47 protein-coding genes and 1 other RNA gene (2 of these 48 cut by a window edge) are annotated in these 57,671 nt (G+C 74.0%); 23 read left to right on the top strand and 25 right to left on the bottom strand.

Annotated features, from left to right (window positions below; all coding sequences use genetic code 11):
* The 7 genes from PSED_RS14910 to PSED_RS14880 all read right to left on the bottom strand — a co-directional run.
* Positions 1-19, bottom strand: partial view of an FAD binding domain-containing protein gene (locus tag PSED_RS14910; RefSeq protein WP_013675082.1) — the 5' portion only. It extends 854 nt beyond the left edge of the window; only the first 19 of its 873 coding nucleotides appear in the window; the start codon lies at positions 17-19; its stop codon lies beyond the left edge, outside the window.
* A 69-nt stretch (positions 20-88) separates the two neighbouring features.
* Positions 89-1,111, bottom strand: a complete 1,023-nt coding sequence (locus tag PSED_RS14905; protein WP_013675081.1) for a sugar ABC transporter substrate-binding protein — start codon at positions 1,109-1,111, stop codon at positions 89-91.
* A gap of 43 nt (positions 1,112-1,154) precedes the next feature.
* Positions 1,155-2,177 carry an ABC transporter permease gene (locus PSED_RS14900; protein WP_013675080.1) on the bottom strand — a complete coding sequence of 341 codons (1,023 nt, stop codon included), beginning with the start codon at positions 2,175-2,177 and terminating at the stop codon, positions 1,155-1,157.
* A gap of 2 nt (positions 2,178-2,179) precedes the next feature.
* Positions 2,180-3,652 carry a sugar ABC transporter ATP-binding protein gene (locus PSED_RS14895; RefSeq protein ID WP_013675079.1) on the bottom strand — a complete coding sequence of 491 codons (1,473 nt, stop codon included), beginning with the start codon at positions 3,650-3,652 and terminating at the stop codon, positions 2,180-2,182.
* Positions 3,653-3,865: 213 nt separating this feature from the next.
* Positions 3,866-4,705: an IclR family transcriptional regulator gene (locus PSED_RS14890; RefSeq protein WP_132975463.1), complete on the bottom strand. Its 840-nt coding sequence runs from the start codon at positions 4,703-4,705 to the stop codon at positions 3,866-3,868.
* 121 nt (positions 4,706-4,826) lie between these two features.
* Positions 4,827-6,719 (bottom strand): hydantoinase B/oxoprolinase family protein, encoded by a 1,893-nt coding sequence (locus PSED_RS14885; RefSeq protein ID WP_013675077.1) that lies wholly within the window; start codon positions 6,717-6,719, stop codon positions 4,827-4,829.
* A 2-nt stretch (positions 6,720-6,721) separates the two neighbouring features.
* On the bottom strand, positions 6,722-8,779 hold the full coding sequence (locus tag PSED_RS14880) for a hydantoinase/oxoprolinase family protein (protein WP_013675076.1): 2,058 nt from the start codon (positions 8,777-8,779) through the stop codon (positions 6,722-6,724).
* Between the two features lie 180 nt (positions 8,780-8,959).
* Here PSED_RS14880 and PSED_RS14875 point away from each other — a divergent pair, with 180 nt between their 5' ends.
* The 5 genes from PSED_RS14875 (at position 8,960) to PSED_RS14855 (ending at position 14,610) form a co-directional block, all read left to right on the top strand.
* On the top strand, positions 8,960-9,643 hold the full coding sequence (locus tag PSED_RS14875; protein WP_013675075.1) for an SRPBCC family protein: 684 nt from the start codon (positions 8,960-8,962) through the stop codon (positions 9,641-9,643).
* Positions 9,640-10,821, top strand: coding sequence for a CaiB/BaiF CoA transferase family protein (locus PSED_RS14870; protein ID WP_013675074.1), 1,182 nt, complete (start codon positions 9,640-9,642; stop codon positions 10,819-10,821). Before PSED_RS14875 ends, PSED_RS14870 begins: the two co-directional genes overlap by 4 nt.
* A gap of 120 nt (positions 10,822-10,941) precedes the next feature.
* Positions 10,942-12,111, top strand: a complete 1,170-nt coding sequence (locus PSED_RS14865) for a winged helix DNA-binding domain-containing protein (RefSeq protein ID WP_013675073.1) — start codon at positions 10,942-10,944, stop codon at positions 12,109-12,111.
* Positions 12,112-12,243: 132 nt separating this feature from the next.
* Positions 12,244-13,155, top strand: a complete 912-nt coding sequence (locus tag PSED_RS14860; RefSeq protein ID WP_013675072.1) for an AraC-like ligand-binding domain-containing protein — start codon at positions 12,244-12,246, stop codon at positions 13,153-13,155.
* Between the two features lie 219 nt (positions 13,156-13,374).
* Positions 13,375-14,610 (top strand): acyl-CoA dehydrogenase family protein, encoded by a 1,236-nt coding sequence (locus tag PSED_RS14855; protein WP_013675071.1) that lies wholly within the window; start codon positions 13,375-13,377, stop codon positions 14,608-14,610.
* A gap of 26 nt (positions 14,611-14,636) precedes the next feature.
* Here the strand turns inward: PSED_RS14855 and PSED_RS14850 are convergent, their stop codons facing one another.
* Positions 14,637-15,317: an HAD family hydrolase gene (locus tag PSED_RS14850; RefSeq protein WP_013675070.1), complete on the bottom strand. Its 681-nt coding sequence runs from the start codon at positions 15,315-15,317 to the stop codon at positions 14,637-14,639.
* A 274-nt stretch (positions 15,318-15,591) separates the two neighbouring features.
* On the opposite strand from PSED_RS14850, the gene PSED_RS14845 reads away from it, so the two are divergent.
* The gene (locus PSED_RS14845; protein WP_013675069.1) at positions 15,592-17,139 is read left to right on the top strand and encodes a GDSL-type esterase/lipase family protein; all 1,548 of its coding nucleotides are present in this window, start codon (positions 15,592-15,594) and stop codon (positions 17,137-17,139) included.
* A gap of 16 nt (positions 17,140-17,155) precedes the next feature.
* Here the strand turns inward: PSED_RS14845 and PSED_RS14840 are convergent, their stop codons facing one another.
* The 3 genes from PSED_RS14840 to PSED_RS14830 form a co-directional block, all read right to left on the bottom strand.
* The gene (locus PSED_RS14840; RefSeq protein ID WP_013675068.1) at positions 17,156-18,772 is read right to left on the bottom strand and encodes a peptide chain release factor 3; all 1,617 of its coding nucleotides are present in this window, start codon (positions 18,770-18,772) and stop codon (positions 17,156-17,158) included.
* 199 nt (positions 18,773-18,971) lie between these two features.
* Positions 18,972-21,635, bottom strand: a complete 2,664-nt coding sequence (locus PSED_RS14835) for a PEP/pyruvate-binding domain-containing protein (protein WP_013675067.1) — start codon at positions 21,633-21,635, stop codon at positions 18,972-18,974.
* Positions 21,636-21,698: 63 nt separating this feature from the next.
* Complete coding sequence (locus PSED_RS14830; protein WP_013675066.1) at positions 21,699-22,916, bottom strand: FAD-dependent monooxygenase; 1,218 nt, start codon at positions 22,914-22,916, stop codon at positions 21,699-21,701.
* Positions 22,917-23,094: 178 nt separating this feature from the next.
* Between PSED_RS14830 and PSED_RS14825 the strand changes: the two genes are divergently transcribed.
* Complete coding sequence (locus PSED_RS14825) at positions 23,095-24,069, top strand: TetR/AcrR family transcriptional regulator C-terminal domain-containing protein (protein ID WP_013675065.1); 975 nt, start codon at positions 23,095-23,097, stop codon at positions 24,067-24,069.
* 10 nt (positions 24,070-24,079) lie between these two features.
* Here the strand turns inward: PSED_RS14825 and PSED_RS14820 are convergent, their stop codons facing one another.
* Positions 24,080-24,535 carry a MarR family winged helix-turn-helix transcriptional regulator gene (locus tag PSED_RS14820; protein WP_158511313.1) on the bottom strand — a complete coding sequence of 152 codons (456 nt, stop codon included), beginning with the start codon at positions 24,533-24,535 and terminating at the stop codon, positions 24,080-24,082.
* Between the two features lie 943 nt (positions 24,536-25,478).
* On the opposite strand from PSED_RS14820, the gene PSED_RS14815 reads away from it, so the two are divergent.
* Both PSED_RS14815 and PSED_RS14810 read left to right on the top strand, forming a co-directional pair.
* Positions 25,479-26,129 (top strand): HAD-IA family hydrolase, encoded by a 651-nt coding sequence (locus PSED_RS14815; protein WP_013675063.1) that lies wholly within the window; start codon positions 25,479-25,481, stop codon positions 26,127-26,129.
* Between the two features lie 74 nt (positions 26,130-26,203).
* Positions 26,204-26,929: an SGNH/GDSL hydrolase family protein gene (locus PSED_RS14810; RefSeq protein WP_013675062.1), complete on the top strand. Its 726-nt coding sequence runs from the start codon at positions 26,204-26,206 to the stop codon at positions 26,927-26,929.
* A 189-nt stretch (positions 26,930-27,118) separates the two neighbouring features.
* On the opposite strand, the gene PSED_RS14805 is transcribed toward PSED_RS14810, so the two are convergent.
* From PSED_RS14805 to rnpB, 3 genes are all read right to left on the bottom strand, one after another.
* Complete coding sequence (locus PSED_RS14805; RefSeq protein ID WP_013675061.1) at positions 27,119-28,357, bottom strand: reverse transcriptase family protein; 1,239 nt, start codon at positions 28,355-28,357, stop codon at positions 27,119-27,121.
* Between the two features lie 382 nt (positions 28,358-28,739).
* On the bottom strand, positions 28,740-30,068 hold the full coding sequence (locus PSED_RS14800; protein WP_013675060.1) for an HNH endonuclease: 1,329 nt from the start codon (positions 30,066-30,068) through the stop codon (positions 28,740-28,742).
* Positions 30,069-30,642: 574 nt separating this feature from the next.
* An RNA gene (rnpB, locus tag PSED_RS14795) (RNase P RNA component class A) lies at positions 30,643-31,043 on the bottom strand.
* Positions 31,044-31,134: 91 nt separating this feature from the next.
* Here rnpB and PSED_RS14790 point away from each other — a divergent pair.
* Positions 31,135-31,899, top strand: coding sequence for a sulfite exporter TauE/SafE family protein (locus PSED_RS14790; RefSeq protein WP_013675059.1), 765 nt, complete (start codon positions 31,135-31,137; stop codon positions 31,897-31,899).
* Positions 31,900-31,907: 8 nt separating this feature from the next.
* Positions 31,908-33,305 carry an ArsB/NhaD family transporter gene (locus PSED_RS14785; RefSeq protein ID WP_158511312.1) on the top strand — a complete coding sequence of 466 codons (1,398 nt, stop codon included), beginning with the start codon at positions 31,908-31,910 and terminating at the stop codon, positions 33,303-33,305.
* A 22-nt stretch (positions 33,306-33,327) separates the two neighbouring features.
* Here the strand turns inward: PSED_RS14785 and PSED_RS14780 are convergent, their stop codons facing one another.
* The 3 genes from PSED_RS14780 to PSED_RS14770 are packed head-to-tail and all read right to left on the bottom strand — an operon-like array spanning position 33,328 to position 35,899.
* Positions 33,328-34,014: a histidine phosphatase family protein gene (locus tag PSED_RS14780; RefSeq protein WP_013675057.1), complete on the bottom strand. Its 687-nt coding sequence runs from the start codon at positions 34,012-34,014 to the stop codon at positions 33,328-33,330.
* On the bottom strand, positions 34,011-34,751 hold the full coding sequence (locus tag PSED_RS14775) for a zinc ribbon domain-containing protein (protein WP_013675056.1): 741 nt from the start codon (positions 34,749-34,751) through the stop codon (positions 34,011-34,013). Before PSED_RS14775 ends, PSED_RS14780 begins: the two co-directional genes overlap by 4 nt.
* Complete coding sequence (locus PSED_RS14770; RefSeq protein ID WP_013675055.1) at positions 34,748-35,899, bottom strand: Nif3-like dinuclear metal center hexameric protein; 1,152 nt, start codon at positions 35,897-35,899, stop codon at positions 34,748-34,750. Before PSED_RS14770 ends, PSED_RS14775 begins: the two co-directional genes overlap by 4 nt.
* 251 nt (positions 35,900-36,150) lie before the next feature.
* On the opposite strand from PSED_RS14770, the gene PSED_RS14765 reads away from it, so the two are divergent.
* On the top strand, positions 36,151-37,401 hold the full coding sequence (locus tag PSED_RS14765) for an IS110 family RNA-guided transposase (RefSeq protein ID WP_013674581.1): 1,251 nt from the start codon (positions 36,151-36,153) through the stop codon (positions 37,399-37,401).
* Between the two features lie 11 nt (positions 37,402-37,412).
* Here the strand turns inward: PSED_RS14765 and cobC are convergent, their stop codons facing one another.
* Complete coding sequence (gene cobC, locus PSED_RS14760; RefSeq protein ID WP_013675054.1) at positions 37,413-38,510, bottom strand: Rv2231c family histidinol phosphate aminotransferase CobC; 1,098 nt, start codon at positions 38,508-38,510, stop codon at positions 37,413-37,415.
* A 458-nt stretch (positions 38,511-38,968) separates the two neighbouring features.
* On the opposite strand from cobC, the gene PSED_RS14755 reads away from it, so the two are divergent.
* The 9 genes from PSED_RS14755 to PSED_RS14715 all read left to right on the top strand — a co-directional run bounded on the left by PSED_RS14755 (position 38,969) and on the right by PSED_RS14715 (position 49,186).
* Positions 38,969-39,445: a low molecular weight protein-tyrosine-phosphatase gene (locus PSED_RS14755; protein ID WP_041761260.1), complete on the top strand. Its 477-nt coding sequence runs from the start codon at positions 38,969-38,971 to the stop codon at positions 39,443-39,445.
* On the top strand, positions 39,442-40,293 hold the full coding sequence (locus PSED_RS14750; protein WP_013675052.1) for a fructosamine kinase family protein: 852 nt from the start codon (positions 39,442-39,444) through the stop codon (positions 40,291-40,293). Before PSED_RS14755 ends, PSED_RS14750 begins: the two co-directional genes overlap by 4 nt.
* A 448-nt stretch (positions 40,294-40,741) precedes the next feature.
* Complete coding sequence (locus tag PSED_RS14745) at positions 40,742-42,364, top strand: ABC transporter substrate-binding protein (RefSeq protein ID WP_013675051.1); 1,623 nt, start codon at positions 40,742-40,744, stop codon at positions 42,362-42,364.
* A gap of 42 nt (positions 42,365-42,406) precedes the next feature.
* Positions 42,407-43,246, top strand: coding sequence for a MaoC/PaaZ C-terminal domain-containing protein (locus PSED_RS14740; RefSeq protein ID WP_013675050.1), 840 nt, complete (start codon positions 42,407-42,409; stop codon positions 43,244-43,246).
* Positions 43,246-44,415 carry an acyl-CoA dehydrogenase family protein gene (locus PSED_RS14735; protein WP_041761258.1) on the top strand — a complete coding sequence of 390 codons (1,170 nt, stop codon included), beginning with the start codon at positions 43,246-43,248 and terminating at the stop codon, positions 44,413-44,415. Before PSED_RS14740 ends, PSED_RS14735 begins: the two co-directional genes overlap by 1 nt.
* A gap of 8 nt (positions 44,416-44,423) precedes the next feature.
* The gene (locus PSED_RS14730) at positions 44,424-45,314 is read left to right on the top strand and encodes an SDR family oxidoreductase (protein WP_013675048.1); all 891 of its coding nucleotides are present in this window, start codon (positions 44,424-44,426) and stop codon (positions 45,312-45,314) included.
* Positions 45,311-46,189, top strand: coding sequence for a 4-hydroxyphenyl-beta-ketoacyl-CoA hydrolase (locus tag PSED_RS14725; protein ID WP_013675047.1), 879 nt, complete (start codon positions 45,311-45,313; stop codon positions 46,187-46,189). Before PSED_RS14730 ends, PSED_RS14725 begins: the two co-directional genes overlap by 4 nt.
* Complete coding sequence (locus PSED_RS14720; RefSeq protein WP_013675046.1) at positions 46,186-47,772, top strand: AMP-binding protein; 1,587 nt, start codon at positions 46,186-46,188, stop codon at positions 47,770-47,772. Before PSED_RS14725 ends, PSED_RS14720 begins: the two co-directional genes overlap by 4 nt.
* A gap of 70 nt (positions 47,773-47,842) precedes the next feature.
* Complete coding sequence (locus PSED_RS14715; protein WP_013675045.1) at positions 47,843-49,186, top strand: DUF2252 domain-containing protein; 1,344 nt, start codon at positions 47,843-47,845, stop codon at positions 49,184-49,186.
* Positions 49,187-49,205: 19 nt separating this feature from the next.
* Here the strand turns inward: PSED_RS14715 and PSED_RS14710 are convergent, their stop codons facing one another.
* From PSED_RS14710 to PSED_RS14700, 3 genes are read right to left on the bottom strand one after another with little or no spacing between them, the layout of a single operon-like run.
* Entirely contained in the window at positions 49,206-50,633 is a 1,428-nt protein-coding gene (locus PSED_RS14710; RefSeq protein ID WP_013675044.1) for a WS/DGAT/MGAT family O-acyltransferase, read from the bottom strand.
* Positions 50,634-50,642: 9 nt separating this feature from the next.
* Positions 50,643-51,884 carry an SAM-dependent methyltransferase gene (locus tag PSED_RS14705; protein ID WP_013675043.1) on the bottom strand — a complete coding sequence of 414 codons (1,242 nt, stop codon included), beginning with the start codon at positions 51,882-51,884 and terminating at the stop codon, positions 50,643-50,645.
* Positions 51,881-53,269, bottom strand: a complete 1,389-nt coding sequence (locus PSED_RS14700; protein ID WP_013675042.1) for an FAD-binding oxidoreductase — start codon at positions 53,267-53,269, stop codon at positions 51,881-51,883. The genes PSED_RS14705 and PSED_RS14700 overlap by 4 nt, the downstream gene beginning before the upstream one ends.
* A gap of 143 nt (positions 53,270-53,412) precedes the next feature.
* Between PSED_RS14700 and PSED_RS14695 the strand changes: the two genes are divergently transcribed.
* On the top strand, positions 53,413-54,048 hold the full coding sequence (locus PSED_RS14695) for a DUF47 domain-containing protein (protein WP_041759678.1): 636 nt from the start codon (positions 53,413-53,415) through the stop codon (positions 54,046-54,048).
* Position 54,049: 1 nt separating this feature from the next.
* On the top strand, positions 54,050-55,045 hold the full coding sequence (locus tag PSED_RS14690; protein ID WP_013675040.1) for an inorganic phosphate transporter: 996 nt from the start codon (positions 54,050-54,052) through the stop codon (positions 55,043-55,045).
* A gap of 28 nt (positions 55,046-55,073) precedes the next feature.
* Here PSED_RS14690 and PSED_RS14685 read toward each other — a convergent pair whose 3' ends face one another.
* The 3 genes in view from PSED_RS14685 to PSED_RS14675 are tightly spaced (at most 31 nt apart) and all read right to left on the bottom strand, a layout consistent with a single transcriptional unit that may run on beyond the window.
* Complete coding sequence (locus PSED_RS14685) at positions 55,074-55,928, bottom strand: PPK2 family polyphosphate kinase (RefSeq protein ID WP_013675039.1); 855 nt, start codon at positions 55,926-55,928, stop codon at positions 55,074-55,076.
* 31 nt (positions 55,929-55,959) lie between these two features.
* Complete coding sequence (locus PSED_RS14680) at positions 55,960-56,793, bottom strand: ABC transporter ATP-binding protein (protein WP_013675038.1); 834 nt, start codon at positions 56,791-56,793, stop codon at positions 55,960-55,962.
* Positions 56,790-57,671, bottom strand: the 3' portion of a protein-coding gene (locus PSED_RS14675) for a FecCD family ABC transporter permease (RefSeq protein WP_013675037.1). 222 nt of this gene lie beyond the right edge of the window; 882 of the gene's 1,104 nt are visible here — the last part of the coding sequence; the start codon falls outside the window, past its right edge; its stop codon occupies positions 56,790-56,792. The genes PSED_RS14680 and PSED_RS14675 overlap by 4 nt, the downstream gene beginning before the upstream one ends.

Below are 57,671 nucleotides of genomic sequence, written 5' to 3'. Positions count from 1 at the left end.
CATAGCAGGGTGGCTTCATCGCCGACCTTCTTCCTTCGTCGTACCGCCGGTCCGTGCGCGGTCGCCCGGCCACGGCGCGTCGCGCGGGTCACAGCGCGAGCTTCGAGGCGAACTGCGGGTACCTGATCGGGTGTTGCGCCAGGATCGCGTCCTTGTTCTCGGCCGTCATGATGTCCTGGAAGACGGCGTTCTGGAACTGCGGCGAGCCGCCTTCGAGGGCCGTCCGCACGATCTTCGCGGCGATGAGCCCGGTCTCGGCGGCCGAGTAGAAGCGGGACGCGCGCAGGAACGGCGTGCCCAACCACGTCAGCATCTCCTCGTCGGCGTCGCTGGTGACGTGGGTGACGTCGGTGACGTTGTTCTGCTTCAGGTAGGCGGCGATGCCGTCGCCCATCGTCGCCGCGTAGGAGACGACGATCTTCGCGTCGGGGTGGGCCTGCAGCCCGCGCTCGACGACACCGACGGCGGTGTTGCGGTCGAACATGCCTTGTTCGCGCACGACCACCTCGAAGCCGCTGCCCTTCAGCGAGGCGTCGAGGCCCTCGTCGATCCGCTCGGAGAAGCCCTGGCCCACGACACCCTGCACGACGATGACCTTGCCGGGCTTGACGTTCGCCTTGAGCCAGTCCCCGACCAGGGTCCCGCCCTTGACGGAGTCGAGGTGGGCGACGCCGCTGACGTAGGGGTCGAGCGGCCCCGGGCCGGCCCACAGCGCGAGGCCGACGGGGATGTCGGAGCTCTTCGCCTCCCGGACGCCGTTGAGCGTCGTCTCGATCGTGTTCGGGTTGATGACGACGCCCGCGGCGCCCTGCGAGAGCAGGCTCTCGATGTTGCGCAGCTCGGTGGGGCCGTCGAAGTTCGCCTGCACGACCTTGATCTGGTAGTTGCCGCCGTCGAGGCCCATCGCGACGCCCTCGGCGACGTACTTCGTGTAGTCGACGACGCCGTTGAGCGACAGGCCGATCGTCTTGGAGGCGCCGCCGGCGCCGGTGCCTGCGGCACCGGCAGCACTGCCGGAGCCGCACGCGGCGGTGGCGAGGGCGATGCCGCCGAGCGCGCCGAGGCCACCCAGCAACGAGCGACGGGAGAGCAGAACGGGGTCCTTGGCCATGATGTCTCCTTGGGGGGTGGGCGGGCCGGCGCGGGACAGGGCGTCAGCCGGTCCGGCGCGCCGCCCGGATGCGGCGGATCTCCGACGTCGCCGTCACCGCGACCGCGCCGATGAGGATCACGCCCAGCACCAGTTGGTTGTAGGTGTCGGGGACGTCCAGGAACGACAGCGAGTCGGTGACCATCGCGACGACGAGCACCCCCAGCACGCCGCCGACGATGCTGCCGCGGCCGCCGGCGAGCGACGCACCGCCGAGCACGGCCGCTGCCACGACGGTGAGCTCGAGGCCGACGCCGCCGCGCGGGTCGCCCGCGCCGACGCGGCCGGCGAACATGACGCCCGCGAGCCCGGCGAGCAGGCCGTTCACCGAGTAGAGGGCCATCTTGATCCGGGCCGTCGGGACGCCGGCCAGGAAGGCTGCCTCCTCGTTGGCCCCGACGGCGTAGACGTTGCGACCGAAGCGCGTGAAGTGCAGCAAGAGGGCACCGAGCACGATGACCAGGGCCCACACGATGACCCCGACCCGCACGCCGAGCACCTCGGCGCGCACCCACGTCATGCCGGTCGGCATGGGGATGGGGGTGCTGGCCGCGAGGGTGAGGGCGAGCGAGGCGAACACCGCGAGCCCGCCGAGGGTGAGGATGAACGGCGGCACCTTGAGGTAGGCGACGATCAGGCCCCAGCAGAGCCCGATGAGCGCCCCGGCCACGAGACACACGGCCACGACGACGACGGTCGGCAGCCCGTGCAGCACGAAGCTCGCCGTGACGACCCCGGCGACGGAGACGAGGCTGCCGACGGACAGGTCGAGCTGCCCCCCGACCAGCAGGAGCGTCTGGCCGACGACGAGTACGCCGAGCACGGCGTTGGCGGCGAGCAGCCGGCCGATGTTGGCGCCGCTGAGGAACGCCGGGTTGTACGCGGTCGTCACCACGCCCAGCGCGACGACGATCAGGACCAGCGGTGCGTAGACCCGCAGGTGCTCGCGCATCAGCGGGGAGAGGCCGCGGCGCTGCAGCGGTGGGGTGGCCGCGCCGACCTCCGGCGGGACGTCGGTGGTGGTCATGGTCAGCTCCTGGCTCCGAGGGCGAACAGTGCCTGTTCGGTCGCGTCGACGCCGGGTATCTCCCCCGCCACGACACCGTCCCGCATGACGATCACCCGGTCGGCGACGCAGCGGATCTCCTGGTACTCGGTGGACAACACGACGACGGCGGCGCCCGCGCGGGTGAGGGCGCGCAGTTGCCGGTAGATCTCGGCCTTGCTGGGGATGTCGATCCCGACGGTGGGTTCGTCGAGAACGAGGACCCGGGCGTCGACGCGCAGCCAGCGGTCGATCAGGACCTTCTGCTGGTTCCCGCCGCTGAGCCCACGCACGGGCAGCCGGACGTCGGCGGCCTTGAGCCCCAGTGCGCGGCCGCCGCGCCGGCACCGGTCGGCCGCGCGTGCGGCGGAGTACCAGGTCATCGGGTGCGCCGCGTCGCCCGCGAGCTCGCTGTTCTCGTGGATCGGACGGTCGAGCAGCAACCCTTCGCGTTTGCGGTCGGCCGGGATCAGCGCGACGCCGCGCATCGCGGCCCGGCGGCGGGTCGAACCGGGTTCGCCCATCAGTTCGACGACACCGGCGGTCGGTCGTGCGGCACCGCTCAGAAGCCGGCCAAGCTCGGCGGCTCCGGAACCGACCGGACCGTTGATCACCACCGTCTCGCCGAACCGCAGGTCGAGGTCGACGCCCTTGAGCCGGCGACCGAAGTGCACGCCGCGCAGCCGGGCCGCGACGTCGCCGGGCCGGGTGCCGCCGCCGTGGATGTCCTCGCGGCGCAGCGAGACCTCGGACCCGAACATCTGCGCCACGAGCCCGTCCGTCGTCGTGTCGGCGACGAGGCCGCCACCGACCCGGCGGCCGTCGCGCAGGACGGTGTAGTCGTCGGCGAGGGCGATCACCTCGGACAGGTGGTGGCTGATGTAGACGACGCCGACGCCGTGCTCGCGTACGCGGCGGACGACCTCGAAGAGCTGCTCGATCTCCTCCGGGTGCAGCGACGCGGTGGGCTCGTCCATGATCAGGCAGCGCGCCTCGAAGGTGACGGCACGGGCCAGCTCGAGCAGTTGGCGTTGCGCGACCGAGAGCGTCGCGACGGGTGCTCGCACGTCGAGCTCGACGCCGACCCGCTGCAGCCGCCGCCGCGCCTCGCGCTCGACGAGCCACTGGCCCGAGAGCCCGAACCGGTTGCGGGGTGCCTCGCCGAGCACGACGTTGTCGGCGACCGACCGGGTCAGCGCGACCTGGCGCTCCTGGTGCAGGACGCGGATCTGCAGCTCACGGGCGTCGCGCGGGGTCAGCCGGACCGGCCGGCCGTCGACCCGGATCTCACCGGAGTCGGGCTGCAGCACCCCTGACGCGACCTTGATGAGGGTCGATTTGCCGGCACCGTTCTCGCCGACGAGGGCGTGCACCCGTCCGGGCCGGAACGTGACGGAGACGTCGGTCAGGGCCCGTGCCCCCGGGAACGACCTGCTGACGTTCTGGAGCTCGATCATGACACCTCGTATTCGGTGAGCGGATACCATAACCGCTCAACGGTCAGCGGTGAGTGTCTTGGGCCACGTCGGCCCTGTCAAGAGCGGTGCCGGGTCACCCGGCCGTGCGAGCAACGGCACGGTCCGGCCACGCGCGGTGACCTGATGACGCGCACCGGAGACCCCTCCGGGGCGCAGGAGTCCGGCACGACCCCGACCGGAGCCGGAAATCCGTCAGGAACGCCGGCCGTTCTCGTACGTGGCCCAGTGCATGGGCTGCCATCCGGTGCCCAGCGAGATGGTCCGGGCGACGCGCTGCACGCTCTGCAGCGCGGTCGCCTCGGCCGGGCCGTCGTCGAACTCCGTGCGTGCCATCACCAGGCACACGCACGCCACGACCTCGCCGACCGAGTTGTGGACCGGCGCGGACAGCGACCCGGTGAACGACTGCACGTCGCCGACCGTCCGCGAGTAGCCCTGCTGACGGATCACGTCCAGCTTCGCCCTGATCGACGCCGGGTCCGTGTCGGTCTCCGGTGTCAGCCGGGCCAGCGGACCGGCCAGGTACTCGTCGATCTCCGCCGGGGGCAGGTGGGCCAGCAGGACCAGACCCTTGCTGCCGCAGTGCATCGGGAAGTGGTGGCCGTAGGTGGTTCGGGTGATCGTCTCGCCCGACATCGCGTCGCGGGCGTAGAGCGTGACGACGAGGTTCCCGCTGCGCTCGGCCAGCTGGTAGACCCCCGAGGGGGTCTCCTCGGCCGCCTCCCGGAACAGCGGGATGGCCAGCTCCAGCAGGGGGTGCCCGACGAGATAGGTGGAGCCCAGCAGCCAGGTCCGCCTGCCCATCCGGAAGACGCCGGCGTTGTCGCGCGTGATGAACTCCGCGCTCTCGAGCTGCGACAGCGTGCGGTGCAGCGTCGCCCACGACATCTGCAGCGCCTCGGCGGCGTCGGTGGCTCGCATGGGTCGCTCCGCGAGGAGCTCCAGCACGCGCAGGGCGCGCATGACACCCTGCAGCGTCGCCTTCGGCCGCTCCTCGCCCTCGGAACGAACCCGCCCCGGGGGGCCGTCCATCTCCGACGGCACCACGCCACCCCCTCAGTCCTGCACGACGGTACCGGACGGTCCGGGGCGCGGCCCCGGCCCGACCCCGATCGCGCGCGACCGTTCCGGCCCGCCGGCACACGACGGTCACCTAGCCCGCGGGGGTGGCCGGATCGGCCACCGCGTGCACGTCGTCGGGGTCCGACCAGCCCTCCGGCCGGACGAGGCCGCCACCGGCCTTGACCGACTCGAAGTAGGCGCCGCGGTCGAACATCGGCACCGCGCCGCGCCCGGCCCGCAGTGCGTCACGCAGCTCCGACGTCGCGACCTCGTCGATCTCGACCTTTCCTTGCACCCGCGTAACGACGACGCCGTACTCGCGACGTGCCGCCTCCTCGGTGACGAGGCCGACCGCCACGTCGTAGCGGACCCGCTCCGGGTCGCGCCGCAACGGGTCGCCCCAGCCGCCCCCGCCGGTCGTCCACACCGTGACGAGGTCGCCCGGCGCGATGGGGACGCCGTCGATCATCCCCGGCAGGCTCTCGGTGCTGCCGTCGGCCCGGGCCACCTCGATGCCGTACGGCCACCCGGCCTTCCCGCCGTTGACGCCGTAGGTCGCGAGCTCGGAGCGGTCGGCGTTGGACAGCAACGTCGACGAGCGCAGCGACCGGATCTTCTTCTGGTAGCCGAACCCGCCGCGGAACTCTCCCGCGCCCGCGGAGTCCGACCGCAGCTCCAGGCTCTCGACCAGCACCGGGTAGCGCTGCTCGGAGAACTCCGCGGGCAGGTTGCGCGAGTTCGGGACGATGTGGACGACGTCGCTCCCGTCGGCCCACGGCCGGCCCGGCCCGCCACCGCCGAGGACCTCCCGGAACAGCGAGAGCCTCCCCTCGGCGTCGCGGCTGTGCAGGCCCCAGATCCGGATCGTCTCGTGGTCGGCCGGCATCCGCCCGCCCGTGGCCTTCGCCAGCGCACCCGCGAAGATGCCGAGCGCCCGGATGAGGATGAAGAACCGCAGGCCGGTCGGCCGCCCGAAGTGCGGCGTGACGAGGGTGCCCTTCGGGGGGAACACCACGTCGATGACATCGAGGATGCCCTCGTTGATGTCGATCTCCGCGGCGCGCTCCGGGGAGTCGGCCAGGCACCGCAGCACCGGCCCCATCCACTTGCGGACGAACCTGCCCTCGCAGTAGTCGATCGCCCAGTTGATCGGCCCCTCGGCCTCCGGGTCGGTACCGGTGAAGTCGAGCAGGATCCGGTCCGCGGTCTTCGTCATGGTCAACCGCATCGCGTAGAGCTTGCGGGTGAACCCGTCGCACTCGACGTAGTCCTCGAAGGTGTAGACGCCGTCGGCGATCTTCGGCAGCAGCTCGTCGCGGACGGTCCGGGCGCAGTTCTCGATGATCGCGTCGAACCCGCCCTCGAGCACGTCGACGCCGTAGCGGTCGGCCAGCTCGGTCAGCCGGCGCGCGCCGAGGCGGCAGGCGCCGATCTCGGAGTCGATGTCGCCGCGCAGGTGCTCGGGCAGCCGCGAGTTGCGCTCGAGGATGCGGAACGCGGTCTCGTTGAGGACACCGCGGTCGTAGAGCTTGATGGGCGGGACGACGAGGCCCTCGCCCCACTGGTCGTGGACCTGCACCGGCAGGCTGCCCGGCACGCACCCGCCCACGTCGTCGTGGTGGCCGAAGACCTGCGCGAAGCCGAGCAACCGATCGTCGCCGTGGAAGATCGGCACCGTCGTGCACAGGTCGGGGACGTGTCCGCAGGACCCGGCGCTGTTGTAGGGGTCGTTCCAGAAGAAGACGTCGCCGGGGTGGATGTCGTCGCCGAAGAACTCGAACACCGGCTCGATCAGGGACCCGTACGAGCGCCCGGTGAGCTTGCGGCCGCGGGCGTCGTAGAGACCGACGCGGTAGTCGTGCTGGTCGCGGATCATCGGGGACCGGGCGGCCCGCTCGACGGCGGCCTCGATCTCCACCTCCGCGGAGCGGATCGTGCCCGTGATGACCTCGAGCTCGATCGGCCCCAGAACCGTGGTTGCCATGCTCAGCCCTTCGTGAGGATCAGGTTGGCGGCGGTGTCGCAGGTGACCTGCCACCCCGGTGGGACGACGACGGTCGCGCCGTACTCCTCGACGACGCTCGGTCCCGCGACCGACACCCCCGGCGTCAGCGCGGCGCGGTCGTGAATCGCGCAGGAGCGCCAGCCCTCGCCCGGCCAGTAGACGTCGCGCGTCGTCGGGGCCGAGGGGGCCGTGCCCGCCGTGTCGTACCGGGAGCGGTGCGGCGGCCGGTGCAGCCTGCCCACGGCCTGGACCCGCAGGTTGACCACCTCGACGTCCTGCTTGCCGTCGTAGGAGAAGCCGTAGATGCGGTGGTGCTCGGCGTGGAACGCGGCGACGGTCGCGTCGAGCGCCTCGCGCCCGGTGAGGCCGGCGGGGACCGACACCGCCACCTCGTAGCCCTCACCGACGTAGCGGGCGTCGGCGCCACGGATCACCTCGACGTCGTGGTCCTCGACCCCCTCGGCCCGCAGCTCGGCCGTCCCGGCCTGCTCCAGCTCGCTCCAGATCACGTCGAGGTCGTCGGCCACGCGCGGTTCGAGCGGGCTGACGTAGGTGCGGACGAGGTCTCGCTTGATGTCGGTGACCTGCAGCCCGAACGCCGACAGGTTGCCCGGGTAGGGCGGCACGAGCACCCGGGTCATCCCGAGGAAGTCGGCGACCTGCGCGGCCAGCAACGGGCCCGCTCCCCCGAACGCGACCAGCGTGTAGGCCGCCGGGTCGCGGCCCTTGCTCGTCGAGACCTGACGGATGCCGGCGACCTGCCCGGCCGCGGCGACCTCCAGGACGCCCGCCGCCGCCTCGTCCGCGTCGAGCCCGAACCGGCGGCCGAACTCCTCGAACGCCGCCCGCGCCGAGTCGCGGTCGAGCACCAGCTCGCCGCCGACGAGGCTCGCCGGGAAGCGGTTGAGCACCGTCGCGGCGTCGGTCACGGTCGGCTCGGTCCCACCGCGGCCGTAGGCGATGGGCCCGGGCACGGCGCCCGCACTGCGTGGCCCGACCTTCAGGCTCTGGTTGGGCCCCACCCACGCCAGCGACCCGCCGCCCGTACCGACGGTCGCGATGTCGATCATCGGGATCTTCACCGGGTAGCTCTCGATGACGGACTCGCTGGTCAGCCGGACGGTGAGGTCCTCGATGAGCGCCACGTCGGTGGAGGTGCCACCGACGTCGAGGGTGATGATGTCGGAGATCCCGGCGGCACGGGCGGCCTCGACGGCGCCGAGCACGCCCCCGGCAGGGCCCGACAGCAGCATGTTGACGGGACGCTCGCCCGCCGCCTTGGCGGTCACCACACCGCCGTTGGACTGCATGATCAGGAAGGGCCGGGGGCCGGCCCGGCGTGCCAGCTCGGCCTCGGCGTTGCCCAGGTAGGTGCGGCAGTAGGGCTTCACCATGACGTCGAGCAGCGTCGTCATCGCACGCTCGTACTCGCGGTACTCGGGCAGCACGACGCTGGAGAGCGAGACGAACAGCTCGGGGAACCGCTGCGCGAGCAGCTCGCCGATGCGGCGCTCGTGGGCGGGGTTGGCATAGGAGTGCAGCAGGCAGACGGCCAGCCGGTTCACTCCCTCGGCGACGAGTTCCTCGGCGGCGGCGACGACCGCGTCCTCGTCGAGCTCACGGGCGACGGCACCGTCGTAGAGGATGCGCTCGGGTACCTCCCGCACCAGGTGCAGCGGCACCAGCCGTGGCGGCTTGACCCAGAAGAACGAGTTGCCGTAGCCGTCGGGGACCGATTGGCGGGCGATCTCGATCAGGTGCCGGAACCCCTGGGTGACCAGGAGCCCGATGCCGTCGAACTCGTGCTCCAGTACCGCGTTCGTCGCCGTCGTCGAGCCGTGGACCAGCAGGCTCACGTCGTCGAACCCACGTCCCGCGAGGCCGAGGACCTTCTCGACGCCGGTCACGAGTGCCCGGCTGGGGTCCTCCCGGTCGCTCGCGGTCTTGACCGCGTACAGGTCGCCGCTCTCGGCGTCCACCGCGATGACGTCGGTGAACGTGCCGCCGGTGTCGACCGACACACGCAGACTTCCCGGCATGGGCCTCTCTCCCTTCGATCGGACCACGCTTGACACGTATCCGGTGGGCGGACACGATATCCGCTGTCCGGGGACAGTAGGACCTCGCCGAACACGGTGTCAATCGCCACCGACCCGGCCGCCACGTCCACCCCGCCGCAAGCCACCGCCCTCGCACCGTCCGGGCCAGAGGAGTGCTCCGTGCAGCTCGACCAGCAGTTCACGATCCCCGTCGACGTCGAGACGACGTGGGCAGGCCTGCTCGACATCACCCGGGTCGCCGCCGCCTTCCCGGGCGCGACCCTCACCGACCACACCGGCGACTCCTTCACCGGAACCGTCAAGGTCAAGCTCGGCCCGGTGGGCCTCACCTACCGCGGCAAGGCGACGTTCACCGAGGTCGACGAGACCGCGCACCGCGTCGCGATCGTCGCGTCCGGGTCCGACGTCAAGGGCAACGGCAACGCCTCGGCCGACGTCCACGCCACGCTGACCCCGGGCCCGGACGGCTCGACCGTCTGCGCGCTGCGGACCAACCTGGAGATCACCGGCAAGGCCGCCCAGTTCGGGCGCGGGCTCGTCGTCGACATCGGGAACCGGGTCCTGACCCAGTTCGCCCGCAACCTCGAGAAGAGCTTCGGCGAGCCCGAGCCCGATGCCGCGAGCACGACCGAAACCGCAGCGGCGACGCCCCGGGACGGGGCCGTACCGCTGCGTACCGCCGGGCCGGTACCCGTCCCCGCCACGGACACGTCCGACCAGCTCGACGCGCTGGACCTGGTGTGGAGCAGCCCGCTCGGCCGTCGCGGCCTGCTGGGCACCGCCGCGCTGCTGCTGGCGGTGTTCGCGTTCGTCCTGGGGCGGCGGACGGTCGGCGCCCGATGAGCCCGCGCAGCGACGCCGGCCCCCTCGACGGCCTCGTCGTGCTCGACCTCAGCCGCGCCCTCGCCGGACCGCACGCCGCCATGCTGCTCGGCGACCTCGGCGCACGCGTCGTCAAGGTCGAGAACCCCGACGGCGGCGACGATTCCCGTGGCTGGGGACCCCCTTTCGTCGGCGACGGCGAGTCCACCTACTTCATGTCCTGCAACCGGAACAAGGAGTCGATCGCGCTCGACCTCAAGGCCCCCGACGACCTCGACCTGCTCGCGCGCCTCGTCACCCGCGCCGACGTCCTCGTCGAGAACTTCCGGCCCGGCACGATGGACCGGCTCGGTCTCGGCAACGACCGGCTCCTCGAACTCAACCCTCGGCTGGTCGTGCTGTCCATCAGCGGTTTCGGCCACGACGGCCCCGAGGCCGGACGCGCCGGGTACGACCAGATCGCCCAGGGCGAGGCCGGCCTCATGTCGCTCACCGGCCCCTCTCCCGACGCTCCGCAGCGAGTCGGCGTGCCCATCAGCGACCTGCTCGCCGGCCTCTACGGCATCACCGGCGTCCTCGCCGCGCTGGCCGAACGCGAACGCACCGGGCGCGGGCAGGTCGTCCGCACCTCGTTGCTCGCCGCGACCGTCGGCGTCCATGCCTTCCACGGCACCGGCTGGACCGTCGCCGGCGAGATCGGCAGAGCCCGCGGCAACCACCATCCTTCGATCACCCCGTACGGCATGTTCCGCTGCCTCGGCGGACACGTGCAGCTCTCCTGCAGGTCGGAGGCACTGTGGCGGCGGCTCTGCGCCGAGTTCGGCCTCGATCCCGCGGCACCGCGCAGGGCCGACAACGCCACCCGCACCCGCAACCGGGAGGAGGTCGTCAGCCTCCTGGAGGCCACCTTCGCCGACATCCCTGCCGACGTGCTGCTCAAGCGACTGCTGGCCGCCGGCATCCCGGCGGGGCGGATCCGCACCGTCGACGAGGTGTACGAGTGGGAGCAGACCCGCTCGCAGGGGCTCGTCACGGAGGTAGCGCACCCGACACTCGGAACGATCACGGTACCGGGCCCCGTACTGCGCTTCTTCGACCCCTTGCCCGAAGGTGCAGAGCGGGAGACGACGCCCGCGATCCGGGCGGCCGCACCCCTGCTCGGCCAGCACGACCGCTCGATCCGCGAATGGGTGACATGACCCGCCGGGCCTGAGCGCTCCGCTCCGCGTCGGCCCCTCCGAGCACGCAGCTCGCCACGCGAGCGCGGCACAGTACCGGCCACCGCAGGAGCGTCGGGGCGCCGTGGTGGACTGCACGGCGTGGACAAGATCGGGGTCACCGCGCGCCGGGCGCGGCTCGTCGCACGTCATCGCCTGAGCGCGGGGACGCGTGCCGCAGGCGACCCGGCCGGGGTCGTCGAGGCGGCCCGCTCGGTGCTCGGGCTGCACGCCACCGACCCGGCGACGGTGCACCTCTCGGCCATGGCGCGCACCGACGGGGCAGCGGTCGCGGACGTCGAGCACGCCCTCTACACCGACCGCACCCTGGTGCGGATGCTCGGCATGCGGCGCACCGTCTGGGTGCTCGACCGGGAGACCGCGGCGCGGGTCCAGCACGGGTGCGCGCACACCGTCGCCGCCACCGCGCGCAGGCGGCTCGTCGGGCACCTCGCCGAGTCCGGGGTCGACGACGCCGCGTCGTGGCTGGCCGACGTCGAGGCCGAGACGCTCGCGGCGCTGCACGCCCGCGGCGAGGCGTTCGCCGCAGACCTGACCGCCGACGTCCCTCGGCTGCGCACCCGCATCGCGGCGACCGGCCAGAACGCGACGACGCGGGTGCTCCTGCAGCTGGCCGCCGACGGCCACATCGTCCGCGGACGCCCTCGCGGGTCGTGGACCTCCACGCAGTACCGCTGGTCGCCGACGGCGGCGTGGCTCGGCGGCGAGCTCACGCCGCTGCCCGTCGAGGAGGCACAGGCCGGGCTGGCGCGCCGGTGGCTCGCCGCGTTCGGGCCGGCACCGGTGAGCGACCTGCGCTGGTTCACCGGCTGGACCGCCCGCGAGACGACGCGGGCGCTGGCCGCGCTCGACACCGTCGAGGTCGACCTCGACGGGGTGCCCGGCCTGGTGCTCGCCGACGACCCCGTGGCCGACGACGAGCCGCCCGCCGAGGCCGTGCTGCTGCCGGCGCTGGACCCGACGCCGATGGGCTGGCAGTCGCGGGACTGGTTCCTCGGCCCGCACCGCGAGCGGCTCTTCGACCGCACGGGCAACATCGGCCCGACCGTGTGGTGGGCCGGGCGGGTCGTCGGCGGGTGGGCCCAGCGCGGCGCCGGCGGCGAGGTCGTCGTGCGCTGCCTGGAGGACGTGGGCGCCGAGGCCGCCGCGGCGATCGAGGCAGCGGCGCATCGCGTCGCGACGCAGCTCGCGGGCACCCGCGTCACGCCGCGGTTCCGCACGCCGCTGGAGAAGGAGCTGACCGAGGGCTGACGCTGCCGAGCATCCGACCCGGGGGCTTGTCCCGCGCGCGGCGCGCGGGCCATCCTGCTGTTCACGGCCTGCTCTGCACGACGGCCCTGCTCTGCACGACGGCCCTGCTCTCCACGACGCGCGGGAGGTGGCATGCCGACCTGGGACATCGCCGCGCGCCCGGTCGCCGAGCAGTTCGCGGTCTGGCACGAGGTCATCTGCCAGGCCTTCGTCCCGCTGACCCCCACCCGCACCGCCACCGACGTGCCGGGCTTCGCCGCCCGCGTCGAGACCCGCGGGCTGGGCGCGGTCAACCGCGCCCTGATCGACTCGCAGCCCCAGCTGACCGCGCACGGGCCGCGCGAGGTCGCCCGCTCCGACGGCGAGTACGTCTTCGTCAACCTCCAGCTCGCGGGCCGCTGCCACGTCCGGACCGGCGCGGTCGAGTCGACCGTCGGCCCGGGCCGGCTCGTCGTCCTCGACACCACGGAGCCCTACCACCTGGCATTCGACGAACCGTGGCGGATGCTGTCGTTCCGCGTCCCGCACCGCGCACTCGGCGGCAGGCCGCGGCAGGCGGGCCTCGGGCACGTCGTCGACGGCGCCACCGGCACCGGACTCGTCGTCTCGACGCTGATGCGCTCGCTGTGGCGCTGGCAGGAGACCGGGGCCGCGCCCGACGACCTGGAGCGGTCCTTCGCCTCGGTCGTGTCGGCGGCGATCGGCGGTCCGGTCGAGCAACCGGCGCGGGCCGGGCTGCGGGCCGCCGTCCTGCGGCACGTCGCGAGCCGGCTCGGCGACCCGGACCTGTCGGTGACCTCGGTAGCGCGCCGGTTCGCCGTCTCCCCACGGACGTTGCACGCGGCCTTCGCCGAGCACGAGACGACGTTCGCCGCCACCGTGCGCACCATGCGCCTCGAACGCTGCGCCCGCGCGCTCACCGACCCGGCCGAGCGGGGCACGATCACCGAGATCGCGGCCCGCTACGGCTACCGGGACCCGTCGGCCTTCAGCCGGGCGTTCCGCCGGGAGTACGGCACGGCACCACGCGACGCGCGCGGCTGAGCACGCACGTTCCGCCGCGCACGTTCTGCCGCGCACGTTCTGCCGCGCACGTTCTGCCGCGCACGTTCTGCCGCGCACGTTCTGCCGCGCACGTTCTGCACAGGGATCGCGCACGAACGGCCGGGACGGCGACCGCGTCGACGCCCGACAGTGGCGGGCGTCCGACCCGACCCGATCCGACCCGACCCCGGTCGGATCGTCGCAGCGCAGGAGCATCCCGTGGCCGTCTCCTTCTCCCTGTCCCCCGAGCAGCGCCGGCTCGTCGCGATCGCCCGTCGGTTCGCCGAGGAGGAGCTGCGCCCGCTCGCCGACGAGGTGCGCGCCGAGCCCGACCCGCTGCGCCGGGCGCTGCTGGCCCGTCCCACGTTCGAGAAGGCGGTCGGCGCCGGCTTCCTCAAGGGCCTGATTCCCGTGCCGTTCGGCGGCACGGCCGGCAGCGGGGTCGACGCGGCGATCCTCGTCGAGGAGTGGGCGGCGCAGAGCCCCGACTTCGTCATCTCGATGGCCGGGCCGCTGATCGCCCTGATGCCGGTCTACCAGGTCGGCACGCCCGAGCAGATCCGGCGCTTCGTCGCGCCCTTCCTCGCCGACTCCGGCGCACCGGTCGCGGCGATGGCCTTCTCCGAGCCCGACGGCAGCGTCAACTTCGACGCCCCGCCGCCCGCCGAGGGCATCCGCACCACCGCGGTCCTCGACGGCGACCAGTGGGTGGTCAACGGGCGCAAGCAGTGGGCCTCGCACCTGCCGGGCTGGGACGGCGACGGTCCCGACGTCATGACCATCGTCTGCCGCACCCCGGGCGGGGTGTCCCTCGTCGTGGCCGAGCGCGAGCACCTCGCCGGCCACATCGAGGTCGAGGAGTACCTGGACCTGCCCGGCCTCACCGGGTGCCTCACCGCCCGCATCGCCCTGCACGACGTCCGGGTCCCGCGCGAGAACCTGCTGGGGGCCGAGGGCCAGGGCGGCGAGCTGACGCGCAACGCGTTCTTCGCCAGCGGCGCCTCGATCGGCACGTTCGCCACGGCCGCGATGCGGCAGGCCTTCGCCGTCGCCCACCGGTTCGCGACGACGCAGACCCGTGGCGGCGGTGTCCCGATCATCGCCCACCAGTCCGTGGCCGACGTGTTCGCCGACGCCAAGGGCCGGATCGAGGCGGTCCGGCTGCTGTCGTGGCGGGCGCTCGACGCCGTCCTGTCCGGCGACCCGGCCGGGCCCGAGCTGGCCCTGCACTCCAAGGTGTTCGGCTCCGAGACCGCCGTCGACGTGATCAACGACCTGGTCAAGGTCGTCGGGGTGACCGCGTACGACCGGGCGTTCCCGCTGGTCCGCCACCTCAACGAGGCACTGGCCTACCCTGTCATCGAGGGCAGCAACATCGGGCTGCGCCGACGGCAGCTGCAGGCGATGCTCGCCGCCCCCGGCTACGACCCGCTCGCGGCGTCCGGCCTGGCCTGAGCTGCGCCGCCGGGCGCCGAAGGACCTCAGGAGGGCAGGCCGAGCAGCGCGGGGAGGTCGGCGACGGAGTCGACGATCGCGTCCGCGCCCGCGGCCCGCAGCGGCGCCGCGCGGTGCGCGCCGGTCAGCACGCCGACGGTCAGCCCGGCGCCCGCGCGGCGGCCCGCCGTCATCGCCGACGTCGCGTCCCCCGCGGTGACGACGCCGGACGGCTCGACCTCCGCCCGCGCAGCCGCGGTGAGCAGCATCGCCGGGTCCGGCAGTCCGCGGCCGTCGACATCGGCGGGGCAGACGAGCAGATCGGCGAGCTCGGTCCAGCCGAGGGCCTCGACCATCTCGGCGTGCAGCGCGGGCTCGAACCCGCTGCACAGGCACACCGACAGGCCCGCGTCGTGCAGCGCGGTCATCGCCGCGGTGGCGCCCGGGATCTCGCGCAGCACGCCGGCGCGCACCTGGCTGCGCAGCCGCGCGGCGAACGCCGAGTCGGCGTGCCGGGCCCGGTGCATGTCGCCGTCGAGCAGGTCGCCGAACACCGCGAGCGAGGCCCGGTCCATCGTCGCCTCGGCCTGCCGGCGCAGCGCGGGGAACCGCGGCCCCGCGCACGGCACCCGGACCGCCCCGAGCGCGGCAAGGACGGCGTCGAGCACCAGGCCGTCGTCGCACACCGTCGTCCCTGCCAGATCGAGCACCGCGAGCCGCAGCGTCACCGGCGCCCTCCCGCAGCCTCGGACCGCATCCGGGAAGCTCACCGGGCCGCGATGTCCGGCGCCCGACCCGGGGATGGCGCCCGGATGAACGACGGGCGTCCACCCGGCCCCGGCCCCGGCGGCTCCCGGACGGGGCCGCGGCACGGCCGGGACGCCGCGTACCGGCGGTGAGAAGTGTCACCGGCTGCGAGCGGTGGTGACGCGGGGGCCGGTCGTCACGCATCCTGGGTCGACCCGACACGCGCCGACACCACCCTGGGGGTACCCCTCCGAGATGGCGACGACCGACCAGCGCCTGCCCGACGCACCGCCGACGACCCGGCGGAGAGGGCTGCGGCCGCGGGCGCTGTGGCGGGAGCTGCGCTCGTGGCAGACCGTGCTGCTGCTGGTGGTCTGCCTGCTGGGCGGGCTGCCGACGGCGATCGCGCTGACCCCGGCGCAGGACGTCACGATCCTGGGCCAGCACGTCGAGTTGGGGGCCCGGGTGCCGACGCCGACGCTCTCGGGCCCGGCGCAGCTGGTGCAGATCGGCAACACCCGCCTCGACATCACCCCGCTGCAGGTGTGGGGCCCGATGCGGCCGCAGCTCACCCTCGGGCCCGTCCAGCGCAACGCCGCCGCGGCGGAGGTGCTCGATCCCGACCGCACCGCCGCCGCCCGCGCCCAGGCCACCGACACCCTCGTCGGCGGGTTCGTCCGCTGGTACGCCTTCGGCGCGCTCGGCATGGTCGGGCTGTGCCTGGCGATCTGCGCCGTCGCGGGCTGCGCGCGGATGCTCGCCCTGCTGCGCCGGCAGAGCCGGGCCCACGAGGGACACATCACCGTCGCCGAGCTGTGGCACCGCAGCGCCGGCACCGTCGGACGCACGACGGTGCTCGCGGTCGCCGTGTCGCTGCTGGCCTGGGGTGCGTGCGGCTGGTTCGCGTGGTCGGGCGCGACGCGCGGGCTGTCCGACGTCCGTTCGCTGACCCAGCTCGTCGGGTCCTACCACCTCTCGCCGTCACCGGTCGGGCCCGCGGTCTCCGGCTACACCGGCGCGGTCATCGGGGACTCGCGCGCCGCGCGGGTGGGCGGGCCGCCGGTCCCGGAGGCGACGTCGGACGACATCGCCTGCGAGCGCAGCGCCGACTCGCTGGCCGCCGAGCTCGGTGCGGTCACCGCGACGTCGGTGCGCAACCTGGCCTGTTCGGGCGCCACGATCGCGCAGGGCCTGCGCGGACCGCAGGCGCGCGGCCCGTCGTCGGTCCCCGCCCAGGTCAGCCTGCTCAAGCAGATGACCGGGCTGCGCTACGTCGTCGTCGAGATCGGGCCCAACGACCTGGGCTGGAGCGATTTCCTGACCTACTGCTACGGCGTCCCCGACTGCGCGGACCGGTTCACCGCGGGCGAGTTCGACTACCGGCTCGCCGCCTTCGACCGCGACTACGGCGACCTGCTGCAGGACCTCGCTGCGCTCCCCGACCGGCCACAGATCGTGATCATGACGTCGTACGACGTGTTCGCGCCCGGCACCGACCCCGGCGCCTGCCCGGACGGTCGCGGCCCGGCGGGCGTCCCGGGGCTCGACGCCGCCAAGACCGAGCTCATGCACGAGCGCAACCAGGCGCTCAACGACGTGCTGCGCGCCGGCGCGGCGAAGTACGACATGACGGTGGTCGACCCGCCACTCGAACCGCTGTGCAGCCCCGGCGCGGCCGACGGGCTCGGGCCCGACCTGCAGGGGCTCGCCGACCGCTACCCGTTCCACCCGACGGGCGTCGGGTCGCTGCGGGTGGCGGCGGCGACGGCGCGGCTGCTCGACCTCGACGAACGGCCGTCCTGACCGGCCGGCCGCGGGCTCAGCCCGCCGACTCCACCGTCCCGGCCGGCATCGCGTCGAGCCGCAGGTCGGGATAGCGGCGGCGCACCGACTCCAGCCGCCACGGGTGCGCGAACACCGCGAGCAACGCGCCGTCGGAACGCCGGGTGAAGACCTCGACCTCGCTCTGGCCCTGCAGCGTCGCCGCGCCCTCGGCGTCGGTGACCCTCGCGACGGAGTAGCCCAGCGGCTCCAGCGTGACCGGCGCGTGGAACTCCGACTCGAGCCGGTGCGTCGCGACCTCGAACTGCAGCGGACCGACGGCGGCGAGCACCGGCGCCTGGTCGCCGCGCAGGTCCGAACGCAGCACCTGGACCACGCCCTCGCCGTCGAGCTGGTCGATGCCCCGGCGGAACTGCTTGTGCTTGCCGGAGTCGGCGCTGCGCACGACCGCGAAGTGCTCCGGCGCGAAGCTCGGGATCGGTGGGAACTCGACGCGGGGCCCGTCGTGCAGGGTGTCCCCCGGGCGCAGCGCGCCCGCGTTCACCAGGCCGACGATGTCGCCGGGGTAGGCCTCGTCGAGCGTCGTCCGCTGCTGGCCGAAGACGGCCTGCGCGTACTTCGTGGCGAACGGCTTGCCCGTCGCGGCGTGGGTGAGCACCATGCCGCGTTCGAACCGTCCCGAGCAGACCCGCATGAACGCCATCCGGTCGCGGTGCGACGGGTCCATCCCGGCCTGCACCTTGAACACGAATCCGGAGAACGGCGCGTCGAGCGGGCGCGGCCGGCCGTCGACGTCGTCGCGCTCGCCGGGGCCGGGCGCCAGCGCGACGAGCGCGTCGAGGAGGCGGGCGACGCCGATGTTCGACAGCGCCGCGCCGAACAGCACCGGCGTCGCGGTGCCGGCGAGGAAGTCCTTCTCGTCGAACCCCGCGCCGATCTCGGTGAGCAGCGCGAGCTCGTCCTGCGCCGTCGACCAGGCGGCGCCCTCCTCGGCGGCCGCGCGCTCAGCGGGGACGTGCTCGGCCTCGGCCCGCGTCGCGCCGCCCGCCGTGCGGCGGAAGCGGGTGAAGTCACCCGTCGCGACCTCGACAAGGCCGCGCAGGTCGCCCGCGAACCCGACGGGCCAGGTCACCGGCATGGGCCGCAGCCCGATCCGCTGCTCCACCTCGTCGAGCAGCTCGAGCGCCTCGCGCCCCGGCCGGTCCCACTTGTTGACGAACGTCAGCACGGGGACGCCGCGGCTGCGGCAGACGTCGAAGAGCTTGAGGGTCTGCGGCTCGAGGCCCTTGGCCGCGTCGAGCAGCATCACCGCGGCGTCGACGGCCGCGAGCACCCGGTAGGTGTCCTCGGAGAAGTCGCCGTGGCCCGGGGTGTCGAGCAGGTTGATCACGGCGTCGCCGTAGGTGAACTCCAGCACCGCCGAGGTGATCGAGATGCCGCGCTTGCGCTCCATCTCCATCCAGTCCGACGTCACGCCGCGGCGCCCGGACTTGCCGTGCACCGCTCCCGCGGAGTCGATGACCTCCGCGTGCAGGGCGAGCGCCTCGGTGAGCGTCGACTTGCCCGCGTCGGGGTGGCTGATGACCGCGAAGGTGCGGCGGCGGGCGGCTTCGGCGAGGACTGGCGACGTGGGCTGGTCGGCGGCGGCGGTCACCGGCGCACCGCCGCCGCGCGGTGCGGGCGGTGGACACAGGATGGGACCGGCACGCCGAGGACCTCCACGTCAGGGGTGTCGCCGGGGACGTCCCGGCGTGGTCCAGGGTACGTCCCCGGCGCTCCACCCCCGTGAGTGGCGTTGCCGGCCATGACACCGGCCGTGGCCGGTGACGCCGCGCCCGACCTCTGGCCGCGGCTCACGGCTGCGGGGTGACCGTTCCGGCGGCGCCGTCGACGCGGACCATCTGGCCGGTCCGCAGCCGGGTCGTCGCGCCGGGGACGCCGACGACCGCCGGGATGCCGTACTCCCTGGCGACGACGGCGCCGTGCGAGTTCGACCCGCCCATCTCCATCACGAGCGCGCCGGCGGTGAGGAACAGCGGCGTCCAGCCGGGGTCGGTCGAGGGCACGACGAGCACCTCGCCGGGCTGCACCGCAGCCTCGGCCGGGTCGAACACCACCCGGACCGGCGCGGTCACCGTGCCCGCCGACGCCGCGCTGCCGACGAGCGTGCCCGGCTCGGTCCCGCGACCGGGGGCGCGGACGGCCTCCGGCTCGGTGCCGTCGGCGAGCAGCACCCGCGGCACGTGCCGGCGGCGCAGCTCGCGGTCGTGGTCGGCCCGCCTGCGGGCGACGAGGTCGCGCTGGTCGACGCCACCGAGGGCCGCGGCCGTCTCGGCGAGGTCGAGCAGGTGGACGTCGTCGGCGACGGCGAGCAGTCCACGCCCGGCCAGGTCGGCCCCGACGTGCCCGAGGTGTGCCCGGACCGCGGCGAGCAGCCGCACGAGCAGGTCCTTGTGCTCCTCGCGCAGCCCGGCCAGGGCCCGCGCCCGGCGCAACCCGAACCCGACGAGCGCCGCCCGCACCCGCGACCGGCGACGGACCCGGGTCACGACGCGGGCCAGCGCCGCCTCCGCGGCCCGGGCGCCCCGCGCGAACTGGACGTCGGGGGCCGTGCCGGGACGCTCCTCCACCGGCAGTCGCAGGTACCCGGCGAGGACCGCGAGCACCGGCGCCGGGTCGTCGGACCAGCGCGGGGCGCCGACGTCGATCTCGGCCGCCGCCCGGTGCCCGTGCTCGGCGAGGAAGGCGCCCAGGCCGGCCTGCAGCCGCCCGGGCAGCTCTCCGCGGCCGAACGCCGCGGCCAGTGCGGCCGGCTCCCGGTCGCGCAGCGCCGCGACCGACGCCGGATCGTCGCGCAACGTCGCGGCGAGGGCCCACAGCCGCAGGTCCATCTCGGTGGTGACGTTGTGCGGCAAGGACCGCAGCACCTCGTGGACGTCGGCGGCGGGCAGGTCGCCACGGGCGAGCAGCCGGGCCAGCCCGAGGCCGACGAAACCGGCGCCCGCGACGGGCGCGACCGTCGGCAGGATCGGGAAGACGCTGTCGAGGAGGCGTTCGGCGCGGCGCAGGTGGTCGCCGGGGGCGAGCGCCGGGTCGACGACGCACAGCGGCGCGACCCGCGCGCGGACCCGTTGCACGTGTGCGAGCGCGGAGCGGGGCCGGACGAGCGCGACGAGCATCCTGGGCGGGACCCGGAACCGCACCGCGATGCGGGCGACGCCGCGCAGGAACGGCAGCCAGCTGCGGCGTCCCGCCGGCGCCCCGAGCAGGTGCGCGGGGTCGCCGTCGCCGGCGAGCAGCTCGCGCAGGACGACGGCCGAGCGCGCCTCCATCACGTCGAGGATGCGGGGCAGCAGGACACGGCCGGGCGCGGTGCGCAGCGGCGTCGTGACGTCGGCGAAGGGGCGCCCGCCCGCGACGACGAGCCCGCGCGGGCCGACGTCGGGGTCGGCGGGCGGGCGGCCGGTCATCCCGGCGACCGCGGCCGTGGCGATCCGCCGGGCCGCGGCGATCCCCATCGGCGTCATGGGCCGCACGAGGCCCTGCGCGAGGCTGATGCAGAAGTAGACGTGCCCCACCTCGACCGGCTCGGGCAGCGGGAACAGCGTCGTGATGGGGCGCGACTGGGTGAGCCACGCGCCGCCGGCGGCGTCGATGGCCCACTCCAGGTCCTGCGGGGCACCGAAGTGCGCCTGTGCCCGCTCTCCCAGCGCGACCAGCTCCTTCACCTGGGCGTCGGTCAGGCAGCGGCCGCGCTCGGCCCCGTGCGGCACCCGCACGGTGCCGCCGCCGGCCACGGCACGGACCGCGGTGCCCGCGCGGCCGACGTGATAGTCGAGAACCCGGCCCCGGGGATCGGCGACGACGTGATCGGGGTCGACGGCGCCCGACACGACCGACTCCCCGAGCCCGGGAGCCGCGTCGAGGACGGTGCGCGACCGGCTGCCGGTCAGCGGGTCGGCGGTGAACATCACCCCGGCGGCCGCGGCGTCGACCATGCGTTGCACCACGACGGCGATCGCGACCCCGGCCGGGTCGACGCCCGCGGTGGCGCGGTAGGCCACCGCGCGGTCGGTGAACAGCGAGGCCCAGCACCGCCGGACGGAATCGACGACCGCGTCGGCACCGACGACGTTCAGGTAGGTGTCCTGCTGGCCCGCGAAGCTCGACTCGGGCAGGTCCTCGGCGGTGGCCGACGACCGGACGGCGACGGGCACGTCGTCACCGAGCGCGGCGTAGGCACCGCGGACGGCGGCGGCGACCGCCGCGGGGACGAGAGCGGTCAGGACCTGCGCCCGCGCCGCGGCCGGGTCGGTGCCCGCCGCGGCGGTGGCCGTGTCGGCCGTCGCCAGGCGGTACGCGGCGGTGGTGACGCAGAACCCGCCGGGCACCGGCAGCCCCGCGGCGAGGAGCTCGCCGAGGTTGGCCGCCTTGCCCCCGGCGACCGGCAGCGCCGCCCGGTCCAGGCTCGCGAGATCGACGACGAGTGCGCGATCGATGCTGGTGAGGGCGACCATCCAGGAACGGTAGCGCCGCGGCGCGCTGATCTCAACGTCTGATGAATAGTTGCGTCGATCAGGTCACGCCCGGACGGCGGCGCCGGCGCCGAGCGGGTAGTCGGGCAGGTCGATGGCGTCGGCACGGGCGAAGATCCGCGCGACGAGCGGGCGCACCGGCCAACGCGTCATCCAGCGCATCGACGCCCGGCTCAGCGCGATCCGCGCGCGGGTGCGCGGGGCGAAGCCGTCGGTGCCCCCGGGCGGCAGCTCCTGCGCCTGGTCCACATAGGCGCGCATCCGCTGCTCGTACCCCTCGAAGGCACGGACGTGGTCCCCACCCGCGGCCGCCAGCTCGCCCGCGAGCACGTACCCCCCGACGAGCGCGAGGCTCGTGCCGAGCCCGGTCAGCGGCGACGGGCAGAACGCCGCGTCGCCCAGCAGCGCGACGCGCCCGCGCGCCCACGACGTCATCCTCACCTGGCCGATGCTCTCGACGTAGAAGTCACGACTGGCGGCCATGTCGTCGAGGACCTGCGGGCCGAGCCATCCCGCGTCGGCCAGCGCGGCGCGCAACACCGCGAGCTGGCGCTCGCGCGGGAGCCGGTGCAGCGGCTCGGCGGTGTGCGTCGCGACCATCGCCTTCGCCTGCCCGGGTACCCGGTCCGGGCGCAGCGCGACCACGCCGCCCGGCACGTGGTGCATGCCGAACCAGCCGTCCAGCCCGCCGTGGTCGGGAACGGTGAAGAACGCCATGGCGAGCCCGAGGGGGTGCACGAACTCGTCCTCGGGGCCGAACGCGAGGCCACGGACCCCGGAGTGCAGGCCGTCGGCGCCGACCACCAGGCCGAACCGCCGCCGCGTCCCGCTCGCGAGCTCGACGTCCACGCCGTCGGCGTCCTGGGTCAGCGAGACGATCCGGTCCCCGAAGAGGTACTCGACGTCGTCGCGGGTGGCGGTGTGCAGCACCTCGGCCAGGTCGCCGCGCAGCACCTCGATCTCGGCGACGATCCCCTCGCCGCCGAACGCCTCGGCCGGGACCTCGGCGAGATGGCGGCCGTCGCGGTCGACGTAGACGAGCCCGCGCTCGTGCACCTGCACCGCGCGCACCGCGTCGAGCAGCCCCATCCGTTCGACGACCGTCCGGCCCGCGCCGCGCAGGTCGACCGTCTGACCACCCGGCCGCAGCACGGACGCGCGCTCGACGATCGTGACCCGATGGCCCGCGCGGCGCAGCCAGTAGGCCAGCGCCGGGCCCGCGATGCTCGCCCCGGAGATGAGGACATCCGTCTTCTCGTGCACCGTACGCTCCTTGGTCGTCCCCGCCGTCGGTCGGCCTGGGTGATACGGACCGTACGGCGTACAGAGCGCACTCCTCAAGGCTTTCAAGCTGGAAAACGGCGTCGCACTAGTGCACTATGTCAACGACCTGCGGCGGCGCCCCGCGTCCTGCAGCGCACTAGTGCACCAGGAGGCCCGGATGACGGCGTCGGCATCGGAACGCATCGCCGCGACACTGCGCGAGCGCATCCGCAGCGGCGAGCTGCCTCCCGGCGCCCGGGTGCCGTCGACGCGCGAGATCGTCCGCCGGCACGGCGTCGCGATGGCGACCGCGACGAAGGTCCTCACCACGCTGCGCCGCGAGGGCCTCGTCGACACCCGGCCGGGCGTGGGCACCGTGGTCGCGGGCACCGGAGTCGTGGGCACCGCGGCCGTGGGCACCGCGGCCGTGGACACGGTGATCGCCGGGGCGGCAACACCCACTGCCCGACCGCCGTCGCACGCGACCCGGGCGAGCGACGGAACCCTCGACCGCGCCACGCTCGTCGCGGCGGCGGTCGCGATCGCCGACGCCGAGGGCCTGTCCGGACTGTCGATGCGCCGGGTCGCGGCGGCACTCGGCGTCGCGACGATGTCGCTGTACCGCCACGTCGCCGACAAGGACGACCTCGTCCTGCAGATGCTCGACTCGGCGCTCGGCGAGATGACCGTCCCGACGACGCGGCCCCGCGACCTGCGCGCCGGCCTCGAGACGGGCGCGCGACTGATCTGGCGGACGTTCCGCCGGCACCCCTGGGTGGCTCCGGCGATGTCGCTCACCAGACCGCAGCCCATCGCCAACGGGCTGCGCTACGCGGAGTGGCTGCTGGGGATCCTCGACGAGCACGGTGTCGACGCGGCGACGGCGTTCAGCACACACCTCATGCTCTTCAATCTCGCACGCGGCATCGCGATCAACCTCGAACCGGAGCGGGAGGCGCAGGCGGAGACGGGCATGGACAACGAGGAGTGGATGGACGCCAACGAGGGCGCGCTACGGGCGATCCTCTCTCCCGGCGCCCACCCCCGGTTCGAGCGGGTCCTCGAAAGCGGCTACGACCTCGACCTCGACGCGTTGTTCGAGTTCGGACTGCAGTGCGTGCTCGACGGGCTCGTCCCGGCGCTGGAGCCGTAGGCCCCCCGGGTCAGCTCTCGCGCAGTGGGGTGGCGCGGCGGCGGCGACCCTCGTCGGAGTCGAGCTGCTGCTGGACCGAGCGCAACGAGTTGCCGAGGCGGCGCATCGAGTCCGGGCTCAGCGACCCCACGACGAAGGCCTCCTCGGCCCCGAAGCGCGGGAACAGCTTGTCGACGAGCGCGCCGCCCTCCGACGTCAGCTCGACCAGCACCAACCTGCCCTCGGACTCGTGCCCGCGGCGCGTGAGCAACCCGCGGCGTTCGAGCGTCGAGAGCACCCCGCTGAGAGTGCTGCGGTTCACCCCGACCTCGTCGGCGAGGTAGCGCGTCTGCATCTCGCCGAAGAGCCACAGCACCCACAGGACGAGGAAACCCGTCCAGGTGAGCTCGCTGTCCTTGAGGACGCCCTGCTCGAGGTGGTGGCGGATGCGCATCGCGACGCGCTGGATCGCCGCGATGGTCGTCATCGCGGCGACGGTCTCCGCCGGGATCTCGCGTTCGCTGAGGATGTCGGCCGCGGATCTGTCGACAGGCGGTTCCCCCGCGAGCGCGGGTCCCGTCCTGACCTCCGACCCGGGCCGCGCCCGCCGCTGTGAAGAACTGCCTGCCATGCCCGGATAATAACCATGAAACGCATGCCGAGCGTCGGGCCGGGGGGCATCGGGCACCGTTTCGTGACTGGCGGCTCAGCGCAGGTCGAGCGACGATCTCGACGCTGCGGTAATCCGCCGACACCGGCGGATTCTCCAGAATGGACTGAACGGTCGTCCAGCTATTATCGTGCGCGTGACGAGCCGTGCCCGCAGCGTCACTGCGGACACGAACGGCCACCGAGTCGCGGCGAACGACCACTCTGCGTGAGCACGCGCCGTACCGCACGGTCCACTCTCGCCGGCCGCTGCCGATCGTCGGCACCGCCCGCACCCCGGTCGCCGGACTGCCGGGCACGGCCGGGGAGCAGTGCCGGATCGGTGACGTGGACCGGCCCGGACGGCCGAATCCGGACGCGGCGACGGCCGAATGGTCCAGCGGCCGCTGCGACGGGCCACTGTGGTCAGCTCGTGCAGACCCGGGCGCCCGTCCCCGTCGCCCTCCGCGACCACCGGATGCGCCGGCGATGCCACCGACCGGGTCACGGATGCGCTGAGCATTCGTGCAGGATCACACCGGCCGGGGCCTCCCGCGCCGCCGGGGGACGGATCCCATGCACGCAAGATCACGACGGCGGAAATCAGTTCCACCGACGGCGATGTCGCTCTTGGTAGCGCCGGAATTACGATTTCGCAGGGGATTTCGCAGCCGGCCCCGCGAACCTGTGAAAAACATTAGCGGGACAGAACCAGGTCCGGAGCGGCTTCGTCGAGCGGCCGGGGCGGCGGTCCGCCGGCGGGACGGACGTAACCTCGCCGGGTGCCGTTCCCACCCGCCCTGAAGGACCGCTTCTTCGACGCCGTGCTGTTCGACATGGACGGCACGTTGATCGACTCCACGCCCGCCGTCGCCCGCTCGTGGGCGACCTGGGCGGTCGAGCACGACGTCGCGCCCCGCGCGCTGGTGAACAGCCACGGCCGCCCGGCCGTCGAGATCATCGCCGACGTCCTGCCGGCCGGGCGTGTCCCCGCGGCGCTCGACCGCATCGTCGCGCTCGAGCTCGCCGACACCGACGGCGTCGTCCCCCTCCCCGGAGCGGTCGAGGCCCTGCGCGCCTGTTCCCGCGCCGCGATCGTCACCTCCTGCACCCGTGCGCTCGCGCGGGCGCGCATCGCCGCGGCCGGGCTGCCCGCCCCGGCCGTCGTCGTCACGGCCGACGACGTCACCGCCGGCAAGCCCGACCCCGAGCCGTTCCTGCTGGCCGCGGAGCACCTGCAGGTCGTGGCCGCGCGCTGCCTCGTCGTCGAGGACGCGCCGGCCGGCCTGGCGGCGGCACGCGCGGCCGGGATGGCGACGCTCGCCGTCGCCGGCACCCACGCCCTGGCCGATCTCGACGCCGACGCCGGCGTGCCCGACCTGTCGCACGTGCGCTTCGCGTCGGGCCCGACCGGGATCCGGGTCGCCGCCTGAACCGCCGGCACCCGTCCTGACCGGCACGGGGACCGGTGTCGGCCCGCCCACGCGCCCGTGGTGCAATCGCAGGGATGCTCCCCAGACTCCGACCCGGCCCCGCGGCCGTCGGGGCGACAGCGCTGGCCTCGGCCGCGGTCGCCGTCGGCGGTCTCATCGTCGCCGCGTCGGTGTCCTCCCCCGCCCCGCAGGAGGCGATGCCCGCCGCCGCGGCCGTGGCCCCTGTCGACCCGACCCCGACCTCCCCGCCGAGCGTCGAGCCCGCCCCCGCCGCAGCGCCCGTGACACGGCCGCCGGCCACGTCGGAGGAGCCGGCGCCCGCCCGGCACGACGGGCCGGTACTCGTCGTCGGGGACTCGATCTCGCTCGGCAGCACCGCGGCGCTCAAGGCCGCGCTGGGCGCGGACACCACCGTCGACGCGGAGGTCGGCCGGCAGTTCGCCACCGGTGTGCCGAAGGTGAGAGCCTGGGCGGCGCGCAACCCCGGCCCGATCGTCGTCGACCTCGGCGCCAACGGCACCGTCTCCGCCGCCGACGTCGATGCCGTCCTCGATGCCGCGGGCGACCGGCCCGTCGTGCTCGTCGGCACCTGCGTCCCACGGGTGTGGCAGAACAGCAACAACGCGATCCTCGAGGCCGCCGCCGCGAGGGCCGGGTCGCACGTCGTGTTCCTCGACTGGGCGTCGGTCGTACGGTCCGCGGGCGCCGGGATCCTCGGCACCGACCACGTCCACCCGACGCCCGCGGGGCGGACCGTCCTGGCGACGGCGATCCGCGACGCCCTCGCCCGCGCCGCCTGAGACCCCGCTCTTCCGACGGCGGCCGCCGCCACGGGCGCCGGTCCGCACGACGGCCGCCTCAGGCCCGGTCTCGGCAGGCCCGGGAGATCGCGTCCCACCCAGCCGCGCCACGCCCAGCCGCGTCACCCCCAGCCACGTCACCCCCAGCCGCGTCAGGCCTGGTGCTCATGCCACGCCCGGTCGATCGCCTCACGCCCAGTCGATCGCGTCGAACAGCGCGCGGAGGCGCTGCGCCCGAGCCGGGCTGCCCGTCGCGACCCACCCGATGCGGCCCAGCAGGTGCGCACGGAAGTCGGGATGCCCGTCGCGGTTCTGCCGGGCCGGGCCGGTGCGGGCGCAGTTGTGCAGCAGGGCGCGCAACGCGTCGTACTCGTGGCGGGGCACCCGCGGCGCGCTGTTGACGACGAGCCCGACCACCCGCTGGCGATGGTGCGCGGGCATCACCCTGGTCTTCGCGGGCCGGACGTCGAACCCTTCGTCGGCGGCGATTTCCCGCGCCCGGCGCAGCAGCCCCTGCACGGGCAGCGGGCCGTCGCCGGACAGGACCAGGTCGTCGGCGTAGCGGCCGTAGCGCGCGCCGGCGGCCGCGGCGAGCGCCGAGAGCCGCCGGTCCAGTCCGTGGGCGAGGACGTTGGCGACGGCCGGTGACGTCGGCGCGCCCTGCGGGAGGTGCGGTGCGCGCAACCGGTCCCGGACGGCGTCGGCCGGTCGCTCGGGTGCGCGGCGCAGCACCGCGGCGGGTGTCGACGTCACCAGCAGCCCTGCCAGGGCCCCGGCCACCGCGGCCGGGTAGCCCGCCGCCCCGAGGAGCCCCGCGATGCGCGCCGGGCCGATCCGGCTGAAGAAGCCCTCGACGTCCAGCCGCAGCACCCACTGCCGCCCGCTGTGCTCGCGCGCGAGCGTGAGCGGCGACCGGCCCGCGACGAAACCGTGCGCCGCGTCGTGCACCGGGATGTGCGCCAGCACCCGGCGCCCCACCCGACGCTGCAGCTCCGCCAGCCGCGGCGCGGGGGTCTCGATCAGCCGCTGCCCGTGCCAGCGTCTGCGGTAGTGCGCGAGCCGCGGCGACGCCGACCGGTCGAGCCAGCCGCCGGGGTCGGCGAACCAGTCCAGCTCGCCGGCACGCAGGTCGAGGCCGGCGGCGAGGGCGTCGACGTCCTCCCACGGCTGCACGGGCCAGCGCCGGCGCGGCGGCGGCAGCGGGTCGAGCACGATCCGCTGCCCGAGCGACGCGCCGATCCCGGCGACGATCGCCGCGTGGGTGTCGCGGGGCGCCACGGGCCAGCGCTCCAGCAGCCGCGCGACGAGCTCGGGTGCCGCGTCGGCGCCGACCTCGCCCGCGACCGCCGCGGTGAGGGCGTCCGCCCGCCACGGCACCCGGAGGACGGCGACGAGCACCGCCTCGGGGTCGGGCCGGCGTCGCCTCATGGGAGCGCCCTGGTGATGCGGCGGGGCACGGTCGACCTGGGTTCCTGTCCGCCGCGCGCAGACTCACGCGGGAGCAGTGACCACGCGCGCGGGACGCCGAGTCCCGCTGAGAAGGTGCACCCCGGGGTTGCCCCGGAGCCGCGGTCCGCGCCGTGGTGGCCGAGACCACCACACCGGACCGCCGACTCGTCCGCCCCCCGCCGCATCGCGATCACCGTAGCGCGCCGACCGGCCACCGAGCCGGTTCCTGTCCCGCCGGGATCGGCACCCGACGGACGGCCCCGCCCCGATCTTCTCGGCACGTCCGCCACAACCCCGGCAACGCGGGTCAACGGACCGCTCGTGGCCCGCGCAGGATCGTCCGGTGCGTGTCGGCGGCATTTCAGGCGTCGGCGAACATCCTCGCGGACGGCGACCGGGTTGCTGGGGCACGGAACCGGATCGGAGCCCGCGGTGGGCGGCTCCGTGGTCGGCGGCCGCGGTCGATCCATCGGGGTGGGCGGAACTCGGGCAGCCCGTCGCGCAGCCGCACGTCCCATCCGCCGTGATGGACGAGGCGATGGCACGCCCGGCAGAGCATCGCGCAGTTGTCGATCGAGGTGGGGCCGCCTGACTCCCACGGGACCACATGATGGATCTCGCACCACGAGGGCGGGCGTCCGCAGCGGGCGCAGCCGCGGTCGCGAGCGGCGATCGCGCGGCGCAGCCCATCGGGGATGACGCGGCGGGCGCGTCCGACGTCGAGTGGCTGGCCCGCGCCGCCGAGGACGACGGGTACGACGCGGGCGTCGCAGCAGAGCAGCCGCAGCTGCTCGGGTGAGAGGGGCCCGCCGAGGTCGAGGCACGCGGCACGGGCCCTGTTCTCCAGGTCCTCGAGCCCGACCGCCACGGTCAGGTGGGGGCGTTCGCCGCCTCGGGCGGGGACGTCGCCGTGGTCGAGGACGAACGCGCAGACGTCGGCGAGTGCCTCCGCCTTGCGCTGCGCGTCGGGCCGGTCGTCGTCGGCGGTGGCCGGGCGGGCATGGGCGTCGAGGACGGTGACGATCGCGTCGTACATCGTGGGGTCGTCGATGCGAGCCTTGAGCCTGCCGCCGGCGCCGTCGGGGTTGCGGGTGAGGAGCAGCTCGTTCACGGGGACCGGTGGACGGTCGTCGGGCTCCGGACCGTCCTGGTCCAGCGTCTCGACGAGCGCCGTCGCCCAGGCGTGCAGGTCGGCAGCACTATAGTCGCCCGCCTTCGCCGCCAGCTGGGCTTCCGCGGCGGCCCACACGTCCGGGGGCAGCCGGCGGGCTGCGGGGCCGTCGAGCACGCGGGCGACGATCTCGACGTGCCGCGCCGAGCACATCCCGGCGGCGAACACCGCGGCGGTCGCGGCGAGCCGGGCAGGCAACCGGGCACCGTCGAGGCCGGTCCGCTCCACGGCCTGCTCGGCCACCGCGAGCCGGCGGCGGGCCTCGGAACGCTCCCAGCCCAGCAGATCGGCCAACGCGGTGACGGCGGAACGGTAGCCGCGCTCGGCGAACATGCCGCGCCGCTGCAGGTCGGCGATCGCGGCCACCGAGACTCGTTCCAGGACCCGCACCGCCGCTTCGCACATCGTGAGGACGGACAACAACTCGTCGGCATCGGTGCCCGGCGTGGATGCCATGGTCAGCTCGACGGTCGCCTCCTGGAGGAGACGGTGCGCAGCGACGAGCGGTGCCGAGGGCATGATCCGATCCTACTCGAACAGAAGTTCGAGTAGGATCCGTTCGGCGCAGGTCAGCGGGCCGTTCGGCGATCATGCAGGTGGTGGGCCGGGGCAACGCCCTCGTCGAGCAGCAGGCCGCTTCCGGTTCCCAGGACGTCGGTCACCGCGGCGCGCCACAGCGCGGTGCAGGGTCCGGTGGGACGACCTCCGCTGCGCACCACCCTCGCTCGACGCCACCGCGCGCGGGCGTCCCGAGCACCCCGCCACAGCGGGCGTCGACCATCGCGCCCCGTTCCTCGTGCCGCTGCCGTCGTGGCGGCCGGCTGTGCGGCCGGGGCTCCTCGCGCCGGCACCGGGAGACGCATCCACCATCAACCCTCGCCGCCGGAGGTCGTCGCCGCGAGCACGCGCTTCGCCGGGACGTCGGTCGGGCCGTACCGTGGGCAACGGGCTCCGGCTGGTCCCGAGTCGGCGCGGCCGGGTACCGCAGCAGCTCCCCTCGACACTGCTGGCCGCCCCTCCGGCTCGACGCGGCGCGCGCCCCGGCACGAGACGACGACCGGCACCGGCCGGACGAGGTCGCGGTCGAACAGGGCGGACGAGCCGGTCTGTAAGCCGGATCCTGTTCCCGGGCACCTTGCGGTGCTCCGTTCGGCGACCATCCATCTCGATCCGCCGTCGCCGGCGGATTCTTGCGGCCTACCCGCAGACTCGGACGGGCCGCCCTCGAACGTCTGCGCAGCTCCCGCAGGCGGGAGCCTCTTGGCCTTGCTCCGGGTGGGGTTTACCGAGCCACCCCGGTCACCCGGGGTGCTGGTGGTCTCTTACACCACCGTTTCACCCTTACCGCCGGCTCGCGCCGACGGCGGTCTGTTCTCTGTGGCACTGTCCCGCGGGTCGCCCCGGGTTGCCGTTGACAACCACCCTGCCCTGCGGAGTCCGGACTTTCCTCGGCGACGACCCGGAGGTCGTCGACGCGGCCGCCCGACCGACTCGTCCGCACCGCCGATGTTACGGGCACCCATCACCCCGCGAGCACGACGGGGTCGACCCGGCGGGAACCGTGAACGCGGATTAACGTCTGCCCGTGCTGCAGGTGACGCCCGGCGGGCTGACGTTCCTTCTCGTCGCCGGTCTGGTGGCCGGCGCGGTCAACGCCGTCGCAGGGGGTGGCTCGCTGCTGGTCTTCCCCGCCCTGCTGGCGGTCGGGCTGCCACCGCTCAACGCGAACGTCACCAACTCGATCGCGCAATGGCCGGGCTACCTCGGCAACGTGGCAGGTCAGCGCCGCGAGCTCGTCGGGCAGGGCCGCCGGATCGTGTTGACGTCGGCCGTCGCGGTCGTCGGTGCGGCAGTCGGATGTGTCCTGTTGCTCCTGCTGCCCCAGTCGGTGTTCGACGCCGTCGTCCCGATCCTCGTGCTGCTGGCCAGCGTCGTCATGGCGCTCGGGCCGTGGCTCAAGAGGAAGATCGGCAGCCCCGAGGAGGGCGCGGGCGACCGGATGGGCGTGCTGCTGCCCGCGGTCTTCCTCGCGGCCGTCTACGGCGGCTACTTCGGCGGGGCGCTCGGCGTCATCCTGATCTCGACGTTGTCGCTGCTCGCGCACGACAGGCTCGTGCGGCTCAACGCGCTCAAGGGCCTGCTGTCACTGGTCGTCGCGACCGTGACGGTCCTCGTCTTCTCGCTGCGCGCGCCGGTCGACTGGCTGGCGGTCGCGCTGCTGGCGCCGACGACGCTGGTCGGCGGCTTCCTCGGCGCCCGTGTCGCGCGGCGGCTGCCGGAGAACGTGCTGCGCTGGTGCGTCGTGCTGCTGGGCGTGGCCGTCGGCATCTGGCTGCTCGTCGAGCAATGAGTCCGGCGGTGGGTGCGGCCGCGTCGGCGGCACTGCTCGTCGTCGTGCTGGTCGTCGCCGCGGTGCGCCCGCGTGGCCTGCCCGAGGCGGTCGCGGCCGTCCCGGCGGCGGGGGTCGTCGTCGCGACGGGGCTGCTGCCGCTGCCGGCCGCGCAGAGCGAGGTGAGCGCGCTCGGGCCGACGGTCGGGTTCCTCGCGGCGATCCTGCTGCTCGGACGGCTCGCCGACGCGGAGGGGGTCTTCGACTGGCTCGGCGCCCGACTGGGCGCGGGCGCGCACGGACGGCCCGTCCGGCTGCTGGGGGTGGTGTTCGTCGCGGCCTCGGCGACGACGGTCGTCCTCAGCCTGGACGCGACCGTCGTGCTGCTGACGCCGGTCGTGCTGCTGACCGCGCGCCGGCTCGGCATCCGGGCCCGGCCGCACGCCTACGCGTGCGGGCACCTGTCGAACTCGGCGTCACTGCTGCTTCCGGTGTCGAACCTGACCAACCTGCTCGCGTTCGGTGCCACGGGCCTGTCGTTCCTGGGCTTCGCCGGGCTGATGGCGCTGCCGTGGCTGGTCGCGATCGGCGTCGAGTACGTCGTCCTGCGCGTGTTCTTCCGCGCCGACCTCGTTCCCGCCGACCCCGTTCCCGCCGACCCCGTTCCCGCCGACCCCGTTGCCGCCGACGTCGCTCATGCCGACCTCGTTCCCGCCGACCCGCCGACGCGCGTGACCGGCCCGGGCGCCGCCACGGACCCCGCGGTCGGCGGTCCCGGTGCCGCGGGCCCGGCGGCCGGACCCGCGGCGACACCCCGCCTCGCGCTCGTCGTGCTCGGGCTGACGCTGGCCGGGTTCGCGGTGTCGTCCACGATCGGGATCGAGCCGGTGTGGGTCGCCGCCGCCGGCGCGGTCGTGCTGGCCGTGCAGGCGCTGTCCGACCGGCGCATCGACCTCGCCGGTGTCGTCCGCGCGATCGACCCGTTGTTCTGCCTGTTCGTGCTGGCGCTCGGGATCGTCGTCGCGGCGGTCGGCGCCCACGGGCTGACCGACCTGCTCCGCGCGGTCGTCCCGGCGCCTCATGGCCCGGACCTGCTCGCGTTGCTGGCCGTCGCCGGGATCGCCGCGGTGCTGGCCAACGTCGTCAACAACCTGCCTGCGACGTTGGTGCTGCTCGACGTCGTCGCGACCGCCGCCCCGGACGCGCGGACCGGCCTCGTCCTCGCCGTGCTGCTCGGGGTGAACATCGGCCCGAACCTGACGTTCGTCGGTTCGCTCGCGACGCTGCTGTGGCGGCAGGTCCTCGGCGGGCGCGGCGTCCGGGTCGGGGTCGGCGAGTTCACCCGGCTCGGCGCTGTCTCCGTGCCGCTGGGCCTGGCCGCGGCGACCTGCGCGCTGTGGGTGGGCCTGCGCCTGACGGGCGGCTGAGACCGGAGCCCGGGCGCGTCCCTCAGGCGGGGTGGTGCGAGGTGTCGTTCACGAGGCGGACCGACGCGCCGCCGTCGGGATAGAAGTCCGCGATCGAGAGCGACGCGGTGTCCAGGTGCAGCCGGTAGAGGATCGACGACCCCGCGGCCAGCGCCTGCTGCAGCAACAGCTTGATCGGCGTCACGTGGCTGACGACGACGATCGTCTCGCCCGGGTGGGCCGCGAGGATCGCGTCGCGCTCGGCGGCGACCCGCTCCCCGACCTCGGCGAAGCTCTCCCCGCCGGGCGGCGCGACGTCCTGGCTACCCCGCCAGCGCGCGTGCAGCTCGGGGTCGCGGTCGCGGGCCTCGGCGAAGGTCAGCCCGTCCCACTCCCCGAAGTTCGTCTCGATCAGTCCGTCGCGCACGACGAGCGGCACGCCCGTCGCGTCGGCCACCGCCTGCGCGGTCTGCCGGGTGCGCCGCAACGGGGAGGTCAGCACCGCGGTGATCGACCCGTCCGTCGCGAGCCGCGCCGCCGCGCCGGCCGCCTGCCGCAGCCCGAGCTCGGTCAGCTCGGGGTCGCCCTGGCCGGAGTATCGCCGTTCGACCGACAACGCCGTCTGGCCGTGGCGCAGCAACAGCAGCCGGGTGGGCGACCCGACCTGACCGGTCCACGTCGCGCTCGCCGGCTGCTGCCGGGCGCCGGCCGCGGAGTCGGTCGCGCTCACAGGCCGGACTCCGCTGTGCGGACCAGGATCGCGCCGCACTCCTCACAGGGCACGACGTCGTCGGCCGCGGCGGCGCGCAGCTGCCCGATGAACGTGCGGTCGAGCTCCAGACGGCATGCGCCGCAACGACGTTCGCGCAGCAGCCCGGCGCCGACCTTGCCCTGGGACCGGCGCGCCTCGTAGGCGGCGAGCAGGTCCGCCGCGCCCATCTGCGCGACGACCTCGGCGCGGGCGCGCTCCCGCCCGGCCTCGGCGGCCGCGATGTCCGCGAGCGCGGAGTCGCGGCGGGCGCCGACGTCGGCGAGCGTCTGCTCCGCGCGGGCGAGGTCGCCACGGGCGTGGTCGAGGTCGATCCCCACGGCCTCGCGCTGTTCCATCACCTCGAGCTGCTCGTCCTCGAGCACACCCTGACGACGTGCGAGCGTCTCGAGCTCGTGCTGCAGGTCGGAGGCCTGCTTGGCCCCGATCCCGGCGCCGGCGAGCAGCTGCTGGTCGCGGACGGTACGGGCGCGGACGGCCTCGACGTCGCGCTCGAGCCTGCGGATGTCGCGGTCCAGGTCGCCCGCCGACGTCTCGACCTCGACGAGCTTGTCCTTGGCGCTCCGCACGGCGGTCTCGGCCTGCGCGTGCTCGGCGTCCTCGGGCAGGCTGCGACGACGGTGGGCGAGCCTGGCCAGCTCGGCGTCGACCTCGGCGAGATCGAGCAGGCGCCGCTGGTCAGCCGGGTCGGCCTTCATGAGGGGTTCCTTCCGATGGTCCACGGGTCGGTCCGCAGCCGCGAGACGTGGACGTCGACGCTACCCCCCAGCGCGGCGCGCACGACGCCCGCCGCCTGCTCGCACCAGGGCCACTCCGAGGCCCAGTGCGCGACGTCGACGAGCGCCGGCCGGGGCGCGCGGGGGCCGGTGCCGGCGAGCACGTGTTCCGACGCCGGGTGGTGGCGCAGGTCGGCCGTCACGTAGGCGTCGACGTCCGCCGCGGCGACCGCCTCCAGCGCGGAGTCGCCCGCTCCCCCGCAGACCGCGACCCGGCGCACGAGGCGGTCGGGGTCGCCGGCCGCACGCACTCCCCAGGCGGTCGAGGGCAGTCCCGCGGCGACACGGTCCGCGAAGGCCGACAACGGTTCCGCCTCGTCGAGCAGCCCGATCCGGCCCAGGCCCGTTGCCGACGGCAGGGCCGCCAGCTCGAACACGTCGTACGCCGGCTCCTCGTACGGATGCGAGGCCAGCAGGGCGGCGACGACGTCGGCCCGGCGGTGCCGCGGCAGCACCATCTCCAGGCGGGTCTCGGCGACCCGCTCGAGCCTGCCGACGGCGCCGATCGTCGGGTTCGCGCCCTCGTGCGGGAGGAACTGCCCCGTGCCGGCCGTCGCGAAGGAGCAGTGGCTGTAGTCCCCGATCTCCCCCGCTCCGGCCTGCGACAGCGCCTCGTGCACCGTCGCCAGCACCGGTCCCGTCGGGACGAACGCGACGATCTTGTCCAGGGCCGGGCCCGCCGCGGGCTGCAGCGGCCCCGTGACGGTCAGCCCGATCGCGGCGGCGAGCGCGTCGGACACGCCCGGGTCGGCACTGTCGGCGTTGGTGTGCGCGGTGAACAGGCCGGCGCCGCCGCGGATCAGCTTGTGCAGCAACGCCCCCTTGGGGGTGTCGGCGCCGACGCCGTGCACGCCGCGCAGCAGCAGCGGATGGTGGGTCACCAGGAGGTCGGCACCGGCCTGCAGGGCCTCCTCGACCGTCTCGACGACGGGGTCGACCGCGACGTGCACCCGGGCGACGGCGTCGTCCGGGTCCCCGCAGACGAGCCCGACGGCGTCCCAGTCGGCCGCCAGCCGCGGCGGGTACGCGGCCTCGAGCGCGGCGACGACGTCGCGCAGCCGGACGCTCACTGGTGCACCCTCCTTGTGTCCGAGTCGGATCGTTGATCCAGGATTCGGGCGCACCTGAGGTTCCCACCGGGCCATCGCCCTGCTCGCTCGACCTTCGAGGTCCGGCGTGAGTTCAGCGAGGTCCGGTGGCCCAGGACGCGCCGACTGGCTACAGGGCTGAGCACCGTCGAGTGCCGATCAGTGAGCGACCGGCTGCCGCGTCCCGGGACCACCGGGTGTCTTCCCACTGCGCCAACAGCGAGGAGACGACCATGAGTGTCACCGAGACCGCGCCGTCGGTCGACCCGCACCGCCCGACCGGCGGGGTGGACTGGGCCAAGGACGACCACGCCGTCTGCGTCCTCGCCCCGGACGGCGAACAGCTCCAGCGCTTCTCCGTCACCCACGACCGGACCGGGCTGCGCACGATGGTCGGGCGCCTGTCCAAGGCCGGGGTGGTCGAGGTCGGCATCGAGCGCCCGGACGGCCCCGTGGTCGACGCCCTGCGACAAGCCGGACTGGTCGTGTTCGTGATCCCACCCGGACAGCTCAAAAACCTGCGTTCGCGCTACGGCTCGGCCGGGAACAAAGACGACCGCTTCGACGCCTACGTCCTCGCCGACACCGTCCGAACCGACCGCCGCCGCCTGCGCCCCCTGCTGGTCGACACCCCCACCACCACCGCGCTGCGCCAGAGCGTGCGGGCCCGGCGTGACCTGGTCGCCCACCGTGTCGCGGTGGCCAACCAGCTGCGCGCTCACCTGCAGATCTGCCTGCCCGCCGTGATCGGGCTGTTCTCCGACATCGACTCGCAGATCAGCCTGCGCTTCCTGGAGCGCTTCACCACCCAGACCCAGATCGACTGGCTCACCCCACGACGACTGGCATCCTGGCTGGCATCGGTCGGCTACTGCGGCCGCATGGACCCCACCGTCCTGCACACCCGCCTGACCAGCGCACCCCGCGGCCACACCGGACCCGAAGCCGACACCGCTGCTGCGGTGACCGCCGCCTACGTCACAGTGCTGCGCACACTCACCACACAGATCGCCGAGCTCGCCGCCCGCATCAGCGAGCAGCTCGATCTCCACCCCGACGCACAGATCTTCACCAGCCTGCCCCGCGCCGGCCGAGTCCGCGCCGCACGCATGCTCGCCGAGATCGGCGACGCCCGCGGCCGCTTCCCCACCCCGGACTCGCTGGCCTGCCTCGCCGGGGTCGCACCCTCGACCCGCCAGTCCGGCAAGGCCCGCGCCGTGTCGTTCCGCTGGGGCGCCGACAAACAACTCCGCGACGCCATCTGCGACTTCGCCGGCGACAGCATCAAAACCAACCCATGGGCCGCCGACCTCTACCAACGAGCCCGAACCCGCGGTCACGACCACCCCCACGCCGTCCGCGTCCTGGCCCGAGCCTGGATCGGTGTCATCTGGGCCTGCTGGCACAGCCACACCCCCTACGACCCCGACCGACACCACGCCCTTCAACGCGTCCTCAACCAAGATCAACCAGCGGCGGCTTGACACAGGGCAACTCACGCGGCCACCGCCCCGGCCCGCAGGGCGTCGGCCAGCGCGCGGGTGAACGCCGCCGCCACCTGCGGTCCGCGCACCGCCACTCGGATGTGGTCGGGCCCGAGTCCGGGGAAGGTGTCGCCGCGGCGGACGGCGAACCCGTTGGCGCGCAAGCGCTCCCGGACGTCGACGCCGGTTCCGGGGGGAAGCGTGAGCAGGAGGTAGGGCGCGACGCCGTCCTGGACCCGGACGCCCGGCAGGGCCCCGAGCGCGGCGGCCTGGTCGGCGCGCAACCGCGCGAGCCGCCGGGCGGCCTCCGCCGACTCGGCGACGGCGCTCGGCTCCACGCAGGCCCGCACCGCGGCCAGCACCAGCGTCCCGACGGGCCAGTGCGGCCGGCCGGCCCCGAGGCGGCCGAGCAGCTCGGGGGCGCCGAGCGCGTACCCGGCCCGCAGCCCGGCGAGCGCCCACGTCTTGGTGAGGCTGCGCAGCACCAGCAGGCCCGGCACGTCGGCGGCGTCCGCGAGCGACTCCGGCTCCCCCGGGACGGCGTCGGCGAACGCCTCGTCGACGACGAGCACCCGGCCCGGCCTGGCGAGCGTCCGCAGGGTGGCGCGCGGGTGCAGGACCCCGGTGGGGTTGGTCGGGTTGCCGACGACGACCAGGTCCGCGTCGGCGGGGACGGCGTGCGGGTCGAGGCGGTGCCCGTCGGCCTGGTCGGTGAGCACCCGGGTGACGGGGACTCCCGCGTCGCGCAGCACCGCCTCGGGCTCGGTGAACCCCGGGTGCACGACGACCGCGTGCCGTGGGGCGAGCCGCGGGAGGAGGGCGAACCCCTCCGCGCTGCCGTTGAGCACCAGCACCTCGTCGGCGGACCGGCCGTGCCGGCGCGCCACGGCCTCCCGGGCGGCGGCGTCGTCGGCGGCCGACGGGTAGGCGGCGAGGTCGTCGAGCGCGGCGGCGAGCCGGGCGCGCAGCCACGGCGGCGGCGCCTCACCCAGGACGTTCACCGCGAGGTCGACCAGGCCGGGTCCGACCTCGACGTCGCCGTGGTGACGCAACGGGTCGCGATCGCCGTCCTGGGCACCGGTCTGGTCCGGGCCGGGCTCTCCCACCATGGCTGCACCCTACGGTGATCGGCTCGCGCCCGGACCGAGCCGGTCCATGATCGCCGCACGCGCTCCGGGCCGACGTCAGTCGACGGCCCGGCCACGGGCAGGCCCGCGCCCGCCGGCCCGTCGTGCGGCATGCCCGCGCTGGGGGCACGCGGCGGCGCGGGGGCAGGGCGGCGCGGGGCAGGGCGGCGCGGGGGCAGGGCGGCGCGGGGGCGCGGCGGCGTGCGGACAGTGCGGCGCGCGATAGCGGCGGGCGGCGGGCGGCGGCGGGGCGGCCGGGGTGCGGCGGGGCGGTAGGGGCGCGGGGCGCCCGGGCAGGGCGGGCGCGGGAGCGGACGCTGCGGGCAGGGCGAACCCGTTGCCGCGACGGGCCGTGACCGGCCGCCCACCCGGCGGATTGGCCGGCGTGGTCACGGTCACCACCACAGGCCCGGGTTGTGCGGTTCGGTCAGACTGTCGTCGTGCCCGACCCCGACAAGCGGCTCCACGTGAGCTTCGTCTGTACCGGCAACATCTGCCGCTCCCCCATGGCCGCGCAGGTGTTCCGCTCCCATCTCGACGCCGCCGGCGTCGACGACGTCGCCGTCACGAGCGCGGGAACCGGCGGCTGGCACGTCGGCGAACCCGCCGACCCACGCGCCGCGGAAGTGCTGCGCCGCAACGGCTACGCCACCGACCACGCGGCACGCCAGCTCGACTCCGCCGAGCTCTCGGCCGACCTGCTCATCGCCCTCGGCAACGACCACCTCGCCTCGCTGCGCCGCTCCGTCCCGGAACCCGAGCGGGTGCGGCTGCTGCGCTCGTTCGACCCGGCCGCGCCGGCCGGGGCCGAGGTGCCCGACCCCTACTACGGCGGGCCCGACGGCTTCGACGAGGTCCTGACGATGATCGAGGCGGCGATGCCCGGCCTCGTCGACTGGGTGCGGTCCCGGGCGTGACCCGGGAGCGCCCCGAGGACGCGGCCGCGCGGTTGCTCGGGGCGCGCGCGACCGGGTCGGCGCCGCTCGGCGGGGCGACGAGGGTCGAGCTCGACGACGGCGGGACGGTCGTCGTCAAGCAGGGTGCGCCGACCGTCGCCGAGGCCGCCGGACTGCGGTGGCTCGCCGACGCCGGTGGGCCCGACGTGGCCCGGGTCCTGGCGGCGCGGGACGGCTGGCTCGTCGTCGAGCATGTGCCGACCGGTCCGCCGGAACCGGCCGCCGCGGAACGCTTCGGCGTCGCGCTCGCCCGGATGCACGCCGCCGGGGCGCCCGGGTTCGGCGCGCCGCCCCCGGGCGGACCCGCCGGCGCGTGGATCGGCGCCGCGCCGATGCGCGCGGTCGCCGCCGAGGGCGGCTGGGCGAGCTGGTACGCCGCCGACCGCATCCGCCCCTACGTCCGGGCCGCCCGCGACGCCGGGACGTTCACCGCCTCCGACGTCGCCGTCGTCGACGAGGTGTGCGCGCGCATCGCCGACCTGGCCGGGCCCGACGAGCCACCCGCGCGGCTGCACGGCGACCTGTGGTCGGGCAACGTCCTGTGGTCCGCCGGGCGCGTGGTGCTGATCGATCCCGCCGCGCACGGCGGCCACCGGGAGACCGATCTCGCGATGCTCGACCTCTTCGGCTTGCCGCACCTGGACCGGGTTCGGGCCGCGTACGCGGAGGCCGCCCCGCTCGCGGACGGGCACGCCGCGCGCGTCCCGCTGCACCAGCTCTTCCCGCTGCTGGTGCACGTGGTCCTGTTCGGGGGCGGCTACGCCGGACAGACGCTCGCCGCGGCCCGGGCCGCCCTGCGCGCCGCCTGACCCGCGCGGCCCGACCCACGCCCGGCCGACCCGCGCGCGGCCGACCCGCGCCCAGCCGACCCGCGCCCAGCCGACCCGCGCCCAGCCGACCTACGCCGCCTGACCCACGCCCCGCACCGCCCCCGCCGTCCTGCGTGGCCGGCTCCATGCCGCCCGATCTGCGCCACCCGCGTGCACGGCCCTGACCTGCGCTCCCCCGACCGACACGCCTCCCGACCTGCCCCGGAGCGACTGACGAGCCAGGATGTACCGGACGAGCGACTAGGCAATCCGGACCAACTTCCACAGTTCGTGCTCATGATTGTTAACAATCTGGTTGCCACGATTGCGTCATATCGCTACGGTCCGATTCATACCGACAGCGGGAGGCCCTCATGGGTGTGGCCGTCAGAGTCGACGGAACAGCGAACCGACACGTCGAGCGACCGGTGCGGGAGGTGGTGTCGGCATGAGGCGTTCGGTCACCCATCGCTGGCGCACCCGAGCCGCTGTCGCACTCGTGGCGGCCGGCACGTTAGTGCTCGCCGCCTGCGGCAGCAACGCCGGACCCTCGGGCCCGCAGCTGAGGACGATCAACCCCCACGGCGACAACATCTCGACCGAGGGAACCCCGAAGGACGGCGGCACGCTGATCCTCGCCGAGGACCGCGAGATCGTCAGCTTCGACCCGACGGTCCAGAACAGCAACATGGCCGCGCTCGCGGTCTACGACTCGCTGCTCAAGCTCGACGACAAGGGCGAACCCCAGCCGTACATGGCCAGGTCGATGGAGACCACCGACAACGGAACCACGTGGCGGATGGGCCTTCGACCCGAGGTCAAGTTCTCCGACGGCACCCCGCTCGACGCCGATGCCGTGATCTTCAACGTGCAGCGACACATCGACAAGAAGTCCTCGCCGTCGAACCGGTACGCCACGGTGATCGCGTCGATGCGCGCGGTCGACCCCACCACCGTCGAGTTCACGCTCAAGAACCCGAGCGGGACGTTCCCGCAGCTCTTCGCCCTGCCGTTCAACTCGGGCAACCTCGGCACGATCGTCTCGCCGACGGCGATCCGCACCAAGGGCGAGGCGTCGATCGCCAAGGAGCCCGTCGGTGCCGGTCCGTTCACACTGGCGAGCTGGGTCCGCGACTCCAAGCTGACGCTGGTGCGCAACCCGAACTACTGGCAGCCGGGGATGCCCCACCTGCAGGGCCTCGAGTTCCGTCCGTTGCCCGACACCGAGACCCGGTACGCCTCGATCGAGAACGGTGACGTCGACGTGGTCTACGGCGGCTACCACACCGAGCTGATCCGCGGCCTGGGCAACCCGAACCTCAAGGTCTACTACGGCTCCGGGAACGGCGCGGAGTACATCTACTTCAACCAGAAGCGCGCGCCGTTCGACGACCGGCGGATGCGCGAGGCCGTCGTCCGCGCGATCGACCTCGACGCGCTGGCCGCCAGCCAGTACCGCGGCCAGATGGAGCGGGCGAACGGCTACTTCGGCGACACGAGCCCGTACCAGTCCGAGCAGGCCCGCGACGCGTGGCCGGCCTTCGACGTCGAGAAGGCCAAGCAGCTCGTCGCGGACTACAAGGCCAGCGGCGGGAGCGCGACCGTCCAGTACAAGACGACCAACGCGCCGAACCGCGTCGCGTTCGCCGAGTTCCTGCAGGCCCAGCTCAAGGCCGTCGGCATCGACATCCAGGTGCAGTTCTACGACCTGGCGCAGTACTCGTCGAGCGTCGTGCAGAGCCGTGACTTCCAGATCGCCGGCTGGGTCGGCGGTCCCGTCGACGGGCCGTTCCCCGGCGCGTTCAACCTCTTCCACACCGGCGGCAGCACGAACTACGGCGACTACAGCAACCCGCAGGTCGACGCCGCGCTCGACACGGCCGTCTCGACGACCGACCCGGCCCAGCAGACGAAGGCCTACCAGCAGGTCCAGCAGTTGACCAACCAGGACCTGGCGGTCGCCTACTACAGCCGCGGGTACCTGTCGACCATCGCGAAGCCCGAGGTCAAGGGCATGCAGCGGTACCTGACCCGCGACACGTTCTTCGCGACGATGTGGCTCGACCGGTGACCGTGCGCGTCGTCCACCCCACCGGCGGAAAGAGGTTCTGACATGCCGATCGACCCGGGCGCCGTCGGGCGCGAGGGCGAACCGCGCTCGCGTTCGTGGGACTCCAAGGACGCGCTGCTCTACGCCGTCGGCGTGGGCGCGGGCCTCGGGGACCCCACCAGGGAGCTCGAGTTCACGACGGAGAACTCCGACGGTGTCGAGCAGCGGGTGCTGCCGACGTTCGCGGTCCTGCTCTCGCAGGCGCCGCCGCCGAGCTTCGGCGAGTTCGACCGGGCCATGCTCGTGCACGCCGAGCAGCACCTGGTGCTGCACCGGCCGGTGCCCGTCGAGGGGACCGTCACCGCGAGGGCCCGGGTCGTCGGCGTGCACGACAAGGGATCGGGCGCGCTCGTCACCATCGAGGCCACGGCGGTCCTCGACGGCGGCGAGCCGCTCGCGACCAACCGCAGCGCGGTGTTCATCCGGGGAGAGGGCGGCTTCGGCGGCGACCGCGGCCCGAAGCAGGCGTGGTCACCGCCCGATCGGGCACCCGACCACACCGTCACCTACGCGACGCGGCCGGAGCAGGCGTTGCTCTACCGGCTCTCCGGCGACCGCAACCCGCTGCACTCCGATCCGACGTTCGCGGCCAAGGGCGGGTTCGACACCCCGATCCTGCACGGGCTGTGCACGTACGGGGTCACTGGCCGGGCGCTCGTCGCGACGGTGTGCGGCGGCGACCCGGACCGGCTGACGGCGATGTCGGGCCGGTTCAGCGCCACGGTGCTGCCCGGGCAGTCGCTCACCGTCGACGCCTGGCGCGACGGCGGGGACGCCTGGTTCCGCACGTCGCTCGACGACGGGACCGTGGTCCTGGACCACGGGCGGGCCACCGTCGCGTGATCGACTTCTCGCTCTCCGACGAGCAGCGGCAGGTCCGCGACACGGTCCGCGCGTTCGTCACCCGCGAGGTCGTCCCGCTCGAGGCGCAGGTGCTGCGCAACGAGCGGGACGGCAGGCCCGGCCTCGAGCCGGGCGTCCTCACCGACCTGCAGGCCAAGGCCCGCCGGTCGGGTTTCTGGGGCATCACCACACCCGAGGAGTTCGGCGGCATCGCCCTCGGGCCGGTCATGAACGCCGTGCTGACGATGGAGCTGGGCCGCACGTTCGTCCCGTTCCGGTTCGGCGGCTCGGCCGACAACATCCTGTTCGACGCGGACGCCGAACAGCAGGACGCCTACCTGCTGCCGACGATCGAGGGCCGCCGCCGGTCGTGCTTCGCGATCACCGAGCCCGGCGCCGGGTCCGACGCCCGCAACATCCGCACCCGCGCCCGCCGCGACGGCGACGACTGGGTGATCTCGGGCGAGAAGACGTTCATCACCGGAGGGCACGAGGCCGACTTCTGCATCCTGTTCGCCGTCACCGACCCCGAGCTCGGCGCCGACGGCGGCGTCACCTGCTTCCTCGTCGACCGGGACATGGGCTGGACCTCCTCCCCCATCCCGACGATGGGCGAGTGGGGACCGGCGTCGCTGTCGTTCGACGAGGTCCGGGTGCCGTCGCGGAACGTCCTCGGCGAGGTCGGCAAGGGCTTCGAGAAGGCGCTGCGGTGGATCGGGCAGGGCCGCTATCTGATCCCGGCGCGGGCCGTCGGATCGGCGGAACGACTGCTGGGCATGGCGGTCGACTACGCCAAGGTCCGCGAGTCGATGGGCCACAAGATCGCCGAGTACCAGGCCATCCAGTGGCAGATCGCGGACTCGGCCGTCGAGATCGAGTCGACGAAGTGGCTGACGCTGCACGCGGCGTGGCGGGCCGAGACCGGGCGCGACGCCCGGCACGCCACGTCGATCGCGAAGCTGACCGGCGCGCTCATGGCCAACCAGGTCGTCGACCGGGTCCTGCAGATCCACGGCGGCATGGGCTACACGAAGGAGCTGCCCGTCGAGCGCTGGTACCGCGAGCTGCGGCTGCTGCGCATCTACGAGGGCACCGACGAGATCCAGCGCCGCACCATCGCGCGCAACCTGCTCAAGGGGCACGTCGCCCTGGGGACCATCGGGGAGTGAGTTCACAGATGCTGACCGGACGATCGGTCGTCGTGACCGGATCGGGGCGCGGGCTGGGCCGCGCCTACGCGAAGGCGGTCGCGGCCGCCGGAGCAGGCGTCGTCGTCAACGACGTCGACGCCGACGCCGCGGCCGCGGTGGTCGACGAGATCGAGGCCGACGGCGGCCTGGCCACCTCGGTGGTCGCGCCGGTGGGCCCCACCGAGACCGCCGACGCGCTCGTCGCCGCCGCGGTCGAGAGGTTCGGCAGGCTCGACGCGATGGTCACCAACGCGGGCCTGCTGCGCGACCGGTCCGTCGGCAAGATGAGCGACGACGACTGGGACGCCGTCATCGCCACCCACCTGCGCGGCACGTTCACGTGCGCCCGCGCGGCGATCGCCCGGTTCCGCGAGCAGGGCGACGGCGGGCGGCTCGTGCTCGTCGGCTCCCCGGCGGGCCAGCGGGCCAGCTTCGGGCAGACCAACTACTCCGCGGCGAAGGCCGGGATCGTCGGCATGGCCCGGACGCTGGCCGCCGAGACCGCCCGCTACGGCATCACCGTGAACGCGCTGGTCCCGGTCGCGCTCACCCGGATGGTGGCGACGATCCCCGCGTTCGCCGACGCGGTCGCCGCACTCGAACGCGGCGAACCGGTGCCCGAGCAGCTGCGGGCCAACGGTGTCGGCAGCGCCGAGGACGTCGCGCCGCTGCTGGTGTGGCTGCTCTCGGACGCCGCGGCCGACGTCACCGGGCAGGCGCTCGGCGTCGGCGGCGACAAGATCACCGTCTGGACGCACCCGGCTGTCGCGGCCGAGGCGTCGATGCCCGGCGGCTGGACCGCCGAGGCCATCGCCAAGGAGTTCCCCGCCCAGCTCGCCCCGCACCTGCAGCCGTACGCCCCGGAGGGACGCAAGTGACGCTCGACATCAGCTCGCTGCAGGCCATCGACGTCCACACCCACGTCCACTTCTCGCAGGCCGCGGCGGCGAGCCCCGAGGGCGGCGCGCGGATGGAGCAGATGCGGGCCCGCTTCGGCTCCGACATCCTCGGCATGGACCTGCCCGGCATCGCCGAGTTCTACCGGCAGCGCAACATGGCCGCGGTCGCGTTCACGATCGACAGCCTCGGCGAGCCGTCGGAGCACGCGCCGACCAACGAGGAGATCGGCGAGCTCGCCGCGCGGCACACCGACGCGATCATCCCGTTCGCCAGCGTGCACCCGTTGCGTGGCAAGGGCGGCGCGAAGATCGCACGCCGGCTGATCGAGACCTACGGGTTCAAGGGTTTCAAGTTCCACCCCAGCGTGCAGGAGTTCTACCCCAACGACCCGGTCGCGTTCCCGATCTACGAGGTGCTCGCCGAGTACCAGCTGCCCGCCCTGTTCCACACCGGGCAGAACGGCGTCGGCGCGGGCACCAAGGGCGGTGGCGGGGTACGGCTCAAGTACTCCGATCCCCTGTACCTCGACGACGTCGCCGTCGACTTCCCCGACATGCCGATCATCATGGCGCACCCGTCGTTCCCGTGGCAGGACGTCGCGCTCTCGGTGGCCACGCACAAGGCGCAGGTCTACATCGACCTGTCGGGATGGTCGCCGAAGTACTTCCCGCCGCAGCTCGTGCAGTACGCGAACACGTTGCTGCGCAAGAAGGTCCTGTTCGGGACGGACTTCCCGCTGTTCACCCCGGAACGCTGGACGGCCGACCTGGAGAAGACCGAGATCCGCGACTCGGTCAAGCCCGACATCATGCTGCACAACGCGGCCCGGCTGTTCGGGCTGGAGTCGGAGTGACCCCCCTGCCGGACGCCCCTCTCCCGGACGATCTGGCGACCCACTTCGAGCTGGTCGCCGACATCGCTCCGGACCGGCTCGCCGTCACGTGTGGCGACGAGTCGCTGACCTGGGGCGCGTTCGAGGACTCCGCCGCCCGGCTGGCCGGGTGGCTGGCCGGACAGGGCGTCGGCGACGGCGACCGGGTTGCGATGATGGCCCGCAACTCCCCCGACTACCTGGTCGCGCTGTTCGCGATCTGGAAGCTGCGGGCGACGATGGTCAACGTCAACTACCGCTACCGCGCCGAGGAAGCCGCCTACGTGCTGGCCGACGCGAACGCGAAGGCGGTGATCGCCGACCCCGACCTGCTCGACGTCGCCCGCGCGGCGTCGGCGGGGACGGCGCTCGTCGTCCGGCTCGGCGACGGCACCGACGGTCCCGCACTGCCCCGGACACAGCGCGAGGGCGACCGGGAGTGGCTGCTCTACACAGGGGGCACGACCGGGAACCCGAAGGCGGTCGTCGGCTCGCACGCCGAGCGGTGCCGGACGGCGCAGTCGGGCACCCTGCGCAGCCTGGGCCTCGACCGCGCGGACGGCGTCGACGCGCTGCGCGCGGCGCTGGCCGTCGACCCGCAGGGCCCGGACGGGATCGTGTGGCTGCCCGCGCCGCCGCTGATGCACGGCACCGGGCTGTACTCCGCGCTGGGTGCCCTCGCCGCCGGGGCACCGGTCGCGCTGCTGCCGGGGCGCGGCACCTCCGGCGAGGACATGGCCGCGACGATCGACCGGCACGGCGTCACCGACCTGACGATCGTCGGCGACGCCTTCGCGCTGCGGCTGCTCGACGCGCTCGACGCCGACGCCGCCGCGGGCCGCCCCCCGCGGATCGCGCGGCTGCGCCGGATCCGCAGCATCGGCGCGGTGTGGAGCCCGGCGGTCAAGCGTCGGCTCCTCACGCACGCCGACCTGGCCCTGCACGACTCCATCGCCGCGTCCGAGGGCGGGCTCTACGCAGTCTCCGTCGTCACCCGCGACACCCCCGACGACCGGCTCGGCGGCTTCGAGCTGGCGCCGAACGCGCGGCTGCTCGACGAGAACGACCGTGACGTCGTCCCGGGCTCGGGTGTCGTCGGGCTGCTCGCGGCGCCGGTCGTCGCGGGCGCCGGGTACGCGGGCGACCCCGAGAAGACCGCCGGCGCCTTCCGTGACCTCGACGGGGTGCGGCTCTCGATCCCGGGCGACATGGCCCGGCTCGGCGCCGACGGACGGCTCGAGCTGCTCGGCCGCGGCAGCTCGGTGATCAACACCGGGGGTGAGAAGGTCTACGCCGACGAGGTCGAGATCGTGCTGCGCGAGCACCCGGCGGTGCGCGACGTCGTCGTGGTCGGGGTGCCGGACCCGATGTACGGCAGCGTCGTCGGCGCTGTCGTCGCGCTGGAGAAGGGCCGCGAGGCGACTCCCGACACGTTGCGCGACTTCGTCTCCGCCCGGCTCGCGTCGTACAAGAAGCCGCGCAGGCTCCTCCTGGCCCCGGAGGTCGAGAGGCTGGCGAGCGGCAAGGCCGACCTGCGCTGGGCCCGCGATCAGCTCCGCTCGTGAGTGGCGTCACCGGCCATGGCCCGGCTCATGGCCGGTGACGTCTTCACCGCGGCACCGCTAACGTCGGTCCGTGACCACGGTGGACGCGGTACCGACGTCGGAGGACAGCCGCGACGTCGGCAGGAGGGCGCGGGACCGGGCGCCGCGGCGCGCGTTCGGCGAGTGGCACCCGTCGCAGCGCCGGCGGGACGTCCTCGACGTCCTGACCGGGCAGAACGCGATCCGCGCCGCCGACCTGGTCCCCGTGCGCTGGGGGCGGATGAGCGCGTCGCCGTGGACGTTCTACCGCGGGGCGGCGGCGGTGATGGCCGCCGACCTCGCGACCCGCCCCGACAGCGGCCTCTTCGTCCAGCTGTGCGGCGACGCGCACCTGCTGAACTTCGGGCTGTGGGCCACCCCGGAGCGCAACCTGTCGTTCGACCTGCGCGACTTCGACGAGACGCTGCCCGGACCGTTCGAGTGGGACGTCGCGCGGCTCGTCACGAGCGTCGAGGTGCTGGGCCGCGAGCACGACGTACCGGCCGGCCGCACCGCCGAGGCCGTCGCCCGCTGCCTGACGGCCTACCGCACGCAGATGGCCCGCCACGCCGGCGCCCGCGTCCTCGACGTCTGGTACGACCTCGTCCACGTCGAGCGCTTCCTGGACGTGTTCACCGACGCCGACCGGCCCCGCGCCGCCGCCCACATCGCCCGGAAGGCCCGGCGGCGCACCCACGACGGGGCGTTCCGCAAGCTCACCGAGACCCGCGGCGGGCGGCTGCGGATCAGCGAGGACCCGCCGTTCCGCGAGCACATCGACGACGGCCTCGCCGACGAGCTCTTCGCCGGGTACCACGACTCGCTCCCCGACGACCGCCGGCACCTGCTCGACCGCTTCACCCCGGTCGACGCGGTGCGCCAGGTCGTCGGCGTGGGCAGCGTCGGGATGCGGGTGCACCTGGTGCTACTGCAGGGCCGCGGCCCGGCGGACCCCCTGTTCCTGCAGGTCAAGCAGGCGGGCCCGGCGGTGTACGAGCCGTTCTGCGGTCCGAGCCGCTACAGCTCGTCCGGGCGCCGGGTGATCGAGGGCAAGCGGCTCGTGCAGAGCGCGACCGACGTCTTCGTCGGCTGGACGGCCGCTCGGGGCCACGACTACTACGTGCGGCAGTTCCGCGACATGAAGGTCATCGCCGACGGTGAGCTCCTCGCCCCACGGCTGCCCGAGTTCGCGACGGCGTGCGGGCACGTGCTCGCCCGCGCGCACGCCCGGACCGGCGACCCGGTGGCGATCGCCGCCTACCTGGGCCGTGGCCGGGCCTTCGACGACGGCATGACGGCCTTCGCGGCCGCCTACGCCGACCAGAACGCCGCCGACCACGCCCGGCTCACCGCGGCGATCACCACCGGGGAGCTGCCCGCGACACGGGGCTGGTGAGGGGCCGCGGCCGCAGCACTCACGGGGCGAGGAGCTCGGCCAGCGACGTGTTCATCGCCTCGGCGAGGACGTCGACGTCGGGCATCGCGTCGCGGTCGGCGGTCAGCCCGTAGCAGACGGACCCGTGGTAGGACGTCACGCCGATGCCGACGGCCTGCCCCTGTGCGAGCGGCACCACCGGGTAGAGGTCCTCGAGCCTCGCACCCATCGCGTACAGCGGCCGCGGCGGCCCGGGCACGTGCGTGACCAGCACGTTGAACAGCCTGCTGGAGAGTTTGCTGGTGAGCCGGGCGCCGAGGCTGTGCAGCTGCGGCGTCACCAGCCCGGCGAGCCCGACGAGCGCGGTCGGCGCCGCCTCCCGGCCGCCGCGCTTCTGGGCCTCCATCTGCGCGGCGATCCGGTGCAGCCGGGCGGCCGGCTCGTCGAGCCCCACCGGCAGGTCGACGAAGTACGCCGAGATGTGGTTGCCGCCTGACCCGCCCGCGCGCCCGTCGGCAGCCGGCCCGCGACGGGCCCGGAGGCTCACCGGGACCATCGCGCGGACCGTCGTGTCCGCGACGAGCGGGGCACCGCGCGTCATCAGCCAGTACCGCAGCGCCCCGCACACGACGGCGAGGACCACGTCGTTGACCGTGCCCGGCCCGCCCTGGCAGTGCACCTTGCGGGCGGCCCGGTGCTCGGCCAGTGACGTGCGCGCCATCCCGTAGCGGCGCTGCTCCCCGATGGGCCGGTTCAGCGCGTCGAACGGGGCGCCCGCGAGGGGTGCGCCCCGGGCGGCCTCGGCGACGCCGGCGACGGTTCGGCCCACCTTGGTCGCCGCGGCCCGGACATCGGCGACGGCGCGGGCGGCGGCGTCGACGGCCCCGCGCGGGCGGCGCAGGTTGTCCAGCACCGCCGACGCGGCGAGCTCGACACGCGAGGGCGGCCGCCGCGGCGTCCACTCCTGCTCGGGCACCTCGCGCGGCTCGGGGGTCCGGTCGAGCAGCAGCGTGCCGATGTCCATCGACGCCATGCCGTCGACCATCGCGTGGTGGGTCTTGGTGACCAGCGCGAACCGCCCGCCCGACACCCCCTCGACGACGTAGCACTCCCACAGCGGGCGGTCGCGGTCCAGCCGCCTGCTCAGCAGCCGTCCGACGAGCTCGCGCAGCGCGTCGTCGGAGCCGCCCGCGGGCAGCGCGGACCGTCGGATGTGGTAGCTCAGGTCGAAGTCGGGATCGTCGACCCAGACCGGCAGCGCCAGCCGGCCCGGGACCTCGCGGACCCGCTGCCGATAGCGCGGCACCAGCGACAACCGGCTGCCGACGAGCCGCACGAACGCGTCGACGTCGAACTCCGAGCCGTCCTCGGGCGGCAGGAACGTCATCACGCCGCCGACGTGCATCGCCGTCGTCGGCTGCTCCATGTACAGGAACGAGGCGTCCAGCGGCGAGAGGCGGTCCGGCACGGCGTCAGCCTACGAGGCCCGGCGCCACCCCCGGAGCGGGAATCCCGACCAGCCGCGGTCGCCCAGCTTCACGCCGAGGACCTGGTGCAGCTGGATGTTGTCACGGACGAAGCCGAGCCTGCTCGCGGCCATGTAGAGCCGCCAGACCCTGGCGCGCTCGAGGCCGACCTCGGCGACCGCCTCGTCCCAGTGCGCTTCGAGGTTGTCCCCCCAACCGGCCAGCGTCCTCGCGTAGTGCTCGCGCAGGTTCTCCTCGTGCCGGATCTCGAAGCCGTTGTCGTTCATCGCGCTGATGATCAGTCCGACGGGCTCGAGCTGGCCGTCCGGGAACACGTAGCGCCCGATGAACGGGTCGATGCGGCGCTGGTTCGTGGTGAACGGGTGGGTGATGCAGTGGTTGAGCAGCCGGCCCTCGGGGCGCAGCCGCGAGGCCAGGAACCGGAAGTACGCCGGGAGCTGCGACTTGCCGATGTGCTCGGTGAGCCCGATCGAGCTGACGGCGTCGAAGCCGGTCTCGGTCACGTCGCGGTAGTCGAGGTGGCGGACCTCGGCCAGGTGCGAGAGTCCCTGCCGTTCGATCTCGGCCTGCGCCCACTCGGCCTGGTTGCGCGACAACGTCACGCCCAGCGCGCGCACGCCGTGGTGCGCGGCCGCGTGCCGGACCATGCCGCCCCAGCCGCAGCCGACGTCGAGCAGGCGCATCCCGGGCTGCAGGTCGAGCTTCTGCGCGACGAGCTCGTACTTGGCCTCCTGGGCCTCCTCGAGCGTCGAGGTGTCCGTCGGGTAGCACGCGCACGTGTAGGTCATCGACGGGCCGAGCACCCACTCGTAGAAGCGGTTCGAGACGTCGTAGTGGTGCGAGATGACCTGGCTGTCGCGGAACTTCGAGTGCAGCCGGCCGCGGGGCTTCGCCTCGATCGCGGGCGCCGGCCGCCGGTGGCGCAGCCACACCGGCGCGAGCTCGGTGACGATCCGCACCTGCTCGCGCCGCGGGATGCCCACCAGTGCGACGTCGGCGAGCGCGTCGAGCGCGGTGTAGAGGTCGCCGTCCACCACCATCTCGCCGGTGACGTACGCCCGGGCGAGGCCGAGCGTGCCGGGCGCGGAGACCAGCCGCGCCAGTGCCGCCGGGGACTCGACGCGCAGCGTCACCTCCGCGTCGTCCGGTCCGGACTTGCTGCCGTCGTACGCGACGAGCCGGATCGGCGCATCGGCCCCGATGATCCTTCCGAGGACGTCGGCCACCCTCATTGCGACCCCACCACCTTGGAGTAGAGACCCGGAAGCCGCCCGTCCGGGTCGTAGCGGTCCTTCACGGCGTCGTACGCGTCGCCGTTGTAGCGACGCCAGAACTCGGCCTCGTCGTAGTGCACCGTCGAGTAGAGCGACTTGTGCCCGCCCAGCTCGGCGACGAGGTCCTCGATCAGCCGGTTGTGCGCATCGGGGCGCCCCGGCACCGCGTCGACGGTCGACCAGAAGCCGACGTTGACGTAGAGCCTGCCGGCCTCCATCGGGTACAGCGGCCACTCCCGCTTGCCGCGCAACCGGATCGGGCAGAGCCAGACCGGCGAGATACCGACCTCGCGGTGGAAGACGTCGAGGAAGCGGGCGAGCCCCTCGACGGGGATCTCGACGTCCTGGATGACCATCTCCTGGCGGGGCGAGCGGGTCAGGTCGTGCAGCCGGTCGGTGATGCCGTGGCGCCGGTCGAGCGCGACGAGCCGTCGGTAGACGTCCGAACGCCGGTAGCGGCGCGGCCAGAGCCTGCGCACCAGCGGGTTCTGCACGCCGAAGGCCCGCGAGCACCAGAACCAGTCGGTGTCCCAGCGCCAGATGTAGTCGTGCGCGGTGAGGTGGTCGACGGGCCGTTCCCGCAGCGACCTGTAGAAGATCTGCTGACCGGTGTAGTCCGAGACCTGCGCGCCCGGCATCGGCTCGTCGACGAACCGGCCGACCGTGAGGTACTGCTCGCCGGCGTCGAAGACCGTGCCGTCGAGGAAGTCGACGTCGGCACCGGCGCCGTCGAGGTCGCACAGCCGGGCGGTCTCGGCGGCGGCCTCCTCGGCGGTGCGGAACCGGTGGTGGGTGAGCCGGACGAAGGGCGCCACCGGCTGCAGCTCGATGCGCAGCCGCAGCGTGTAGCCCAGCGTCCCGTAGGAGTTGGGGAAGGTCGCGAAGAGATCGGCGTGCTCGCCCTCGGGCCGGGCCGTGACGACCTCACCGGAGCCGGTGAGCAGGTCCATCTCCAGTACCGACTCGTGGGGCAGCCCGTGGCGGAACGACGTCGACTCGATGCCGAGTCCGGCGACCGCGCCGCCGAGGGTGATCGTCTTGAGCTGCGGCACGACGAGCGGCATCAGCCCGTGCGCGAGCGTTGCGTCGACGAGGTCCTCGTACGTCGTCATCCCCTGCACGTCCGCGGTGCGGGCGACGGGGTCGACGTTGATCACACCCGTGAGCCGGGACGTGTCGAGGAGTCGGACATCACTCGCGGAACCACCGAAACGGAACAGATTGGACGACGGCTTGCCGAGCCGCACCCGCTGTCCCGCAGGCACCTCGCGATACCGTTTCACCAGGTCGGCGACGGCGTCGGCATGGTCGGCCGGGGATACCGCACCGTCACCGATGTTCATGACCGCGACGCTAATCGGCAATCGTCGCCGGTGCACGCCCCTTCCGCTTTGCGTCGCCCCGCGGACAGCGCACGTCCACCCGGTCACCGACACGGGGGTCCCGGTCGCGGATGCCGAGTGCGGTCACGGGTACAAAGCTGCACATGGCCTTCCGGTTGACGCCACATGAACGCGGGTTCTACCCGCTGTTCACCCGTGCCGCCGAGAACATCGTCGCTGCCGCCGAGGAGCTGACGAAGCTCGTGGCGGCCGAGCCCAGCGGGAGACCGGTACTGGCCGCCCGGGTCAAGGACCTCGAACACACCGGCGACGACCTGACCCACGAGATCATGGTCAAGCTCAACTCGGTGTTCGTGACCCCGTTCGACCGGGAGGACATCTACCGGCTCGCGTCGTCGCTCGACGACGTGCTCGACGCCATCGAGGAGGCGGCCGACCGCATCGTGCTCTACCGGCTCGACGCGCTGCCCGCAGGCATCTCCGTGCAGGCCGACGTGCTGCTGCGGGCCGCCCGGGCCACCGCGAGCGCCATGCCGGGGCTGGAGAAGCTGGACTCGCTCAGGGAGTACTGGGTCCACGTCAACTCGCTCGAGGACGAGGGCGACGAGGCCTACCGCGAGCTGCTGCGCGACCTGCTCGCGCCCACCAACGACGCGAGCCCCCTCGACGTGCTGACGGTCCTCAAGATCAAGGAGATCGTCGAGACCCTGGAGGAGGCGGCCGACGCGTTCGAGACCGTCGCCAACACGGTCGAGAGCATCGCCGTCAAGGAGGCCTGACGTGGAGCTCGCCGCGGTCGTCGTGGTGATCGTGGTCGCGCTGGCGTTCGACTACACCAACGGCTTCCACGACGCGGCCAACGCGATCGCCACCTCGGTCTCGACGCGGGCACTGTCGCCGCGCGCGGCGCTGATCATGGCTGCGGTGATGAACCTCGCGGGGGCGTTCCTCGGGACGGAGGTGGCCTCGACCGTCGGCAAGGGGATCATCTCGGCGCCCGAAGGCATGGCAGGGCTCGCCGTCGTGCTCGCCGCGCTCATCGGCGCCATCGTCTGGAACCTCGTCACCTGGTTCTTCGGCATGCCGTCGTCGTCGTCGCACGCGCTCATCGGCGGGCTCGTCGGGGCCGCGCTGGCCTCGGCGGGCACGGTGCAGTGGTCGGGGGTCCTGGAGAAGGTCGTCATCCCGATGGTGGTCTCCCCCGTCGTCGGGTTCGTGCTGGCCGGGCTGGTGATGATCGGCATCCTGTGGCTGGTCAAGGACGGCAGGCCGCAGCGGGTCACCCGCGGCTTCCGGCACGCCCAGACGGTCTCGGCCGCCGCGATGGCGCTGGGCCACGGCCTGCAGGACGCGCAGAAGACCATGGGCGTGATCGTGCTGGCGCTGGTCGTCGGCGGCTACCACCAGGGCTTCGACATCCCCTGGTGGGTCATCCTGCTCTCGGCGGGCGCGCTGTCGGCGGGCACCGCCGCAGGTGGCTGGCGGATCATGCGCACGCTCGGCCGGCGGATCATCGACCTCGACCCGCCGCGCGGCTTCGCGGCCGAGGCGACCGCGTCGGCGGTGCTCTACACGACGGCCTTCGCCTTCGCCGCGCCGATCTCCACGACCCAGACGATCACCTCGGCGATCCTCGGCGTCGGTGCCACGAAGCGGCTCTCGGCGGTCCGCTGGACCGTCGCCGGCAACATCGTCGTGGCCTGGGTGCTGACGCTGCCCATGGCCGCGCTCGTCGCCGCGCTGGCGTACTGGGCACTGCACGGCCTGCTGATGTGACCCCGGGCCCGCCGGGACCCCGGCGTGCTCAGACCGCGGCGCGCACCCGCGCCTTCTCGGCCTCGACGTCGAAGTCGGCGGGCGGGAAGCGCGGGTCGATCGCCTCCAGCGTCTCCGCGAGCAGCGTCGCGACGACCCAGTTGCGGTACCACTTGCGGTCCGCCGGGACGACGTACCAGGGCGCGGCGTCGGTGTCGCAGTGGCGCAGCGCGTCGGCGTACGCAGCCTGGTAGTCGGTCCACTTGGCGCGGACGTCGAGGTCGCCCGGGTTGTACTTCCAGTGCTTGGTCGGGTCCTCGAGCCGGGCGAGCAGCCGTTCGGCCTGGGCCTGCGGGCTGATGTGCAGCATGCACTTCACGACGACGACGCCCTGCTCGTCGAGCTCGGCCTCGAACGCGTTGATCCGCTCGTAGCGGCTGCGCCACTCGGCCTCCGGGACCAGGCCGTCGACCCGCACGACGAGCACGTCCTCGTAGTGGCTGCGGTCGAACAGCCCGACGACGCCCGGCCCCGGCACCTGCTTGCGGATGCGCCACAGGAAGTCGTGCGCGAGCTCCTCGGGCGTCGGCCGCTTGAAGGACGCGATGTGCAGGCCCAGCGGGTCGATCAGGCCTCCGACGTGCTCGATGACCCCGCCCTTGCCCGAGGTGTCCATGCCCTGCAGCACCAGCAGCACCGCGCGGGGGCCGTGGCCGGCGACGGCGCTCGCGTAGAGCGCCTGCTGCCGCGAGTCGATCCGCTCGTTCAGCTCGGCCATCGCCGCGGCCGCCGCGGCCTTGTTCTTCGGCCCGACCGGACGGCCGGCCGGATCGATCGCGGCGAGGTCGACCTCGCCGCGGGGCACGCGGAACGTCTCGCGGGCCGACCTCACGGGCTTCGCCATCCGCGCACAGTAGCGGTCCGGAAGCGGCTCCCTAGGCTCCCGTGCCGACCGGGACGACGAGCGGCGTGCCGGCGACGGGATCGGGGATCACCTTGGCGCGCAGCCCGAACACCTCCGCGAGCAGCGGCTCGGTGATCACGTCGGCCGGCTCGCCCGCGGCGACGACCCGGCCGTCGCGCATGGCGACGAGCCGGTCGGAGTAGCGGGCGGCGAGGTTCAGGTCGTGCAGCACCATGACGACGGTGCGACCCACCTCGCGGTTGAGCCGGCGCACCAGCTCCAGCACCTCGACCTGGTGCGACAGGTCCAGGTAGGTCGTCGGCTCGTCGAGCAGCAGCAGGTCGGTGCCCTGCGCCAGCGCCATCGAGATCCACGCGCGCTGACGCTGGCCGCCGGAGAGCTCGTCGACGGGCCGCTCGGCCAGGTCGGCCATGTTGGTCCAGGTCAGCGCCTCCGCGACGGCCGACTCGTCGTCGGCCGACCACTGCCGGTACCACGCCTGGTGCGGGTGCCGGCCACGGGAGACGAGGTCACCGACCGTGAGTCCCTCGGGGGCGCTGGGCGCCTGCGGCAGCAGCCCGAGGATCGTCGCGACCTCCTTCGTGGGCATCTTGTCGATCCGCTTGCCGTCGAGCAGCACGTGGCCGCGGGACGGGACGAGCAGTCGGCCCAGCGCCCGCAGCAGCGTCGACTTGCCGCAGCCGTTGGGGCCGATCACGGACGTGACGGTGTTCTGGGTGACGTCGAGATCGAGCCCGTCGACGACGAGGCGGTCGCCGTAGCCGAGGCTCACGTCCTCGGCGCGCAGCCGGATACCGGCCGCGACCAGGGCGGAGCCGGCGCCGTCCGTGGCGGTCTGGGTCATGCGCGGGCCTCCCGGCCGTGTCGGACGAGCAGATGGAGCAGGTAGGGGGCACCGAGCACCGCGGTGATGACGCCGACGGGCAGCTCCGCGGAGCCGAATGCCGTGCGGGCGACGAGGTCGGACAGGACGACGAGGGTCGCCCCGACCATCAGCGACGCCGCGATCGGCGGTCGCGGGGCGCCGACGAGCCGCTGCGCGATCTGCGGCGAGACCAGTGCCACGAACGCGATCGGACCCGCCGACGCCGTGGCCACCGCAGCGAGGCCGACGGCGACCACCAGCAGCGCCGTCCGCGCGGCGTCGACCCGGATGCCCAGGCCACGGGCGGTGTCGTCGCCGAACTGGAGGCCGCCGAGGACGTGGGCCAGTACCAGCGCGGCCGGCACGAGGACCACCAGCGCGACGCCCACCGGGACGACGTGCTCCCAGCCGCGCGCGTTGAGGCTCCCGTTGAGCCACACCTGGGCCCGCGCCGCCTCGTAGACCTGGGCCGCGATCAGCAGCCAGTTGACCAGCGCGTAGAGGATCGCGTTCATGCCGATGCCCACGAGCACCAGCCGGAAGCCGTGCACCCCGCGCCGCCAGGCCAGCACGTAGATCGACGTCGCCGTGAGCAGCCCGCCCAACAGCGCCGCGACCGGCAGCCCCACCGCTCCCGCGAGTGCGCCGACCGCCCCGAACCCGCTGCTCAGGACGATCACCGCGACCGCGGCGGCACTCGCGCCCATCGTGATCCCGATGATGTCGGGGGCCGCCAGCGGGTTGCGCGCCACCGCCTGCAGGATCGCCCCCGCCACCGCCAGGGCGCCGCCGACCAGCGCCCCGGTGAGCGTCCGCGGCAGCCGCAGGTCCAGGACGATGAACCGCTGCGCCTGGTC

It is taken from the genome of Pseudonocardia benzenivorans CB1190, assembly GCF_000196675.2.
GTDB classification, from domain to species: domain Bacteria; phylum Actinomycetota; class Actinomycetes; order Mycobacteriales; family Pseudonocardiaceae; genus Pseudonocardia; species Pseudonocardia benzenivorans.
Note: the sequence above shows the minus strand (reverse complement) of the source record. Positions and strands in the feature narration are given on the sequence as shown.

Excerpts from the sequence above, each read along its gene's own strand:
- PSED_RS14905 (WP_013675081.1), bottom strand. The coding sequence starts at position 1,111 with ATGGCCAAGGACCCCGTTCTGCTCTCCCGTCGCTCGTTGCTGGGTGGC.
- PSED_RS14900 (WP_013675080.1), bottom strand. The coding sequence starts at position 2,177 with ATGACCACCACCGACGTCCCGCCGGAGGTCGGCGCGGCCACCCCACCG.
- PSED_RS14895 (WP_013675079.1), bottom strand. The coding sequence starts at position 3,652 with ATGATCGAGCTCCAGAACGTCAGCAGGTCGTTCCCGGGGGCACGGGCC.
- PSED_RS14890 (WP_132975463.1), bottom strand. The coding sequence starts at position 4,705 with ATGGACGGCCCCCCGGGGCGGGTTCGTTCCGAGGGCGAGGAGCGGCCG.
- PSED_RS14885 (WP_013675077.1), bottom strand. The coding sequence starts at position 6,719 with ATGGCAACCACGGTTCTGGGGCCGATCGAGCTCGAGGTCATCACGGGC.
- PSED_RS14880 (WP_013675076.1), bottom strand. The coding sequence starts at position 8,779 with ATGCCGGGAAGTCTGCGTGTGTCGGTCGACACCGGCGGCACGTTCACC.
- PSED_RS14870 (WP_013675074.1), top strand. The coding sequence starts at position 9,640 with ATGAGCCCGCGCAGCGACGCCGGCCCCCTCGACGGCCTCGTCGTGCTC.
- PSED_RS14860 (WP_013675072.1), top strand. The coding sequence starts at position 12,244 with ATGCCGACCTGGGACATCGCCGCGCGCCCGGTCGCCGAGCAGTTCGCG.
- PSED_RS14845 (WP_013675069.1), top strand. The coding sequence starts at position 15,592 with ATGGCGACGACCGACCAGCGCCTGCCCGACGCACCGCCGACGACCCGG.
- PSED_RS14835 (WP_013675067.1), bottom strand. The coding sequence starts at position 21,635 with ATGGTCGCCCTCACCAGCATCGATCGCGCACTCGTCGTCGATCTCGCG.
- PSED_RS14825 (WP_013675065.1), top strand. The coding sequence starts at position 23,095 with ATGACGGCGTCGGCATCGGAACGCATCGCCGCGACACTGCGCGAGCGC.
- PSED_RS14820 (WP_158511313.1), bottom strand. The coding sequence starts at position 24,535 with ATGACGACCATCGCGGCGATCCAGCGCGTCGCGATGCGCATCCGCCAC.
- PSED_RS14810 (WP_013675062.1), top strand. The coding sequence starts at position 26,204 with ATGCTCCCCAGACTCCGACCCGGCCCCGCGGCCGTCGGGGCGACAGCG.
- PSED_RS14805 (WP_013675061.1), bottom strand. The coding sequence starts at position 28,357 with ATGAGGCGACGCCGGCCCGACCCCGAGGCGGTGCTCGTCGCCGTCCTC.
- PSED_RS14800 (WP_013675060.1), bottom strand. The coding sequence starts at position 30,068 with ATGCCCTCGGCACCGCTCGTCGCTGCGCACCGTCTCCTCCAGGAGGCG.
- PSED_RS14775 (WP_013675056.1), bottom strand. The coding sequence starts at position 34,751 with ATGAAGGCCGACCCGGCTGACCAGCGGCGCCTGCTCGATCTCGCCGAG.
- PSED_RS14765 (WP_013674581.1), top strand. The coding sequence starts at position 36,151 with ATGAGTGTCACCGAGACCGCGCCGTCGGTCGACCCGCACCGCCCGACC.
- cobC (WP_013675054.1), bottom strand. The coding sequence starts at position 38,510 with ATGGTGGGAGAGCCCGGCCCGGACCAGACCGGTGCCCAGGACGGCGAT.
- PSED_RS14745 (WP_013675051.1), top strand. The coding sequence starts at position 40,742 with ATGAGGCGTTCGGTCACCCATCGCTGGCGCACCCGAGCCGCTGTCGCA.
- PSED_RS14740 (WP_013675050.1), top strand. The coding sequence starts at position 42,407 with ATGCCGATCGACCCGGGCGCCGTCGGGCGCGAGGGCGAACCGCGCTCG.
- PSED_RS14730 (WP_013675048.1), top strand. The coding sequence starts at position 44,424 with ATGCTGACCGGACGATCGGTCGTCGTGACCGGATCGGGGCGCGGGCTG.
- PSED_RS14705 (WP_013675043.1), bottom strand. The coding sequence starts at position 51,884 with ATGAGGGTGGCCGACGTCCTCGGAAGGATCATCGGGGCCGATGCGCCG.
- PSED_RS14700 (WP_013675042.1), bottom strand. The coding sequence starts at position 53,269 with ATGAACATCGGTGACGGTGCGGTATCCCCGGCCGACCATGCCGACGCC.
- PSED_RS14695 (WP_041759678.1), top strand. The coding sequence starts at position 53,413 with ATGGCCTTCCGGTTGACGCCACATGAACGCGGGTTCTACCCGCTGTTC.
- PSED_RS14685 (WP_013675039.1), bottom strand. The coding sequence starts at position 55,928 with ATGGCGAAGCCCGTGAGGTCGGCCCGCGAGACGTTCCGCGTGCCCCGC.
- PSED_RS14680 (WP_013675038.1), bottom strand. The coding sequence starts at position 56,793 with ATGACCCAGACCGCCACGGACGGCGCCGGCTCCGCCCTGGTCGCGGCC.